Source organism: Geitlerinema calcuttense NRMC-F 0142 (genome assembly GCF_030285425.1).
In genome coordinates this window covers 1-41361 of the sequence record NZ_JASVEJ010000027.1, presented here as the reverse complement: position 1 = coordinate 41361, position 41361 = coordinate 1, and the positions used below count along the sequence as shown (strand labels likewise).

Genomic DNA, 41361 nt, shown 5'->3' with positions numbered 1-41361 from the left:
CCCCATCTCTCTAGAAGAGCAAAGTGTTGAATTCCCACCAGACACTTATCCCCCCACCTCCCATTCAGAGTCGCAACGTTTCCCGTTCTTCCACAGACAGGGGAGAACTTGTGAGGGTGGTGAGGGTGAGTTGAGTGAGGATATATTCAGCGAGTTGGTGAATGGTGCGATCGCCAAACAGTTGTTCGATGGGGACTTGGACTTGGAGATCGACTTCTATTCGGCTTTTCAGCATTAGTGCCATTAAGGAGTCGAGTAAGGTGGCGAAGGTTTGTTGGGGGTTAAATTGATGAATGGGTTTTTGCAGAGAACTGGCAAACCAGCTTAAAAGATAGGTTTCTAATTGGATTTCTCGTTCGCTGGGGGCGGTGGCTAAAAGTTTTTCTAAGGATAAGTTGGGAATTTCCGCAGGCTGGGTGGGTTCTGATGCGGCTAGCTGTACGGTCGTTTGGGCGGCGGCGCTGCTTAAGGGGGGGGCGGGTTCGCAACCCAAGGCGACATTTCCCCAACGCATTAGGGTAGCAACGGCGGTTGCGCCTGCACCGTTGGCGTAGACGAGGATCAGGTCATTTGCTTTTAGTTTTTGCCCTCGCGCTGCCCAGTCGAGGTTGGCTAGGGGGAAAACGGGCCCAATATTGGCGTAGCGGGGATAAAGATTCCAAGTCCGTGCGGGATCGATGCCCAAGGCACGGGCGCAAACGCTGGCATACCAGGCAGTTGGGGTATTGAAAGCAAACCAGTCAATCTCGTCTAGACTGACTCCCGCTTTGTCTAAAACGGCTTGGGTGCAAGTGCGTACAAAGTCAACGGCGGTTTCGGCGATCGCGCTGGCGTTATCTCCGGTACGGATCGAGAGGCGATCGCTAGCGAGTTCGTAAGCATAAGCCCCGGATGCTGCCCCAGCGCTGATGATGTGCGTGGCGAGAACCCCTTGGTGGGCGGGCATTTCGCTGACAATAAATGCGCCCGCCGCGTCTCCCATTGACCAGGATAGGGTATCGGTTTCTTCAACGGCCTTCGATCCCATCTGGGAAACGACAACCAGGATATGGCGATACTCTCCAGTTTGGATCAGGGCGCGGGCGGTTTGCAAGGCGACGAGGGCGCTAGCACAGGTGGACTCAAGGTTCCACGCCGGACAGCGCAAGCCCAGTTTGGCGGCCTGACCGAAGCCGAGGGTGTCGGAAAATAGGGAGGTGGCGATCGCTAAATCGATGTCGTCGGGCTGCAAGTTGGCAGCGGCGATCGCCTCCTGAATGGCCTGAGATTCCAGACTCAGTGCGGTTTCGGCCCCACTCAGCACTCGCCGTTCGACATTTCCCCGAAAGCGATCGCTTAAGTACGGCGCAACTTCTTGCGACCAAATATCAAAGCCGCTGGGGTTGGCAGGTACAGATCGGGCGATCCGAGAACGCCGGGAGGCAACAGGGGCGGCTAAATCTGGGTATTTTTCAGACCAGTAATCGTTTGTCCGAATCTCGCGGGGAAATTGGACAGCAACCGAACGAATACCGATCGAGCAACTCGTCACGGTATAACTCCTTCTCAAGGGCGATGGATAACAGAGGAAGAGTTCAATCAGTGGAGTTGATTGAAAGCTCTGTACTGCTCGACTGGGGCTAATGCTTGAATCTGGGTCGGTCGCCTGCGTCAACAGGAGTTGACAGATAAATCTCTCAAGAATCTCAAGCAGTAGTTGAGAATAATTTGCGACTGACTTAGGTATTCTACTACTTCATCCCGCCCTGACAAGACCTCAAAGCCACTCTTTTTTTTATTCCTCAGAGATTTTTAATAGAAATTAATTATCAATAAGCTCTAAAATCCCCTGCAAGCGAGATAGGGTAAGGGTTTGAGGCTAAACTTGCGATTTGGACAAAAGCGAGTATGCTGAAATCTATCAATAGCAGCCCCTGCTCGCAGCGTTTTCTGCGCGTACCGAAAACAGTTGGGAGATAACAACTGCAAGCGCCCGAATTTGTAGAGAAACGCATCATTTTTCCAGGGATTTGACCCTATGAATCATCTAGAAGTGATGGGTATTCTGCAAACCATCCTGAGCGATCTCGGCATTCCCAAAGAGGACTTACATGAACAGACCTTACTCCATCAAGATTTACAGCTTGACTCTACAGAAATCGTAGAATTATCTTTAGAGTTAAAGCGCCAGTTTGGCGTTCGAGTCAAACTAGAAACGCGTCAAGATATGACGTTAACCCAAGTTTGTCAGCGCGTTGAAACGGCAATTCAATCTGAAATTAGTCTCTCCCAAACTTAAATATCTCTAAAGTCGTCGCTTGGGTTGAGTCTTGTTTAACCCAACCTACGCGACAGATTTTGGTTTAAAAATTGCTACATCTGACCGCCGCTTTTCCTCAACAAAAGCATCAGCTTTAAGTGGAAACTCAGAAGTCAGATTGACTTGCACTGCTGCGATCGCGAATATTTTACGCCCCTCAAAATCGGGTCTTTTTATAAAATCTGACCTCCAATTACTCAACCTTGTCAAGAGTCATGAAAATATCGCGTTTCTACTGCCAAATTCCCCTCAAACGATTAACGGAGGCTTGAACATTTTCTTCCCCGAGCAACAACCCAGTGCTGGACTTAAAGGAATTGGCGTCGATATTGCCCCCATCGCCAAAATGGTGAAATGGATTGAACGATACGATCGCGAAACCCTAAACCTAATTTTCACGCCAAGCGAGATTGAGCGCTGTCAAGCTCATCCCCATCCCCCTCAAGCCTTTGCAGTTTGCTTTGCCACCAAAGAAGCCGTAGGAAAAGCACTCTCAACCGGATTAGTAGGAATTGACTGGCATGAAATAGAAGCCAACCTCTCCTCGCATCAACTCACCATTTGCTTGCATGGAAAAGCGATCGCCATCGCCGAACAAAAACAAATTCAGCAATGGTTAGCCAGTTGGTGTCATTGGGAAGAACGCGTCCTCGTTTGGGTTGTGGCTCAGTGAAAGATTAACCACCCAGGATCAAACCAATGGAAAGGATTTCTCAACAACTACCTCGCCGCTTTAATGTTGCCGCCTACTTTCTAGAACGCCATCTCAGCGACAAAATCGCCCTGTTTTACCAAGAACAAACCTATACTTACACTCAAGTCTATGAATGGGTGCAAAAGGCAGCGCGATCGCTCCTAGAACTCGGCATTGAACGCGAAAACCGCATCGCACTCCTATTACCCGATACCCCAGAACTCATCTTCACCTTTTGGGGAGCCATCTGGATCGGTGCCGTTCCCGTTCCCATCAACACCGCTTGCAGTTTAGAAGAAGTGCAATACATCCTGCAAGACTCGCGGGCCAAACTCCTACTCACCACCCAAGCTTGGCAAACGCAACTGCACCCCATCCAATCTCCCAACTTACAAACAACCCTGCTTCAAGACGGAGAAACCCCCTTTTTGGCGTACCTGTCGCCAATGCCAGCACAACCGCTACCCCCTGCTGACACCCTCCGCGACGAACCCGCCTTTTGGCTGTACACCTCCGGCAGTACAGGCAACCCCAAAGGCGTCATCCACCTGCACCAGAACATGGTGGTCTGTGCAGAAAACTATGGCAAAGCAACCCTAGGCTTGCAACCCGAAGATATTACCTATTCTGTCGCCAATCTGCCTTTTGCCTACGGTTTGGGAAATAGCTTATATATGCCAATGGCTGTGGGTGCGGCAACTGTCCTTTCCGATGCCAATAACGCCTTTGATATCATTGCCGATATTGAGCGCTATCGGCCGACTGTCTTTTTTGGCATTCCCAGCGTATACGCCAACTTACTCGCCGTTCGCGACATTGCACCGCTAGATGTTTCTTCGCTGCGACTGTGCGTTTCAGCCGCCGAACAACTCCCCGAAAGCCTTTGGCAGCAGTGGCGCGAGGTGTATGGCCGGGAAATCTGCGAAGGAATTGGGACGACAGAATTTTTGCATATTTTCCTCGCCAACCGCGCGGGAGAATGCAAACCCGGTACGTCTGGCCGTCCGGTTCCCGGATATGACGTGCGCGTGGTGGATGAGTTTGGCGCAACCTGTCCCCCTGGTGAAATTGGCAATTTGCAAGTCAGCGGCGACAGCTTGATGCTGGGGTATTGGAACCGACTGGAACAAACGCGGCAGGCCCTCTATGGTCATGCAATGCGAACGGGGGATAAGTACCTGTGCGATGCGGATGGGTATTTCAAGTTTATGGGCCGTAAGGATGACCTGTTTAAGGTGAACGGTCAATGGGTTTCGCCGATGGAAATTGAGGATGTGTTGCACCAACATCCGCAGGTTTTAGAGGTGGCGGTGGTTCCAGAGTCTGAGGCGCTAACTCAGGTGGTGGCTTATATTACCCTGAAGTCGGACTATCAGCCATCCCCGGAATTAGAACAGCAGATTTGCCGCTTTGCTAAACAGCGCTTACCTCACTTCAAAGCGCCGAAAAAGGTTTGTTTTGTAGAGGAGTTACCGCGTACTCCCACAGGCAAAATTCACCGCAAGTTACTAACGCGTTCTCAACAACGCACCGATTTTTCTACCACTCGCGCATAAATCAGCACTCAGGACAATTGTTATGGTGACGCAAATTCAAACGATCCCGACGTATCAAGAAGTATTTATTTCGGGCCAACAGGATGCGACGGCGATTTTACACCGCTGTCTGAAGGCAGGAATTTTTAAGTCCTATGTTCTCTATGAAGGGAAGGGGGAAGTTCGGATCGCTGGAAATCAGCTTGCGAGGGTTCTCGTAACGCGCGATACGGTGCAATTGGACAGTGGCGATCGCTCTCGCTGCGAACCGGCTACCGATCCGTTTAAGCAGGTTGGGGAGTTGCTGGGGTCTTTACCGCTTCAGGATTGGACGGCTTACGGTTATGTGTCGTTTGATATGGCGGGATTTTATTCAGCCTATTCTAAGGCGATCGCCCAACCGTTGCTCTATTTTATGGTACCGGAGACGGAGTTGCGCGTCTCTTCTGAAGGGGTATTGGTTCGCACCCTAGCGCGGGAATCGCTAGAACCCATCCAAACCCTTCTGGCCCAAACCAGCGAGATCCCCGCCTATACGCCGCTGGATTTAACGCAAGATTTTGCCGACTGTGCGGACTATTCCCAACGGATCGAACAGTTGATTGGGGCGATTCAAAGCGATCGCTTGCATAAAGCAATTATCTCTCGCTCGAAGAAATTGAGCGGCAATTTGGATGTGTTGGGAACGTATGTTGTCGGTTCTCAGGCGAATAACTCGGCGCGTTCCTATTGCTTGCAACTCGAAGATGTGCGCGCGGTGGGTTTTAGTCCAGAGATTTTGATGGAAGTCCATGCAGATCGAACCGTGATTACGAACCCCTTGGCGGGAACTCGACCCCGCAGCGATCGCGCTGAGGATGATGCGCGCCTGTATGACGAACTGTTTAGGGATGCGAAGGAGGTGAAGGAACACGCGCTTTCAATTTGGTTGGCCCAAAGCGAACTCGATTCGTTCTGTCTGCCGGAAACGGTGCGGGTGTTCAATTTTATGGAGGTGAAGAAGTATCGCTGCGTGCAGCACTTGTCCTCGCGGGTGGGGGGTCAGTTACGCGCGGGTAAGACGCTATGGGATGCGCTGACGGTGCTGTTTCCGGGAATTACGGTGTCGGGGATCGATAAGTCGCAGGCGCTGGAGTGGATCGATCGCTTGGAAGATGAACCGCGCGGGATCTATGCCGGGAGTATTGGTTGGGTGGATAGCCAGGGGTTGGCAGATATGGCGATCGCGATCCGCTCGGTTTACCAATACGGTAGCGAAATTTATCTCAATGCGGGGGCCGGAATTGTGGGCGAGTCGATTCCCCAACGGGAATACGTGGAATCGGTGAACAAAATGAATACGATGCTGACCAATGTGGTGTTAGAAGCCTAGGTTTCAACCCGATCCCAACAGATGCCTTCAGTAAGTGTCTGTTGGGATGATTGGAGTATCAAAAGTAACCTTTATTTAGGAGGACAGCAGGCTTGCAAAAGAATGCCGTTTGCTGTAAAAATTACTGTTTTCAGTGAAAGTTATTATCAGTTAGAGTCAGGCGAAGATCGACCAGGGCTAGGGGCGATCGCTATTCTCATTTTGCCTCATTCACCCAGGGATAAGGGCGCGCAGCCTGGATGAACAGCAGCAATCGCCCCAATTGAATCTAAAAATTAGCAATAATGATTTTCAAAAATCAAATTAATGATAGTATTTTTCAATAATTTTCTAAAGATCGGGTAACTCGATCTATCCATATCAGGTGAGGGAGTGAGAATCAGTTTGAACGGACTATACCGAGTTCCCAGTCTTTTGCTGGCGAGTACAACTCTGGCACTAATCGCAGCACCCGCGATCGCCCAAACGATCGAGATCGCGGGTGTTACCATCCAACCCACAACTCAAGGTCTAGAAGTCATCCTCCAGACCGACTCAACCGCTATTCCCCAAACCTTTACCGGGAGCTTTGGGACAACATGGTTTGTCGATATTGTCAATAGCCAATTGCGGCTACCCACGGGTCAAAGCTTTGAGCAACGGGAACCCGCGCCCGGAATAGCCAGCGTTAACGCCGTCCAACAATCGCCCAATTCAGTCAGAATTACGATTGTGGGGACGACCGAATTACCCACCGTCGCAGTTAGCGATCGCAACGGTCAAGTTATCCTGGCTGCGACTACCGACTCTCCAACCGCAACGCAGCCTTCCCCACAACCCCCGCCTGCTATTGAACCGGGACAAGAAGAAATCGAAGTTCTGATTACCACCCCGCAATCAGGCGAACGCTACCTCGTCCCCAACGCCACCACCGGAACTCGTACCGATACCCCGATTATCGATACCCCGCAAGCGATCCAAGTCGTTCCCCAGCGCGTCATCCAAGATCAGCAAGTGGTACGCCTCGAAGAAGCCTTACGCAACGTTAGCGGCGTTTCCTTTGGCGGGACTTCCGGAAGTCGGGGTTACGATTTTAGCTTGCGCGGCTTTGAAAACGCACCCATCGTCCAAAACGGCTTTCGGTTGTATGGCGAACAACCCCTCGCCGAAGTCGGAACTCTAGAACGCATTGAAGTCTTAAAAGGGCCCGCGTCTATCCTCTACGGCGATATCCAACCGGGGGGAATTATCAACCTCGTCGGGAAACGACCCCTACGGGAACCCTTTTATGAAGCCGAATTGCAAATTGGCAACCGTAACTTTGTCCGACCGCGTTTAGACTTTTCCGGGCCGCTAACCGAAGAAGGGAACGTCCTGTATCGGATTAACGCCATTTACAGCCAAGGGGAAAGCTTCCGAGATTACGACCAAAAGATCCGACGATTTGCGATCGCCCCCATCATTACCTGGAATATCAGCGATCGCACCGACTTCAGCGTGTCTCTAGACTACCTTAACGAAAAGCGTCCCGTCGATCCGGGATTATTCGCCATTGGCAACCGCCCAGTTAACGTCCCGCGCGATCGCATTCCCAACGAACCCGACGATATCACCCAAAACGATTATCTCAGCACGGGTTACGACTTCGAGCATCGCTTCAGCGACAACTGGAAAATTCGCAACGCCTTCCGCTACCAGTATTACCAATACGACTACAACTTCACCTCTGCACCCTTTTTAATTGACGAAGAGACTGGAGATGTCTCCCGAATTTTTGCTCAACAAAGTTCGGAGGATCGTTCCTTTACCCTGCAAACCAACGCCGTTGGCGAATTTAACACAGGCCCCGTCGGACATACCCTCTTATTTGGGGTCGATTTGAACCGCTACGAAGAAGACTATCTGGCGTTTCTCGACTTCTCCAACCCCACTACCATTAACATTTTCAATCCCATCTACGGTCAAAACCGCAGACCGAACCGGGATGACCTAGAACCGTTAGGTAGCAGCTATTCTCGGCGCGTGAATCGGATCGGGGTTTATCTGCAAGATCAATTATCCTTCTTTGACGAGCGATTGATCTTCTTAGCGGGTTTGCGCTATGACAATATCGACCGCGAAACGCGACCTTTAGCAGGCGATCGCGATAATCAAAGCGATGACGCCTTTACCCCCCGCTTGGGTTTAGTCTACAAACCCGTTGAAAACGTCTCCCTCTACGCCAGCTATTCGCGATCCTTTACGCCGAACTTGGGAACCACGGCGACGGGAAGTTCCCTAGAACCGGAAAAAGGCGAAGGGTATGAAGTCGGAGTCAAAACAGAACTCTTCGATCGGCGATTGATTGCCACCCTAGCGTACTTTGACATTACCAAACAAAACGTCGCCGTTGCCGACCCCGACTTCCCCAACCTGGGTTTTGTGATTCCCACCGGAAGACAGCGCAGTCGCGGCGTGGAATTGGATGTCACCGGAGAAATTGTACCGGGTTGGAATGTAATTGGCTTCTACACCTATAACGATGCCAAAGTCACCAGAGACACCAACCCCGACTTTGAAGGTAGCCGACTGGCGAATATCCCCAAACATAGCGCCGGGTTGTGGACAACCTACGAAATTCAGCAAGGCGATCTCCAAGGGTTAGGATTTGGGGTGGGATTTAACTTCGTGGGCGATCGCCAAGGGGGTTTACCCAATAGCTTTAAACTCGATAGCTATTTTCTCACCAATGCCGCCATTTACTATCGGCGCAACAACTGGCAACTCGCTTTAAACTTCAAGAATATCTTTGATGTCAACTACATCGAGTCAGCCAGCACCCTGAGAAACGCTAACATTAATCCCGGCGAACCGTTTACCGTCCTCGGTTCCATCACCGTTCAGTTTTAAGCCAGGAGAAAGGTTTTGAGGAGAAAGTCGCGTTTGAGGTGGATCGTCCCCTTAGCCCTCTTAGTGTTAACCGCCTGTCAAGATCGGACTAGGGACACTCAACCCCCCTCAGCCGCAGCAGAGTGTCAGCAGATCCAACACTCCCTGGGAGAAACGCAAATTTGTCAACCTCCCCAGCGGATTGTTGCCCTTTCCCCCAGTTTATTAGAACTCTTGCTGGTATTGGATTTGCAGCCCGTCGGTTATGCCGATTTGGTGAAGTTTCAATCCGATACGCTAGATAATCCTCGCGAACAGATTCCTTTACTTGGCGATCGCATTACCCAACCGATTCGTTATGTTGGCACTTCTCCCGATCCTTCTTTAGAAGCGATCGTTCAACTCAAGCCAGACTTAATTCTGGCAACCCTGGAGATGAATCAACAGGAGTATGCGCTGCTGTCTCAAATAGCCCCAACCTTGATTTTGCCCTACGGTGTGGGTAACGACTGGCAAGAGAATTTACAGAAAATTGCCCAGATCGCCGATCGCCGCGAACTGGCTCAAAACGCGATCGCCCAACATCAACAACGAATCGCCCAAGTTCGGCAAAATCTAGCCGCCGAAATTCAAGAACGCTCTCGCATCTTAGTCTTAGTCGGTAATCAACTCGATCGCGGCTTGCGCGTCGAAGGGAATACCACATCCTGCGGTTCTCTACTGGAAAATATTGGATTTGAGTTGGTTTTACCCCCCAACTCGCCAACGGGAAGTCCCAATTTATCGCTTGAAAAACTGCCCCAGCTTCCCGCCGATTCTGTTTTATTGTTGGGTTACGACTTTAGCCGCAATGCACCCCAAACTCAGGACTTCGAGCGATCGCAGTTACAACAAATTCAACAAGACTGGGAGAATAACGCGATCGCCCAATCGCTCAAAGCCAGTCAAAACAACCGCGTCTATTTTGCCAGCGCTTATAGTTGTTTAGCCTATCCCGGTCCCTTGGGGGCAGAAGTTTATCTCCAGGAAATTGAGGAGCAAATGCTCTCGCCCTAACTATAGCGAAGTGCTGAGTGCTGAGTGCTGAGTAAGTCTCATCCTTTTAGCAGTTCAGTCTGTCCTAAACCTTACTGAGTACAGCTACATCCTTTTTTCTAAATATTACCGTGCGTGGATTTCTAATCATCTGGAGCGGTCAATTCGTCTCTGCCATTGGCAGCGCCATGACTCAATTTGCCCTCACCCTCTGGGTGTGGGAGTTGACTGGGGCAGCAACGGCGATCGCCTTATTTAGCTTCTTCTTTCAGCTTCCCCAAATTTTTGTCACCCTCTTTGCCGGGTTGCTTGCCGATCGGTTTAACCGCAAGCATTTAATGATTTTCAGCGATACTTGCATCGTCTTGTGTACGCTGATAGTCGGCTTGCTGTATGCCACCGATACCTTGCGCGTCTGGCATCTCTACGGTTTAGCGGCTGTTTATGGGTGTTTTGGGCCCATTCAAAATCTCGCCTATTCCACCGCCATCCCCTTAATTGTCTCCTCCGAGCATTACACCCGCGTCAGCAGCCTCGCTTCCTTAGTCACTTACGCTTCTGCCATTTTTGCCCCCGCCTTAGCCGGGAGTTTGTATCCGCAAATTGGCTTATTGGGGATTATTTTGATTGATGTTGCCACCTTTGCGATCGCAGTGGCTACCCTCATTTGGCGCAGAATTCCCCAACCTCCACCCGCCGACGCCGAAACCAGCCAACCCGAATCAATTGTGCAAAAGGTGGTTTGGGGCTTTCGGTATATTTTCTCCCGACCGAATTTATGGGTGCTAACACTCACCTTTTCCCTATTTTGGTTTTTCCAACAACTCGGCGAAACCCTTTATCAACCCGTCATCCTTGCCCGGAGTGGAGGAGATGCCCAAGTTTTGGGGGCAGTTGTCACCGCCGCTGGCGTTGGGGGCGCAATTGGCGCGATCGCTCTCGGCATTTGGGGCGGATTTCGCAGCCGAGTCCGGGGGATGTTAGTCGGCTTTATGGGGATTGGTTTGAGTAAAATAGCCTTGGGTGTCGGTCGCGTACCGCCCTTGTGGATGGGGGCGCAATTTTTTGCCTCGCTACATCTGCCCCTCGCCTTTAGTTCCACCAATGCTATCTGGTATGCCGCAATTCCCAGCCATGCCCAAGGGCGCGTTTTTGCCGCCGATCAAGCCATTGGCACCATTATTGGCACATTTGCCAGTTTAATCGCTGGCCCGATTGCCGATTTTATCTTTGAACCCGCAATGCAACCGGGGGGGGCGTTAACCCCAATTTTCGGCCGTTTATTCGGTAGCGAAACGGGTAGCGGAATTGCGTTTGTCTATACGCTATCGGCGGTTTGTATCCTCGCCCTGGGGTTAATCGGTTCGCTGCTACCCAGCTTGCATCGGGTGGAAACTCAAGCCCAAAAACCGGATGCCGTCACAGAATCATAAGGCTTATCTTCGACAAATTGTCTTTTGACTTTTAAGCAAAATTTACGTAGCTATTCGGTTAGGAAGCCCAACAGAAACTCCCCTCGATCGTTCAAGTCCCTCTACTGAACTCAGCACTGATTGCCATGAGACAACCTTTTTCTGCTGGTATTGATACCGAACCCGCCTTAGAAACCGGGAAAAATCTGCTGTATCGGGCGGTATGGCGCTGGCATTTCTACGCCGGACTTTTCGTGATTCCCTTTTTGCTCATGCTGGCAACGACTGGCATTATTTATCTGTTTAAGCCTCAACTCGATGCTGCGATCTATCGCCCTTTGTTGTTTGTGCAACCGACGGCTGAAACGGTTTCCTATACTCAACAGGTGGAGGCGGTTCAACAAGCGTATCCAGAAGCGGCTGTAACGCGAGTCTTCCCAGCGGTTGCTGCCAACCGCAGTACAGAAGTGCAAATCTTGACGGGCGATGGAGAGAATTGGATGGTCTTTGTTAACCCGCATACGGGACAAATTTTAGGCGATCGCAATGAAGAGCGCACCCTCAGCGCGATCGCCCTGAAGCTACACGGAGAGTTGATGATCGGGCGCTGGGGAGACTACCTGATTGAATTGGCGGCCTGTTGGGGATTGGTGCTGCTATTGAGCGGGTTATATTTATGGTTGCCGCGCGGTCGTTTTCGTTGGGCGGGAACGTTAATCCCGCGCCTTGGGAATCCCGATGGACGGGTGTTTTGGCGAGATTTACACGCCGTTCCCGGTTTCTATGGTCTGTTGCTGGTGGGATTTTTGATCCTCACAGGCTTGCCGTGGACGGGTTTTTGGGGCGCGACGTTTGCCAATGTGTGGGCGCGTTTTCCGGATCAAAAGTGGCAAAATGTGCCTCAATCAACGGTACTCACCGGAACGCTGAACCAACACGGCGAACACGCCGTTCCTTGGGCGGCAGAAACGCTACCCATGCCCCAATCGGGTCATCACGCTCATTCTGGCGCGATTGCTCAAACCCAGGCAACGGTCGATCTAGACCAAATAATAGGCATTGCTCGCGCGAGTGGCATTTCTCCCGGCTTTAACATTAGCTTGCCTCAAGGCGAAACGGGCGTTTATACGGTGGCTGCCCCTGCTAGCAACCCAACTCAGGAAGTGACGATGCACATCGATCAATACAGCGGTGAAGTGTTGGCACAAGTGGGTTGGCAAGATTACGGCTGGGTACCCAAGGCGGTGTCGATGGGGATTGCAATTCACATGGGTCAATATTTGGGTTTGTCCAATCAATTGTTGATGTTGTTGGCGTGTTTAATTACCATTTTGCTGTGCGTTAGCGGGGCGGTGATGTGGTGGAAACGTCGCCCGTCGGGTCGTTTGGGTGCCCCGGCGCGATCGCCGATCAAGGTGCCGCTGGCAATTGTGGCGGTGTTGGGTTTGGCGTTTCCCTTGTTGGGTTTCTCGCTAGTGTTGGTATTGGCGCTTGATTTTCTGGTAATTGCTCGTATCCCGGCGCTGCGACGCACGCTCAGTTGAGCCAATCTCGCTAAAATAGCGGCAAGTCCGATTGCTGGAGGTTCAGGTGAGGAAAAGGCTTTATCTGGCGAATCCCTATGGCTTTTCTGCCCAGCAGAAGGCTTTGCTGCTTCCCCCCATTCAACAAGCGCTATTAGCAGTGGGTGCGGAGGTTTGGGAACCGTTCGCCCGCAATAACGCGGTAAATGTTGCTCAACCGGGTTGGGCGTATCGCGTGGCGCAGGCAGATTTTAAGGATGTGCAAAACTGCGATGGGATTTTTGCGATCGTTAATGGGACGCCTCCAGATGAGGGGGTGATGGTAGAGTTGGGAATGGCGATCGCGCTGCATAAAACAATTTTCTTATTCCGCGATGACTTGCGACGCTGTACCGATAGCGAACAATATCCTCTGAATCTAATGGTGTTTGCAGGGTTGCCGGAGTGGGGATGGCAAGATTACTACTATACTTCGATTGCTGAAATTGCTTCGCCTGATAAGGCGTTGTATCGCTGGTTGCACGCTTGATCTTATCCTTTCGACAGGCGATCGCGGGTGCGATCGCAAGGCAAGATCGGAAATAAACGTACCATTAAGTATGAAAGCATCTCCTTCGGGTCTTTTCCTATCGCTGGCTACTATCGCCGCGATTCTGGCAACGCTAGGTTTTAATGTTTGGTCAAATTTCTCGCCGCCAGGGGGGTCAAATATTGGCGAAATTGCCAATACGATCCTGGCTGGCGTGCAAATTATCCCGGCGAGTTATGCCTTTTCGATTTGGGGGCTAATTTATGTGGGGTTAATTGCTTATGGGGTTTATCAGTTTCTCCCCAGCCAGCGCCAAAACTCAACCCTGCGTTGGGTCAATATTTTTTTGATTGCGGCTTGTGTGGCTCAAATTTTCTGGGTATATCTGTTTACCGTCCAACAGTTTTGGCTTTCTGTCTTAGTGATGTTAGCGATTCTGTTGCCGTTAATTGGGGCATATCTTCAATTAAAAACCCATCCGGTGCGATCGCGCCAGCGTAAATGGTTCGCCGATATTCCTTTTAGTGTCTATCTTGCTTGGATTTCTGTGGCGACGATTGTAAATGTGGCATCAGCACTGTATATGTCCGGCTGGCGGGGTTGGGGAATTGGGGAAACGGGGTGGACTGCGGTTATGCTGGTTATTGGAGTGGCGATCGCGGGTATCCTGGCGATTCAACAGGCGGATATTGCCTTTACGTTGGTGTTTGTTTGGGCCTATATTGCGATCGCGGTGCGTCAGGCGGCTAACTCAACGATTTTAATAACGGCAATCTTAGGGGCGATCGCTCTAGCTGCGCTACTCTGGATGGGGATAACTCGAAACCGTACCCGAAAGACCCATCCTGTTTAATCGGGAACGCGCTTTAATAACCACAAGGCTGCAACTGTCCCGACATAATGTCCGGTAACGCCGCAAATATTGGCGACGACCACAAACACATCGAGCGCCCGTACAATTTTATTGGGATCGGTAATCGCCACGCCAGGGGGTTGAGAAACCGTTTTTGCCACTAGCACGCCAACCGCAGAACCTGCTCCAAATAGACTGAGTAAGATTCCGGCTAAACTAGCCATTAAGCCAATTTGTAATAAGCGAATGGTATCTGCTTTTTTCGGGCGAATTTTTGCATCCTGACCTAACAGTCGATTCGCAATTTGGGTATAGCGCAACGCCAGAAATAGAGCAAACCCTAATAACACAATGCCACAAACGCCCCAGAAGATGCCAATCCCTAACCCGGTAATTGCACCTTCGGCAAAGTTTTGTCCGGTTGTGGCAAATAGCAAGGCAATACTGGATACAGCGAGTAGCCCCAACTGTATCCAGAAACTTGCCCAACCTGTCACGCGAAATGCATTGGCAATATCTCGAATTCTAGGTGTGGGTGCCGTGATTTCCGAGTTGGTTTGCATAACTCTCAACTTAATCGCCGATAGGATCATTCCCCTCACTTTGAGGATAGAGGCAGGGGCTACCTATTTCGCCTATCTCTAGAGTGAATCTCCAGCATCCGCAGATTGGAAAGCTGAATTTTCTTGTTCTGTGGAAAATCTCCCACTTTCTCGTCTTCATTCTATCATTGAGACTTGCGATCGCGATCGTTAAGAATTAAGCGGTCTAAGCCACCCTCTCCCCAGTCGCCTGCAATGCTTATCAAGAATTGGGGCGTTCCAGCAGAACTCTACTCATCAATATCCTCACTGCTTTAGCGGTTGCGTTCCTTTTTGTTATCTAGTTTTCTGCCCATCTAAGACATTAACCCGCTCAATTCATAGCGGTTAACTGGCAACTCTAAATAGGCGCTCTTGAAATTGAGTCGCTTCTCGACGAGTCAGAGGGCGACTGAATAAATATCCTTGCATATATTGACATTGCATTTGATGTAATAAATTCTTTTGCTCTTCCGTTTCTACGCCTTCTGCGACGAGTTCTAAATTCAATTCTCTGCCCAATGCAATAATCACCTTAATAATAGAAGCATCCTTAGAATCGTTGCTTAAACCTTGGACAAACGAGCGATCGATTTTCAGCGTATGACAAGGAAACTGCTTGAGATAGCGCAGCGAAGAATATCCCGTTCCAAAATCATCAATAGATAGATGCAATCCTCGATTGTATAAGTCTGCGAGTATTTTTTGAGTTAAGTCTACATTCTTCATGCTGAGACTTTCCGTAATTTCCAAATCTAAATATTCAGGACTTAACTCTGTTTCCGATAAGATATTGGCAACCATTTCAATCAGATTGGGTTGCTGAAATTGGCGAGCGGATAAATTTACCCCAACTCTAACGCCAGGTAAACCGGCATCTTGCCAAGCCTTATTTTGCTGACAAGCCGTTTGTAAAACCCATTCGCCAATCGGTATAATTAGCCCGGTTTGTTCTGCTAGGGGAATAAACTTATCGGGCGAAACTAACCCAAATTGGGGATGTTGCCAGCGAATCAGCGCTTCCATACCGATAACTTCACCCGTGACAATGTTAATTTGGGGTTGATAGAGAAGCACAAATTCTTGGCGTTTCAAAGCTTGATGCAGTTCGTTTTCTAAGCTTAAAAATTCAGCCGCCTGAGAATTAATAACTGAAGTATAAAACTGATAGTTATTGCGTCCTTGTTCTTTGGCAATATATAAGGCTGCATCAGCATTTCTCAGAAGCGTTTCAGCATCCATGCCATCTTGGGGATAAATCGCAATCCCGATACTATTACTAATATGCAGTTGGTGTCCTTCTAAATTAAAGGCATATTTCAAGGAATCAAGAATTCTCTGGGAAATTTTAGCAGGGTCTTCCGCACTGTGAATTTCAGGAATGAGAATTGTAAATTCATCTCCGCCCCAACGGGCCATCATATCTGTGGAACGCAGGCAATTTTTAACTCGTTCGCTCATGCTTTGTAACAAGCGATCGCCAGCAGCATGACCTAGAGTATCGTTGATATTCTTAAAGCGGTCTAAATCCAAAAACAGTACAGCCAGCCTCGATCGATCGCGTTCGGCTTTTTCTAGGGCGGCTAGCAACCGTTCGCTAAACTGTTTGCGATTGGGCAAACCCGTTAATTGATCGTAGTTGGCTTGATAGCGGATGGTTTCTTCAATGTGCTTGCGTTCGGTAATATCCATTGATAAACCTACGATCTGAACGGCTTTACCCTGTTCGTTGCAATAGACCTTCGTTTTCGTATTAATCCAGTGTTGAGTACCATCGGGCCAAATCGTTCGGAATTCGATGTTATAGCTCATTCCTGCTTCAACCGCCTGGTGAATTGCAGCGATCGCACCCTCGCGATCCTCTGGATGAACGCAATCGATAAAATCGCGGTAGCTGGCATGATAATTGCCAGGAGGCAGACCAAAAACGACTCTAGCTTGTTCGGAATAAAAACAGCGATCGCTGGTAATATCCCAATCCCACCAACCCATGCGGGCGATTTCCATCCCCAACTTGAGCCTAGCTTCGCTTTCTCGTAAGGCTAATTCCGTGCGCTTAAGATCGCTAACGTCTGTCATTCCCCCTAGCATCCGCACGGGTTTTCCGGTATCGTCGCGCATGAGATAACTGCGATCGTAGATGTGCAGGTAGGTGCCATCGCTGCGGAGAAAACGGTATTCAACGGCCCAAAATTGTTTTCCTGTGTCAATAGCATTTTGCACGCCCTCAATCACTCGTTGTCGATCTTCGGGGTGCAAGCATTGATACCACCATTCAACGTCAAGCTTGGTGGTTGCTGGGGAGTAATGCAGGAGGTGTTCGACGCCTTGATTCCACCAAATCTCGTTTGTGACTAAATTCCAATCCCAAATCACATCCTTAGTGGCTTTAGATAGGATCTGGAAACGTTCTTCCCCTAGCCGCAGGGCTTCTTCTGCCTGACAGCGTTCGGTAATATCGCGAAAACAACACACTCGCCCCATAATTTGCGATCCGAGTCGTTGCGGTCGAGAATAGCGCTCGATGACTCGATTATCTTTGAGATGGAAGATATCGTAACCTTCGGCATCGGGTTGGGAAAATAGGCTTTGGGCGATGGTGACAAAGGCTTCGGGATCTTGAACGCGTTCTAAAAGGTAGGGTAAGGCGCTTTGGAGTTCTCGCGAGGCGATCGCAGATTCGGGTATGCCCCACATTTTCAGGAACTTTTGGTTAACGGTGGCAATGTATTTCCCTTCTCGGCTGGCAATAATGCCCTCTCCAGTCGCTTCTAGGGTAGCACTCAACAGCGAGAGCGATCGCTCTATTTCCTTTTGCATCTGGTTGCGTTCGGTGACATCGACAATAAAGGATAAGACTGAGACTAAATTGCCCGCCTCATCTAAAACAATCGAGTTATACCAATCGCAGTCAATAATCGTCCCATCTTTGCGATAATTGCGGCTGTGGATAATGGGGGCATCCGGGTTGCTTTGGGATAACTGCCCCATTCCTGGGTAAATTTTCTCTAAGTCTTCCGCCAGGATAAATGGCCAGCAATCTGGACGCAGCCCAAATACTTCTTCTGCTTTCCAACCAAAGATTTTCTCAGCTTGCTGCGACCAACGCGAGACTTGAAAATGGCTATCCCACTCGATGACGGCGGCGGGTGTGTTTTCAAAGTGCAGATCGAGTCTTTTGAGGGCGTTTTGCAAGGCTGTTTCGGTGCGTTTGCGCTCGATGCATTGCGCTAGGGAGTCGGCAATGGTTGTTAGCTTGTTTAAGACGTTTTGGCTGAGAACATCGCGAGCAAAGACCGCCAGGACGCCGATAACTTTGGCTTCTACGATGAGGGGATAGCCTGCAAACAGGACGATTTCTTCTCGTTGCACCCATTCTCGATCGAAACTGCGATCGCTGAGGAGGTCATGGGTGAGGTAGGGTTGTGCGGTTTGGGCGATGCAGTCTATTTTTAATCGATTGACGGGACTGTCGTCAGTGAGGGTGGCTAATTCTAAGGCTTCATTGCTGCTGTTGAAGGTCCAAATTTGGACGAGGGGAAGGTCTAAATGTTGAGTTAAAACGCTGCGGCATTGCTGTAAGATTTCTGGTAATTCGTGGTTTTGTTGCAATGCCAAACCGATCTTGCTAATCAGGGCAGATAGGTGCGATCGCTCATTGGAGAGTTCTTCAGCTTGGCTTTTCTCAATGGCAATGGCGGCTAAATGGACGGCAACTTTCAGGGTTTGCCACTCGTGCGAATTGGGAGAGCGCGGTTTGCGATAATACATCGCGAAGGTTCCCAATACATTACCGTTATTGGCAATAATGGGTGCAGACCAGCAGGATCTTAAACCGTGCGACAATCCTAGCTGTTTAAAGTCTGTTCCTAGGGGATCGGTGGCAATGTCCGAAACGATCGCGGGTTCGCTGAGGTAAGCGGCGGTACCGCAGGGGGTTATGCCAGGTGCGATCGCTACCCCATCCATCTGGCTATTATAACTGTCGGGAAGGCTAGGCGCTGCGCCATATCTCAGTTTGCTACCGTTTCGATCGATTAGCAGAATTGAACAGAGCAAACCGCTAGATTGCTGTTCGATGGTTTTGGCTAAACAGTTGAGCGTTTCAGTGAGCGATGCACCCGTGGCAATCTTTTCTAGCACTTGGGTTTGGGCTTTGAGTAAGCTTTCGGCTCGCTTGCGTTCGACAATTTCACCGAGGAGTTGCTGATTGGTATCTCTTAATTGATGGAGGCGTTCGTCAACGTTTATTTCTAGAGGTTCGGGGAGGGTTGGGAAATCGCGATCGCTTTGCAGTTGTTTTTGAACGCTTTTGATGTCTTCTAACGCTTGGTTTAACTTGAAAAAGACTTGTTGCAGAATAATTTCGGGCGACAATGACAACTGCTTGACTTGTTGGCGTAACCCAGCTAGACGATCGTGTGCCACTTCTATACGGTAAGCAAACTCATCGATTTTCAAGGATACCTTCCCCTAAACTTATTTATTCTTCAATAAAGTTAATATTGAGCTATATAACTTATTTCTTTGGATGCTGATTCCCGACAGAAACAGGTTTGAGACCTGCCTCAAAGAGAAGGCTCGGCACGTTCTCCCTAGAAAAATCGCCCAAAAATTAGCCCAAATGTATCATCTTAATGTATTTTATATTTCTATCCCAAGACATAATTTTAATCGCGATCGCCAACTTCAATCAGCGATTAACCCCCAAAGAGAGGGGGTAAATTCTGTTGCGTTCTTTTGATGTCGCTCTGCCAAGATCGTCTAGTGAAGCCAAAAATTAGCAAGCGCAATCATCAATCTCTTTCCCAACCGTTATTTTCCAATCGTTTCTTTTTTAAATCCAAGCTTCAATTCCGGTAAACTAGAACGATTAAAACGCCGACAAATTTCCGCTTTAACTTCTTCAAAAGTTGGATAACTTGGGCTAAACCCGATAGGAATCCAAGCACTATAGTTCAGAGATTCCAATCTAATATTTACCCTAGCCGGAACAATAAACTTACGAGGCGAGATATAAAGCTTTTCGACAAAACCCTCTCTATTACTTAAAGGAAGTGCAGGTTTAGCAAAGTCCTGTAGATATTCCTCAACTAAAAGCCATGCTTTAGTATCAACGCTTGACAAAAGATAGACCTTCTCAAAATTAGAGCTTGCTCCTCTCACCCATCGATCTTCAAGTCTACCATAAACCAAACCATACATTAACTGATTTTGGCTAAAATTGAACCCAAAAGGTCGAATGTAGAGCTTAATTCTTTCTCCATGACTCCAACCATGACTAATACCGCTTTGAGCGTATTTATTAATGTCAATTTCTTGTTTTATCAAGAGTTCTTCAATGCTTTTAACTTCGGAATCGCTTGAAATTGGCTGACTTTGACTAGATCGACTCCCACACCCCCGTCTTCCTGCTTTATAATCAGCACTAATTTGTTGTAGATTGGCTTTATAAAGTTCGCAATCTACTGGCTCATTAAAATGCAACTGGATTAAATCTGACTCATAAGGGACTAATCTTTTGAGATCGAACCTTAAGGATGTTTCTGAATCTAGCGAATTTTGCACATTAAGCAAGGAGGCTGGAGTTAATGCTCGTATCGGAGATGTCGCTAAAGTCGTTAAAGTATATTCTCGTAAGTCATCTAACTTTGTTTGACGATATAACCGCTCCCAGAAATTGACAGTGACAACGTATCCATTAACACAGAGACGATTCTCTAGGAAGTGGATAGTATCCCATTTATTAGCGTATGTCTTTCGAGACACAAAGGGTGCTTTACACAGAGCAGCCTGTTCTTCTACAGAAGTAGGTTGGAAGATCTCTTGAAAAGTAGTCGTATCAATACAAATATGAATTCCTATTAAGCCTACTATATTCTTTTTCGGAGGGAGGGTACAGCTCGTAAGTGGCTCATGATTGGGTGAGGGAAGTTCTACACCTACAATAAAAGCAAAATCTGCGATCGCACTGAGCGTTTCCCTAAGCAGAGTTTCGGTAGGGCGTACCTTTTTAGTCTTGACAGGGCTAGAGTTTAAGTGGGGATGGTATTGAGCGATGCGGTCTTTCTCAAGGACATCTAACTGAGAAATAGGGACAAGTTCGTAGTAAATCGTATAAGCCCTTTTCTTCTGAACTTCTAATTGATAAAATCGATGATGGGCTTTTCCTTGCCAACGCTTGTAGAGATTTTTTGCTTGTCCAATGTACCAAACCATGTTAGAGGAATCTAGGACATAGTAAAGTCCTGAAGATTCGGGCAATAGATCCTTACTGCTTAAAGAAACCTTCGGAAGTTTTAAAATCAAGTCATCAGCAATCAATGGCTTAACCTCAAATTGAGTGGATATAGGCTTAGTATTCCCGCGTTTCTCTAAACCTTCTCAACACAAAGAAGTGCGATCGCCCTCACCCCCACCTGTTGCCAGAACTCAGATCTTGCACCATCCTGAGTAAGACTTGAGAAACCGGGTTTCTCAACGAAAAATTAAGGGTTTCAGATTGAGTAATTGGCAAGAAACCCGGTTTCTGGCAACGGTGCAAGATGCGATCGGAAGCTACGATTGATACTGGAAACCTGTAATTTTATCTGATTGTGACATCACCACGTATTCTGATCTGGTATCGTAACGATCTGCGAGTTCGCGATCATCAACCTCTACATCACGCCATCCAAGCCAACCCAGAAACCCTGATTCCCGCATACTGTTTCGATCCCAGACAATGGGGAGAAACTGCCTATGGCTTTCCTAAAACAGGGGCATTTCGCGGACAATTCTTACTCGAAAGTTTGGCAGATTTGCGGGCTTCTTTACAACACCTTGGATCGAACTTAGTTATTCGCACAGGCAAGCCTGAAACAATTTTGCTGCAAATTGCCCAAGAATGCAGCATTTCCCATATTTATTATTACCAAGAAGTCACCTCTGAAGAACGCGCCGTTGAAACGGCCTTACAAGCTGCATTGCAACCGTTGGGAATTACCCTCAAACCCTTTTGGGGACATACCCTCTATCACCCCAAAGACTTGCCCTTTGAGGTGTCTCAACTTCCCGAACTGTTTACCCACTTTCGCAAAGCCGTAGAAAAGTCAGCTACCCTTCGCCCAACCTATCCCACCCCCCAATCCTTACCCCCCTTACCGCCTCTAGATGCGGGTCTATTGCCCCAGTTAGCTGATTTTGGTCTAAACGCTCCCGAACTCGATCCGCGTGCTGCAATCCGCTTTCAGGGTGGGGAAACGGAAGGACAAAACCGCCTCCAGCATTACTTCTGGAAACAGGATTTTCTCAAAGCATACAAAGAAACGCGCAATGGGATGCTGGGTGCAGACTATTCTTCTAAATTCTCTCCCTGGCTGGCGTTGGGTTGTCTGTCGCCGCGCTACATTTACGAACAGGTGAAGGCATACGAAGCGCAACGACTGGCGAATGACTCAACCTATTGGCTCATTTTTGAACTATTGTGGCGAGACTATTTTCGCCTAATTTGCGCTAAACATGGCGATCGCATTTTTCGTTCCTCCGGTTTACAGGGGATTGAAATTCCCTGGAAGGAAGACTGGAAGCGCTTCAACCTCTGGCGAGAAGGAAAAACTGGCTTTCCCCTGGTTGATGCCAATATGCGCGAGTTAGCCGCGACTGGTTTCATGTCTAACCGGGGTAGGCAAAATGTCGCCAGTTTTTTAACTAAAAACTTGGGTATCAACTGGCAAATGGGTGCAGAGTGGTTTGAATCGCTATTAATTGATTACGATGTTTGCAGCAATTATGGTAACTGGAACTATACGGCAGGCGTGGGGAATGATGCGCGGGGTTTCCGGTTTTTTAATATCCTCAAACAATCGAAAGATTACGATCCGCAAGGGGATTATGTCAAACACTGGCTACCCGAACTCGCCAATCTACCCGCCAGTAAGGTTCACGAACCCTGGAAACTTTTACCCGTAGAACAGCAGCGTTTTAATCTCCGTTTGGGGGTAGATTATCCCCATCCGGTGGTTGATTTATTTAAATCTGCCGCAGATAACGAACGGTTATACAATGCGGCAATCTCCGATCGACCATCCAGCAATCGAAAAAAGTAATCTAAACCGTTTTTGCTAGAATTAGACTAACTCACTCACTGATTGAACTGATATGGAAGTAACTCATTTATCTAGCGCAGGACACGTTATCCTCCCCAAGAACTCGCGGGTTGCTCGCCAATGGAAAGCAGGACAAGAATTAATAGCGATTGATGTGGGGGATGGAATTTTGTTAAAGCCTAAAAATCCTTTCCCAGCAACGACATTAGAACAGGTTGCAGGGTGCTTGAAATATCAAGGAACGCCAAAAAACTGGAAGAGATGGAAGTTAAAATGAGTTATGATATCAGGGAGCAATCAAGTTGAGTCTATCTTTAAGAATCAAATTGCCTCAACAAGAAATTGCTGATTTTTGTCAGCAATGGAAGGTTCAAGAGATGTCTTTTTTCGGTTCTGTTTTACGCGACGATTTTCGACCAGATAGCGATATCGATGTGATGGTTGATTTTGAGGATGATGCGACTTGGGGAATTTTAGAGCTAGTGCGGATGAAACGCCAACTGAAAACTCTCTTGGGACGTGAAGTTGATTTACTGACCAAGAAATCTATCGAGCAAAGTCATAATAGGATTCGTCAGCAAGAAATCTTAGGAACGGCTCAGGTTATCTATGTCGCGGGATGATGCTGCACTGCTTGATATTATTCGAGCCGGCCAGTTAATTTTAGAGTTTGCTCAGGGACTCAGCCGCGAGCAATTAAACTCAGATGTGCGTACCCAGTCTGCAATTCTTTACCAAGTTGCAGTGATGGGAGAGGCAACGAAACGATTATCTCGTGAATTTCGCGAACAGCATCCAGAAGCCCCGTGGGATGATATGGCAGGGATGCGAGATATTGTTGCCCATCAATACGATCGGATCGATCTTGATATTGTTTGGCAGGTGATTCAACGGAATATTCCTGAACTACTCAGCGTGTTGGTGACTCTGCGGCCCCATCCAGAGCCGTAATTCCTAGGTGTTTTACGATCTTTACATTTCTAGACATTTGTGCTAGAAATATATCAAGTGTTCGATATAAAAAGTTTGATTCCAGCCCCTCCAGCTAGGGGTTTTGCGAGTAGGATGTTTTATATCGGACGTTCAATATAATTTATGCCTAAGATTGTAGACCGCGCTCAATACCGTCAAGAGTTGCTGAGTAAGTGCTTTAACTTGTTTGCCCAACAAGGTTACGGCTCCGTTACAATGCGACAAATTGCCCAAGAAATTGGGGTATCGACGGGAACCCTGTATCACTACTTCCCCAGTAAAGAAAGCCTATTCGAGCAATTGGTGGAATACATCAGTTGCCAGGATACTGACGAGCAAAATCTGGCTGAAATTCGGCAGATGCCCACATTGCAAGCCCGGATCGAGACAATGTTTGCCGTGATTACCCGCCAGGAAGAATACCTGATGCATCAAACGCTGATGCTGGTTGATTTTTGTCGGCACCAAGGGCGCGAGGAGATTAACCGCCATCAATACTTTAGCCCGGTGGCCGAGCGTTACGAACAGGCCATTTTAGACTGTTTGGGCATTCAGGATGAAGTTTTAGCACGGGCGATCGCAACTTTCATTGAAGGGGTCATCATCCGGCGACTCTATTTAGGCGATCGCATCGACATCACCGAACAAGCCCAAATGCTCGGACAAATGGTTGTTGCCTACTTAAAAAAATAACCCTTGGAGAGTTCTTGACATCCTCACCGCACTTTTAGGGCGGTGATTCCCAAGCCTCACGATTTGGATTTCTGCTTCATAGCAACTGCCTCTACCCGCAAGGAGTTTTACGGTCTTATGTTCGCTCCACAGACTTTCGGCTTAAGCCCTCCCGCAAGCCCTGCGGTACTCGATTTTTTGAGTTTAGCACAAAGCCGTCTTAATAAGACGGGGTTTCAGACCTAGGAGTTTTTGATGAGCATTCAAGGATCGCTCAAATCGTTAAATCGTCGGGTGCTAGGAATTGCAATTGCCGCTGTTGCCTTCACGGGGGCGAGTGTATATTACGCCATCTCTCAATTTGGCCCCAAACCGCAAACCCCTGCGATTGCCCAAACCACCCCCACCATCCAGTACGTCACCGCCTTGGGCCGCCTGCTGCCAGAAACCGAAGTGATCCGCGTTTCCGCCCCCCTCTCCCTGGATAAAGACCGTTTAGCAGAACTGAACGTGCAAAGAGGCGATCGCGTCGAAGCCAATCAAATTATCGCCATTCTCGATAGTCGCGATCGCTTAGAAAACGCCCTCAACCAAGCCCAAGAACGCCTGCGCGTCGCCGAAGCCAAACTCGCCCAAGTCAAAGCCGGGGCAAAATCTGGAGAAATCAACGCCCAACAGGCCACCATTCGCCGCCTAGAGGCCCAATGGCAAACCGACACCGCCGCCCAACAAGCCGTCATTAGCCGCCTAGAGGCGCAACTCCAAGGGGAGATCGCCGCCCAACAAGCGACAGTAGAACGCCTCGAAGCCGCCCAACAAAACGCCGAAGCCGAATATCGCCGCCACGAACAACTCTATAAAGATGGGGCAATTTCTACCTCCCTGTTTGATAGCAAGCGCCTCACCTGGGAGACGCAACGCCAACAACTCAACGAAGCCAGAGTCATCCTAGAACGGATTCAAAATACCGGCCGCCAGCAACTCAACGAGGCCAGAGTCACTTTAGATCGCCTGGAACGAACCGGAAGCCAACAGGTTAACGAAGCCCAAGCCACCCTAGAACAGATCGCCGAAGTCCGTCCTGTGGATGTGCAAGCCGCCCAAGCTGAGGTAGACGCCGCCTTAGCCGATGTGAAAAAAGCCGAAAGCGACTTAAATCAAGTGTTTATTCGCGCCCCCATAGGCGGCCGCATCCTCGAAGTTCATACGCGACCCGGCGAAACCCTCAGCGATAACGGCGTGGTGGACTTGGGACAAACCGATCGCATGGAAGCGATCGCCGAAGTCTATCAAACCGATGTCGGCAAAATTCGCAGCGGCCAAACCGCCATTATTACCAGCGACTCCTTTGACGGGGAACTGCGGGGAACTGTCCGTTTAGTCGGCTTGCAAGTCGGTCAGCAAAGCGTGTTTAGCAACCAACCGGGCGAAAACCTCGATCGCAAAGTTGTGGAAGTGCGAATTCGCCTCAACCCGGAAGATAGCCAACGGGTTGCAGACTTAACCCACCTTCAAGTTCAAGTAGCGATTCAACTCTAAGGATGTACAGGTGATGTTTCAAAAACTCTGGCGGAAAACCCCCCTCGCCTGGTTGCAAGTTAAACGAGAAAAGAATCGTTTGGCAGTGGCGCTAGCAGGCATTGCTTTTGCCGATATTTTGATGTTTGTGCAATTGGGGTTTAAAGATGCCCTGTACGATGCCTCGGTGAAGCCACACTATGCCTTAGAGGGAGATTTGTTCATGATCAACCCTCAGTTTGAAACTCTGTTTCAGGTCAAAAGCTTTCAGCGCGATCGCCTTTTTCAAGCTAGGGCAATTCCGGGGGTTGAATCGGTAAGTTCGCTCTTAATTGGTACCGGACAATGGCGCAACCCAGAAACGCGCATGACTCGCCCGATTTTAGTCTTTGGCCTCGATCCAGCTAGACCAGCTTTTCAGTTACCAGAAATTCATCAAAGCGCAGATGCTCTTAAGATGTTGAATCGCGTGGTTTACGACCAGGCGGGAAGACCGGAATATGGCAATATTGCTGAGTTATTTCAACAAACCAATCCTTTACCCATTCAACTCAACGATCTTGATGTGCGGGTGGCGGGAATCTTTACCCTAGGCGCTTCTTTTGCAGCAGATGGGAATGTCATTGCTAGCGATTCTACGTTTTTAAGGTTATTTCCCACGCGCCAAGCCAATCAAATTGATGTGGGGTTAATTCATTTAAGTCCGGGTACCGATATTGCTGAGGTGCAAGCCACTTTACGAGCCAGTTTACCTAATGATGTCAGTATTTTAACGATTGATGAATTCGCCGAACGTGAAAAAATCTATTGGGGAAATAGTACCCCCATTGGTTTTATTTTCGGCTTTGGGACAATTATTGGATTTATTGTTGGGATTGTGATTGTTTATCAAATTCTCTATTCTGATGTTTCCGATCACTTGGCAGAATACGCTACCCTGAAGGCGATGGGGTATAGCGATCGCTATTTGGTGAGCGTGTTAATTCAAGAAGCCCTGATTTTAGCCGTACTTGGGTTTATTCCGGGTAGCATTCTCTCTTTAGGCTTGTATCATTTAGCCCAAACTGCCACTTTATTACCCATTGTCATGACGGTGAATCGTTCAATTACCGTGTTTTCTTTAACGGTGACAATGTGCGTGTTTTCGGGTGCGATCGCCATGCGAAAACTGCAAGCCGCAGATCCGGCAGATGTATTTAGTTAATACTTTACCCCAAAAATGACATGGTTTTAGAAGCTTATAAGTCCAATTTAGACCACCTCCCAGAGAAAAATCAACCCGCTATTGCCGTTCATCAACTGAATCATTACTTTGGTCATGGCGAACTCAGAAAGCAAGCTTTATTTGAGATTAGCTTAGAAATTAGTCCAGGCGAAATCGTAATTATGACAGGTCCTTCGGGTTCTGGAAAAACCACGCTTTTAACCCTGATGGGAGGGCTGCGATCTGCCCAAGACGGAAGCTTGAAAATCCTCGGCCAAGAAATGCGCGGCGCGAGTAAAAAGCAACTAATGAAAATTCGGCGTAATATTGGTTATATCTTCCAAGCCCATAATTTACTCACCTTTTTAACCGCCAAGCAAAATGTCAGAATGGCCTTAGAATTGCATGAGGAATATCTCAACAAGGATATGGATGCGATCGCCACTGAGATTTTAACCGCCGTTGGTTTAGGCGATCGCACCGACTACTACGCCGAAAACCTCTCAGGCGGACAAAAACAACGAGTTGCGATCGCCCGCGCCCTCGTCAGTAACCCTAAAATAGTCTTAGCCGACGAACCCACCGCCGCCTTAGATAAAAAATCCGGTCGAGATGTCGTCGAAATGATGCAAAAACTCGCCAAAGAACGCGGCTGTACCATCCTACTCGTCACCCACGATAACCGCATTCTCGATATCGCCGATCGCATCGTCTACATGGAAGATGGACGCCTCGCCGAAGATCCTAATCCCGCGAATCCCTAGCTCCGTTAGAACAAATTATTTACCGAAGGAGTCGGCACCGTTAAAGAAGCAATGCCTAAAAAAATTCGCGAACTAAAAGCGATGCTACAAAAGGCTGGATTTGAATGCAGACGCATTCGAGGTAGCCATGAACGCTGGATTCATCCAGATTTGCCTGAATTACCCATCACACTTGCTGGAAAAGATAGTCAAGATGCCAAACCCTATCTTGAAAAATTAGTCAATACTGCCCTAGAAAAACTAGACAACCCGGAATTGGAAGAATGAATCAACTGAAATATCGAGTTAATATTATTTGGTCTGATGAAGACAACAGTTATTTAGTAGAATTGCCAGAGTTTGCCAATGACATCCAACGTTATTTTACGCACGGCGAGACTTACCAAGAAGCCTTAAGCAATGCTCAAGAGGTATTAGAATTACTCGTTGAAAGTTATCAAGTTGAAGGAAAGCTGCTGCCCCAACCCCACACTTTACAGGCGGTGTAAGCTATCGATAGATCCAAACGCCATGAGTTAAAGCGTCTTCTGTAGGTTGGGTCAAGCCCTGCGCGACCCAACACAATACTGTATTCCGCGATGTCATTGCTACAATAACTCTAGCGCTGTGTCCAAAAAATTGAAGCCAGCTTGTCGTTCAAAGCAATTAACCCTTCAATTTCTATGCCTCAGACGCTTCAAGCCAAAGATATCGACCTGCGTTACTTAATTGACAATTTTGGTCTTCAACTCGTTCAGGATGACCCATTCTTTCCAGAGTGGCAAGAAAATTTACCAGAAATCACCGACTTAGACAAACAACTTCTAGATAAAGTCAAAGCAGGTTATCTAAATTTGCTGAATTATCCACCTTTATTAGAAGATGCGATGAGAATGGCAATTCTCGATCCGCTTCTGTTTATTGGAGACTTTTATTTAGCTCCTTTTTATGTAAAATCGGAAGAACCTATAGAAATCAACCTAGAAGATGAGGAAACTCTCATTAAGGGAAAAATTAACACTTTAGTATTAAAAGACCAATTTTGGGTAATGGTAATTGAATCCAAGAGAGCCTCTTTTTCTATAGAAGCTGGACTCCCACAAATTCTAACTTATATGTTGGTCAATCCTCATTCAGGACAACCTAACTTCGGCATGATTACTACAGGAGGAAGTTTCATATTTATTAAACTAGTAAAAAATGCCACTCCTCAATATGCCACTTCTAATATATTCGATCTTCGCAATCGCGGTAATGAGCTATACAGCGTCCTCAGCATATTGAAGAAACTCAGTCAATCTGTCATGTTTGATTGTTAGGTTGAGGATCGAAGTTTGAGAGAAAAACTAGACAACTTGGATAAACCAGCAACTTGAAACTTTGCAAATAAAACTGCTATGACGATTACTGCAATAAATCTACCAATGGATCGAATTCATGAGTTTTGTCACAAGTGGCAAGTTACCGAATTTGCCCTGTTCGGATCTGTTTTACGCGATGATTTTCACTCTGAAAGCGATATTGATGTGTTAATCGCCTTTTCTCCCACTGCGAAACGAGGGTTAACCGAAACGCTGCAAATGCGCGACGAACTGCAAGCTATTTTTAACCGACCTGTAGATTTAATTATAAAAGCTGCGATCGAACGCAGTGAAAACTGGCTCAGACGTAAAAATATTTTGGAATCTGCACAAGTTATTTATGTCGCGTGACCCAGAATTTGTAATCGATATCGCTAATGCCATTAGGCGCAGCTTACGCTATGCAAATGGGGTTAGCAAATCAGAGTTAGAAAGCAATATGGTGTGGCTCTCGGCGGTATACTGTTTCTAGTATTTCCTGTACAATATTTAGAACATCAGCAGTTCCTCTTCCAAGTTAAAAAGCTAGACTTGGTTCAATCAGTCTTCAAGTATTAAAAATTTTTAGCTGTTCTTCCAGATATTTTTGCAATTCATCTCTATTATATTTAAAATCGCTCACTTTTTGGGTAGAAAGTAACATTAATCTTGTCTTTTCAAGGATATCTTTATGAACAAAATAATTTCCCTCTAAATCTTCTAAATCTAAGTCTTCCATAAATAAAATATCTGATATTTTTTTTGCGTACTGAAGAAACTTCTTTTTGTCTTCGTTGCTGAATTGCTTTTGTTGTAAAAACATTTCTATAGCATTAACTCTCAAGTATTTACATAAAAAATGAAGGTCGATATAACTAGCATCCTCAATTTCTCGGCTGAAAGGGTTTGGTCTGGGATTCAACGCAGACATAACTTGAACCCAGTCTAGCTCTGACATATTCATCCAAAGTGAGGGAGTTGATAGAATAAAGCTAAGTCCATAGTTAACAGAGAACTTAGCTTGGTAAGCTAATATTTCTGCGAAATCATATTTTTTTAAATCATTCAAAAACTGGCTAAAATAATCTATTCCGTAACAATCACCCTCATTATCATAAATATAGTTTAGGAGATCGGTCATATCTTTTTGTATATTATCTATCATGGCAAGTATGTATTCACTTTAGTTACTTACGATAACTGCATCGTCTGCATGGAAAATGGATGCCTCGCTGAAGATGCATAAGAGCGAATCTCAGAGCGAAAGCATCCAACTCTAATTAAGACACCCAAGTCGATCTGGGCATCAAGCAATGAACGCTATAGGCACCTGCTTCTGGGGTTTGAATGCGAGCATCTAGCGCCAAACTTGCCAGAGAATAAGCATCTAGCGCTGATAGTCCCTTTTCTTCCTGTACCCGTCTAATTAATGCCAAGGCTGATTGATTCATCGCCTCCATTGCATCGCCTTGTACTGCGTAGGTGACATAATAGTTCCGACTATCTGCTTGAGGCAAACGGGGTACTGGTGGACTATCATTTTTGGGCATCATACAGTAAACGCCCTTGAGTTGATTCACCACTTCAGCAACCCGAATATCCCCATAGGTTGCCATATATCGACGCGCATCTTGAGCGTTCAATCCTTTCCATTCAGATAAGAACTTGAGCGTTTCCTCCTCCATAATCCGCAGAGCGACATTCATATCGCGATCGTAGCCTAGCGTCATCCAATGGGTAGGAGATTCAATTCTTGGCCAAGCGAGCGTTCTTCCTTTGAGAACTTCAACCGTGAGATTGAGTTCATTAAACGCAGTTTCTACTGCGGTTAAGTTAATTTCACCATTGCCCTGTACGGCATGGGAATCACCCGACCATAGTAAAGCACCTTCCACAAAAACGGGTAGATAAACCGTCGTTCCTTCTACCATTTCCCGACAGTCTAAATTACCGCCAAACGGTCCTGGAGGTACTGTACTATATTGACCGCTTTCGGCGCGGGCTACCCCTAAAATCCCAGGAAAGGGGCGCACGGGTAACTCAATTCCGGGTAAAAATTCCGTTACCCCGCGTCTGGTATCGAGGTAGAAATGTTTGGCTTGGGCTTCAGGGAAAAGGTTAGGAAATTGTCCTAGGTTTAAATCGCCCGGTAAGTTCCAATTGGTGCCATAACTGCGGGGGACAATGCGATTAATTTTAATTTTGAGAACATCTCCAGGTTGCGCCCCTTCAATAAAAATAGGGCCTGTAATGGTGTGCGGTCCCCGCCCTGGATGATCGACGCGCAACTTAGTAATTTTTTCAATAGAAACCCCTGGCAAAACTTGATTTTGAGAAGCCATCATGGTTTCTAGAAGAATGGTATCGCCCGAACGAATACGGGCGCGGGGCGTTTCAGCGTTATTAAACCAACCCCATTGCACGGTTTCATCTGTAGCGGGAAGAAGATAAACTCCCCCTTGGTATTGCCCCACAAAACCTTCTTGCAAGGCTTTAATTTCTGCTCGTTTAGTTTGGGCTTTTCCTTGCTTTCCATGCAAAAGAGAGGTAACTGCGGCAGTAGCAGCGCTACCCAGTAAAAAGTCGCGGCGGTTTGTCATAATAACAGGGTTGAAGTGTGTTCCTGAAGTCTCAATTATTTACAAATTTTTAATTTTAAGATGTCAAGTTTTATACAGCACAGTGATTGAGAAAATGCCTGGGAACGCTCTACTCCTGCTCTTAATCCAATCTACAAAAAAGATTTGTCAGTCAACCCGAAGTTGAGGAAACTCTCACTCAGGGAAACGTAGATTGACTCGTTTCGGCTGATTTTCGTAAAACCCTCAGTGGACGGCTGAAACTGGATTTGTTAGGATATGACTGACCAGTCACATGACTGCTCGGTCACACTGAGAGCCGCTTGTTCTCCCATGCCCAATCCAACGTTTTTCAATCTGCCGAGTGCCAAACAGCAAGCGATCGTGGATATTGCGATCGCAGAATTTGCCCGCTGCGAGTACGACAGCGCCTCAATTTCCAACATCGTCAAACAGGCCAAAATTGCCAAAGGCAGCTTTTATCAGTATTTCGAGGACAAAAAGGATCTCTACCTCTACCTCATCGACTTAGCCACCCAGCAAAAAATCGCCTTTCTCAAAGCCTCTCGCCCACCCCAGCCCCAGATGGGCTTTTTTACTTACCTGCACTGGTTATTGAGTGTCGGCACCCAGTTTGACTTGTCTTACCCGGCTTTGAGCCAAATCACGAATCGGGCATTTTATGGGGAGATTCCTTTTCGAGATGAAGTCTCAAAGAGAACCCAACTCGCCTCCTTGAACTACGCGCGCGAACTCGTAGATCGAGCAAGAGTTCAAGGAGATATTGATGCCAGCATTGATGCGGACTTAGCCGTATTCATCATCAACACCCTATCTCATGGGTTGAGAGACTTTATTCCCCAGAAACTAGGGCTGACACCGGAACAGTTAACCGGAGAACAATTTCCCCAGACGGTTAGAGCGGAGATTGAGCAGATTTTTGGGGATTTGGTGCGGGTCTTAGAACAGGGAATGGGACGAGCTTCTGATGTTGCTCAACAGCATTGCGAAAGTCAATCTTTGAACTTGACGGAGGATCTGGCAAGCTGCCAGCCTCCAATTTTGGGAGGTTAGAGCAGGTTACTTTCGTCTTAGTCTCAGTCTTTTTCGCTCCCCCCTGCATTGGGGGGAACCGGAATTAAAGTCTCTCTTTATAAGGGATCTCAGCTAGATTTGCGGTTCGCACCTCAGATGTGTATGCACAGTAGCCCTCGCCTTTTTCACTGCCAATATTTTTATTAATTTGCCGTTATGTCTTCCCTAGATCGTCCTTCCAATGAACCGCCTCTCTTGAATGAGCCAGCGTACAATCCAGAACCCCCATCAAGTATTGAAAACCTGGAGAAGCCGCAGAAAAAGCCAAGGCTGAACCGTTTTTGGTGGTTGATTCCCCTTGTGGGAGTCGTGTTTGCCATCGGCGGTATCTCCTTTATCCGCTTGCGGGACAAATACAGCCAAGAGATAACCGTGGCAGAACCCGCCCCCCTAACGGTGCGAACGGTGACAGCAGAACGAGACTCAATTCAGGCTTGGATTTCCAGCGAAGGAACCGTACAAGCCGTGCGGTTTAAGCATTTGGCGTTTGATGTCGATGGCGATGTCACCTATCTTGCCGACCGGGATGGACGGACTCTGCGGGCGGGCGATGCGGTGCGTCAGGGAGAACTGCTGGCACAAATTGACGATCGCACCTTGCAGGCTGACATTAATCAAGCAGAAGCGGCGGTGAATGAGGCGCAACGGCAGCGGGGCGTAGCCGCAGCCAACATTGCTCAAATGGAATCGCAGGTTGCGGCAGCTAGGGCGCAGGTTGCCCAGGCAGAGGCCCAGGTTGCCCAGGCACAAGCGGCTCAAAATTTAGCCCAGACTGAGTTGCAGCGGTATCAGCAGCTTTTCGAGCAAGGCGTTATTTCTGCTAGCGATCTGGATAATCGGCGCAGTACGGTTCAAGATGCAGCGACTCAGGTGGCGGTAGCCCAGGCTCAGGTAGCGGCAGCCCAGGCGCAGGTGAGTACGGCGCAGGCTCAGGTGAGTTCGGCACGGGAGCAACTTCAGGCCACAGAATCGCAGATTGCGACCGCCCGCGCCCGGTTGAACCAGGCCGAGGTGGCTCTAGAGGGGACTCGTCTGTATGCCCCTTTTGACGGCATTGTCGCCTATCTCAATATTCGGGAGAACGAGTATTACAGTCTCCAGGCGGTTTCGTCTCAGTTGGGCAACTACCAGGAATTGCTGAATCGAGTCCCGATTGTTATTGTTGACCCCAGTCAGTTTGAGGTGGTGGCTGACCTGTCGGCAGGGATGAGCGATTCGCGAAGCGATCCCCTACGGGAATCGCGTTCGTCCCGGTAGTACGGTCCTCGTCACGGAAGCGCCTCAAGCGGGGCAGTCGGGCGTTAGCCTCACCGAACTAGCCGAGATTCAGGGCAGCATCTACGCGGTGAATCCGGCGGTGAGTCCCGGCAACCGAGCGATTCAGGCAACGGCTCGAATCGCTAGCGGGTCGGCCAATCTCCAACATGGGGCCAGCGTTACCCTATGGATTGCGGTAGCCGAGCAGGCCGATACTGTGGTCGTCCCGCTGAATGCGATCGCCTTTCGCGACCGGGTGCCTTATGTCTTTGCGGTGAATCCAGAGACGAATACCGTCGAGCAACGCCAGGTTGAGCTAGGCATTGAAGGCTTCGATCGGCGCGAAATTCTCAGCGGCGTCCAGGCTGGAGAACAGTTGGTGACAGAAGGACAAAGCGGTCTAGTCAATGGGGCTAGGGTGCAAGTCATTCCGAGCGTTTCACCTCACACCGGAGAACAATCTTAGATGGGTCAAAGTAATTTATCGTTGAATGGCGACCGCCCTGAGCAGGTTCGTTCCGTCTCGCCCCTAACCCGCTTTTTCTTTCTGCGAACCGTCTTTGGGATCTTGCTCACCCTGCTGATGGGGGTTGGGGGACTGTTGGGCTATGCCTCCATGATTAAGGAGTCTAACCCCGATATTGCCTTAGCGATCGCCACTGTCACCACCACCTGGAGCGGAGCCGACCCGGAAACGATTGAGCAACAAGTTACGAACGAACTCGAAAAAGAGATTCAATCCGTAGAAGGGCTAAAAACCTTAGACAGCGCCTCCTTTAGCGGCTTTTCACTCATTAACGCTGAATTCCAAGCCGATGCGGATGTCGATCGCTCCATGCAACGGTTGCGAGATGCCGTTTCTCGCGCCGAACCCAACCTCCCCAGAGAGGCAGACCAACCCGCCGTACAGTCGATTTCAGTAACGGATGCGCCGATTCTCACCGTGGCACTTTTTGGCGACTTAGACCCAGTGGTTCTGAGTCAAGCAGCCCACCAAATTCAGGATCGCCTAGAGAAAGTGGCGGGGGTGACAGAGGTGACGCTTGGCGGGGCCCGCGATGAGGTGGTTCAGGTGTTGATGAACCCCAATCAGCTTACAGCCCTAGGCATTTCGCCGATGACGGTGGCGAACCGGATTCGCACTGCCAATAGCGATATGCCGCTTGATGAGATTGAAAGCGATACCATTGGCACCCAAGTCCGCTTTTACGGTCGATTTCGGCAACTGGAAGAGTTACGGAATCTACCCATAACCCGGCTGAACGGGCGGATCGTCCGCCTCTCAGAATTAGCAGAAATTCGCCGGGAACTGGAACCCGAAAATACCCTAGCGGAGATTAGCATTGCTGGGGTCGAGTATGAATCGGTGGTCAGCGTCTCGGTGAAGAAGGTGCCGGGACAGGATACGATTCGAGTCGTGGATGCGGTTTTGGCGGATCTGGAAGCAGCCAAGGGCGATCCCAATCTGTGGCCGCTGGGGATGGACTATCTGGTTACGGCGGACGACTCGGAAATTATTTGGGAGCAACTGGGCAACCTGTTTAGTAATGCCATCCAGGCGATGCTGGCGGTGTTTGCCGTGCTGTTTGTGGCCCTCACTTGGCGGGAGGCGCTGATTGCCGGACTCTCGATTCCCCTGACCTTTTTAGGCACGCTGGCGGTGTTGTGGTTGATGGGTTCAACCCTCAACAACATGGTGCTGATCGGCATGGTGTTGGCTTTGGGGCTGCTGGTGGATGTCTTCATTTTGATGATGGAGGGGATGCATGAAGCGATCTTTGCTTCTGGGTTGAGCTTCGATCGGGCGGCGCTGAAAACTGTTAAAACCTATGCTGCGCCTGCCTTTGCGGGTCAGTTAACAACAATTTTGGCAATGACGCCGCTGCTTGCCATTGGCGGCACGATGGGTAAGTTTATTCGGTTGCTACCGCTGACGGCGGTGATTTGTTTGCTCTTGAGTTTTGCGATCGCCCTTTTGATTGATATTCCCCTCTCCCGCTTTTTACTCGGCGATATCAAGAACCGCAAAAAGTCTCGCGTCGATCGCCTCAGCGAAGCCGCTTCAGAACGTTTTGTCCGCTGGAGCTTAACCTATACGGTGCGTAACAAAACCACGGCGAGAGCTTGGATGCTGTTTGCCCTGATGCTATTTGTCACCGCTGTATTAGCCTTTACCCAAATTCCGACCGTCTTCTTTCCTGAAGAAGATAGTCTGAAAATGAGTATCAACGTTGAGCTACCGCCGAACACAACCCTAGCCTCCTCTAAAATCGTGGCAGACGACTTAGGGGAAATTCTGCGTCAAAAAGATTACCTAGACAACGCGATTAAATATGTCGGGCAAAGCAGCACCCTGGTGAGTCCGGGTACGCTTCAGCCTACTGAGGGGAGTTACTTGCTAGGGTTTTCCGCGATTTTGGTTCCCGAAGGCGATCGCGATCGCGTCTCCCAAGAGATCGCCAATGACTTGCGAGTCGAACTCAACTCAGTGCTGCAAAAGTATCCCGGCGCGCAGCTATTCGTCAGCACTGAAAGCACCACGGGGACGGGAGATCCGATTCAAATCGAAATTACGGGCAGCGATATGACCGAGTTGCGCCAAATCTCCAACCAGGTGCAAAACCTGGTGCGACAAATTCCCGGTACGGCCGACGTGCGCGACAATTTAGGCAATCTTCAATCTGACTTGCAGCTTATTCCCCGACGGGAGGATCTCGACTTCTACGGCCTCAGCGAGGAAGACATTGCCACCCAAGCCCGCTATTATATGAGCGCGACCGATGTCGGTAACTTTGTTATCGGTGGCAACCAGGAAGATATTGAGATTCGCCTGAGTACGGCCTGGCCTTCTCGGAATGGTGCAGTTGGCGGACCGACTCGCCGGGATGAGTTATCGCTGGTACGCTTCTTTGGTTCCAACCCGGATCGGCCGGTAGTACCTGCGATCGCGGTGGTGAATGCCGTCCAAGGTCAAGCGCCGCTGTCCATTACTCACCGAGGCGGCCAACGGACGGTGACGGTACTCTCTAAAACGGCAAACCGCACGGTAGGGGAAATTCTCGCCGATGCCAGACCCCTGTTAGATGAAGTTCAGACCGCTTGGCCGAGGGGTTACAGCTATGCTTTTGCAGGGGAAGCCGCCGATCAAGCCGAAACCTTTGGATCGGCAGGACTTGCCTTGATGCTTGCCATCTTTTTAGTCTTTGCGGTTCTGGTCTTGCAGCTTAACTCGTTTAGCCAGCCCATCATTATTTTGATTACGATTCCATTGGCGCTAATTGGCACCTTTGGCGGCTTTTTCCTGGCTTGGATTCCGTTTTCGTTCTCGGCGTTTATTGGCATTATCGCCCTGGTGGGTATTGTGGTGAATAATGCGATCGTCATGGTAGACACGATGAACGGCTATCGACAAGCGGGGATGACGGTCCGTAAGGCGGCGGCGCATGGAGTCGCTGACCGTTTGCGCCCCATTCTGACCACTAGCGTCACCACCATTATTGGTCTAGTTCCGCTAGCCCTCAGTTCGCCTCGGTGGATGCCGCTTTGCAGTACCATTATTTTTGGCTTGATAGCTTCCACGATGATTGCCCTGATCGTCATTCCCTGTTTATATTTGCAGTTCACGCCGAAAACTAGGGAGGCCTAGGGATTAAGGCGTCGTTGCAGGGGGTGGGGATGCTGATGGCAAATTTTGGGCTTCAATGGTTAGTTGATAGTCAATGGGATCTAAAGCCTGATTGATCGCCACAAATTCGTAGAAGCCTTGCTTGGTTGGGGAAACCGTCAGTGAGGTTTCTACAGAATCTTCGAGTAAGGCCGGATCGCTGCCGGAGGGGGGATAAACCGATAGCAGCGTGGCTTGGTTGGGGGCTTGTAAGTTCACTCGCAGGACTTGATCGTTCGCTAACTGAGCAACATAGGCTTTACCTTCGCCCGGTTGCAAGCTGCCCCTCACCGTGGTTCCGGTTTCTCCCTGGTTAAAGGTAATTCGTTCTAGGGCGGTTCCTTGAGCAATGGCTTGCACGTAGTCCGATGCGATCGCCTGCCAAATTTGCCCGTAGGGACTTCTCAAAAAAGCCGCCGCATTGGCAAATTCATCTAAGGGGAGGAACCCAAACCAAGCCTTAAACCTGGCGTCTGTGAGGTCATTGAGAGAACGGCTTCCCAAGTGGCGCTGGTTGATTTCGGCTCGCCAGCGGTCAATATCACTGCTGCTAAAACTCCCCAAACGCTGACGCGCCTGAGAACTCAAAGGTTCTAAACGATCGAGAAGTTCTGAAGCAATTCGATCCCATTGCGCCCGCAGTTCGGCATCTTCCGGGTTAGACGTGAGTTGGCGATCGCCCAATTGGGGATTCTCATTATAAAACTCGCGATTCACCAAACCAACATAAAAATTGCGGTCAATTCCCAACCGTTCCCGCCGCTGGCGCAAGGCTTCTTTACGCTGAATTTCAGTTTCCGAAAGCGGATCTTCTGGTGGCGGGGGTGAAGGTTCCTCTACGATCGGGGTTTCCGGATCGTCCGGTCTATTCTGAAGGTCTAACCACGCATTTGCACCCCACCAACCCATACCACCCGCCCCAACCAAAAGCAGAAGGATAACCAGAACTTGACCGATCCCGCCTTTCTTCGCGGGGGGTAGCGGTGCGGAAGCAGGAGAGACGGGGGGATACATCGCCTGAGTGGCCTCAGTGGCTGCGGTCGGCGGGGGTTGGGTGTAGGGCGGCGCGGAAGGTGCAGGCGCAGGCGCGGGGGAAATATATTCTCCGCGCAAGGCTTGTAAGACGGCTTGGGCGCTGCTAAAACGGTCGGCGGGGCGCTGCGCCAGCATTCGATCCAAAATCTCCCTAAGTTTGGGGCTAATCTGCGCTTGGCTATGCCAATTCCAACGCAGCGTATAGGGGTCAATGAGTTGTTGGGGTTCTTTGCCTGTCAGCAGTACGATCGCGGTGACGGCTAGGGCATAGAGGTCGCTATGGGGATACACTAGCCCCATGTGCATTTGTTCGTCTGGGGCATATCCGACTTTACCCAGTCGGGTTGCAGTGGGCGAAGCATGGACAGCCGCTTCGGTAAATTGCGATTCAACGGTCGCCGCCACCTGTTTAACGCCCCCAAAATCGATTAATACGGGCAATAAATCGGCATGGCGCAACATCAAGTTATCCGGCGAGATATCCCGGTGGATGACATTTAGGGCGTGAATGTAGGATAAAACGGGCAACAGTTGCACTAAAAGTTGTTGCACCTCATTTTCGTTAAAAACCATGCCCTGCTGCTTGCGGGCGTCGAGAAGGGCGCGGTAGGTTTTGCCCTCTACAAAGTCTTGGACGAGAAACAGATAGCTTTCATTTCCCAGCTTGGCGCGGAACAACTCCCGGAAGCGGGGAATTTGCGCGTGTTGCAGCTTGTAGAGAACCCCAGCCTCGCGTTCAAAGAGTTCTTGCCCTTTTTGCAAAGCATAGGTTCCTTGGACTTTGGGGGCAAATTCTTTAAGGACGCAAGGTTCGTTAAAACGGTTGGTATCTTCGGCGAGGTAAGTGCGACCAAAACCGCCATGTCCTAATTCGCGTACAATCCGATAGCGATCGCCCAGAAGAATCCCGTGTTGAATGGGGTTATTCATAACCAAACTCGAAAGCTCTAATCAGTCTTAGCATTAATTGACGGGGATTTTCGGGTTTTGGGGCCAGCAATTTAACCTGTACAAGGGATTTCATTTTCAAGTAAGGCGATCGCTTTGACAAAAGGTGCTTCGTCTGTACGAGTTTGCAGAATAGCACAGGCGAGTTGGATAAACTGGCAGTCTGCCCGATTTTCGGTTTCAATCAGTTTGCTAGCGGGATACTTAGCCGCTTCAATTTGGTTTTCGTGGGTGAAGCCTGTCTCCAAACCGGGTTTATTCTTTTCCCAGGTAATGGACTGACCGCGCAGGGTAAACTGAAACCACAGGATGTCCTCCCCATGAAGATCGAAGAAGATATCAAAGTAGGGTTCGCCTCCTTGGTACCAAACTCGGAAGATTTGGCTGGCTGAGTCTTTTTTGAGTAACTTTTGACTAATGCGCCGTAAAGACGCGCCTAGAGTTTGAATTTCATCAGTATTCATGGTGCCGGAACAATCCTTAAGACCCAACCTAGCAGGCTTAGACGATCGATTAAATATTCGGTTCAGTATCGACAAACTTGCAGTCCCTCAATCATCGTAGCGTCTTGCCAACAGAAGCGATCGCCATTCCCAATTGATTACGGACATTCAATTGATACACCTGATTCTAGAGGTCTTCGGGATCTTGCTCAGAAAAGTTTACGTGTGTTGCAGGCCCGCTTCAATGCCAAACTAGAGATCGAGCAAATCTAGAGGTTCAACAGCCCCCAATCGATATGAATTTGTCTTTTAATCCCTTTTTTGGGTTGCGTTCCCTGCGAATTCTGGTTTTACTAGTTGCGATCGCCCTCATCAGTTGGCTAAAACTCTTAGGGACTCCACCAGCCCTCGCCGGACTCAATGACGATCGCTTTGATGGTAATATTTTCGCCCTATATGGGGGAAATGGGGGTTTAGTTCCCGCCCGCTTAACATTACCCGAAGCCTTCAAACGAGAGCAACCGATCCTGCTGGTGTACTATCTTGATGACAGCCGCGACTGCAAGCAATTCGCCATCGTCGTTTCTCAATTACAAGCCTTTTACGGACGGGCTGCCATTTTTATCCCGGTGAATGTCGATACCCTATCTCTCACCAAAACCAACGATCCGTCAAATCCAGATTACTACTATGACGGTGTTGTACCCCAAACTTTGGTGTTAAATTCTCAAAGAGAGGTCGTCTTCAATCACAAAGGTCAAGTCGCCTTTGAAAAAGTTGATGATGTCATGCGAGAAGTCTTTAACCTTCTCCCCCGTAATGAGTCTGTCGAGTTAAAACCTCGCCCCCTCAATGAGATTAATACTGAATTAGCACCCAACTAGAGTGCTGAGTATAGAAGAGGGTGGGGGGATGGGGGAAGTTAGTGCTGAGTGGAAAGTGCTGAGTGCTGAGTATAGAAGAGGTTGGGGGGATTTCAAGAGTGCTGAGTGCTGTTGCGTTAGTTTGGTGCGTACCAGTAGGCTAAGTGGGAAAGTTAGTGCTAGCTAAGTCGAAAGTGCTGTAGCTGGCTTCCGCGTGGCGGTGTGCTGAGTCAGTATCTAGAACAACTCCCAACTCCCTTC

The 41361-nt window shown here is 48.8% G+C and carries 35 protein-coding genes; 27 read left to right on the top strand and 8 right to left on the bottom strand.

Going from position 1 to position 41361, the window contains the following annotated elements:
• Positions 1–64: 64 nt before the first annotated feature.
• Positions 65–1531, bottom strand: a complete 1467-nt coding sequence (locus tag QQ055_RS07365) for a 3-oxoacyl-[acyl-carrier-protein] synthase III C-terminal domain-containing protein (protein ID WP_284475997.1) — start codon at positions 1529–1531, stop codon at positions 65–67.
• A 486-nt stretch (positions 1532–2017) separates the two neighbouring features.
• Between QQ055_RS07365 and QQ055_RS07360 the strand changes: the two genes are divergently transcribed.
• The 10 genes from QQ055_RS07360 (at position 2018) to QQ055_RS07315 (ending at position 14099) form a co-directional block, all read left to right on the top strand.
• Positions 2018–2278: an acyl carrier protein gene (locus QQ055_RS07360; RefSeq protein ID WP_284475996.1), complete on the top strand. Its 261-nt coding sequence runs from the start codon at positions 2018–2020 to the stop codon at positions 2276–2278.
• Between the two features lie 289 nt (positions 2279–2567).
• Positions 2568–2972 carry a holo-ACP synthase gene (locus tag QQ055_RS07355; protein WP_284475995.1) on the top strand — a complete coding sequence of 135 codons (405 nt, stop codon included), beginning with the start codon at positions 2568–2570 and terminating at the stop codon, positions 2970–2972.
• Between the two features lie 26 nt (positions 2973–2998).
• Positions 2999–4549 (top strand): benzoate-CoA ligase family protein, encoded by a 1551-nt coding sequence (locus QQ055_RS07350; protein WP_284475994.1) that lies wholly within the window; start codon positions 2999–3001, stop codon positions 4547–4549.
• Between the two features lie 22 nt (positions 4550–4571).
• Positions 4572–5900 (top strand): salicylate synthase, encoded by a 1329-nt coding sequence (locus QQ055_RS07345; protein ID WP_284475993.1) that lies wholly within the window; start codon positions 4572–4574, stop codon positions 5898–5900.
• 384 nt (positions 5901–6284) lie between these two features.
• On the top strand, positions 6285–8768 hold the full coding sequence (locus QQ055_RS07340) for a TonB-dependent siderophore receptor (protein ID WP_284475992.1): 2484 nt from the start codon (positions 6285–6287) through the stop codon (positions 8766–8768).
• A gap of 33 nt (positions 8769–8801) precedes the next feature.
• A complete protein-coding gene (locus QQ055_RS07335; RefSeq protein WP_284475991.1) occupies positions 8802–9803 on the top strand; it encodes an ABC transporter substrate-binding protein in 1002 nt (333 codons plus the stop codon).
• 110 nt (positions 9804–9913) lie between these two features.
• Complete coding sequence (locus tag QQ055_RS07330; protein WP_286004470.1) at positions 9914–11215, top strand: MFS transporter; 1302 nt, start codon at positions 9914–9916, stop codon at positions 11213–11215.
• 125 nt (positions 11216–11340) lie between these two features.
• Positions 11341–12738 (top strand): PepSY-associated TM helix domain-containing protein, encoded by a 1398-nt coding sequence (locus QQ055_RS07325; RefSeq protein WP_284475989.1) that lies wholly within the window; start codon positions 11341–11343, stop codon positions 12736–12738.
• Between the two features lie 46 nt (positions 12739–12784).
• Positions 12785–13246 carry a nucleoside 2-deoxyribosyltransferase gene (locus QQ055_RS07320; protein WP_283359560.1) on the top strand — a complete coding sequence of 154 codons (462 nt, stop codon included), beginning with the start codon at positions 12785–12787 and terminating at the stop codon, positions 13244–13246.
• A 70-nt stretch (positions 13247–13316) separates the two neighbouring features.
• Positions 13317–14099 (top strand): TspO-related membrane protein, encoded by a 783-nt coding sequence (locus QQ055_RS07315; protein WP_284475988.1) that lies wholly within the window; start codon positions 13317–13319, stop codon positions 14097–14099.
• Here the strand turns inward: QQ055_RS07315 and QQ055_RS07310 are convergent.
• The 3 genes from QQ055_RS07310 to QQ055_RS07300 all read right to left on the bottom strand — a co-directional run bounded on the left by QQ055_RS07310 (position 14096) and on the right by QQ055_RS07300 (position 21004).
• Positions 14096–14662 carry a DUF3611 family protein gene (locus QQ055_RS07310; RefSeq protein WP_069967226.1) on the bottom strand — a complete coding sequence of 189 codons (567 nt, stop codon included), beginning with the start codon at positions 14660–14662 and terminating at the stop codon, positions 14096–14098. The two genes, QQ055_RS07315 and QQ055_RS07310, sit on opposite strands and share 4 nt — an antisense overlap.
• A gap of 366 nt (positions 14663–15028) precedes the next feature.
• Complete coding sequence (locus QQ055_RS07305; RefSeq protein WP_284475987.1) at positions 15029–19141, bottom strand: bifunctional diguanylate cyclase/phosphodiesterase; 4113 nt, start codon at positions 19139–19141, stop codon at positions 15029–15031.
• Positions 19142–19495: 354 nt separating this feature from the next.
• Positions 19496–21004 carry a GIY-YIG nuclease family protein gene (locus QQ055_RS07300; protein WP_284475986.1) on the bottom strand — a complete coding sequence of 503 codons (1509 nt, stop codon included), beginning with the start codon at positions 21002–21004 and terminating at the stop codon, positions 19496–19498.
• A 272-nt stretch (positions 21005–21276) separates the two neighbouring features.
• Between QQ055_RS07300 and QQ055_RS07295 the strand changes: the two genes are divergently transcribed.
• The 12 genes from QQ055_RS07295 to QQ055_RS07240 all read left to right on the top strand — a co-directional run bounded on the left by QQ055_RS07295 (position 21277) and on the right by QQ055_RS07240 (position 29588).
• A complete protein-coding gene (locus tag QQ055_RS07295; protein ID WP_283359556.1) occupies positions 21277–22767 on the top strand; it encodes a DASH family cryptochrome in 1491 nt (496 codons plus the stop codon).
• A gap of 52 nt (positions 22768–22819) precedes the next feature.
• Positions 22820–23044: an AbrB/MazE/SpoVT family DNA-binding domain-containing protein gene (locus QQ055_RS07290; protein WP_286004469.1), complete on the top strand. Its 225-nt coding sequence runs from the start codon at positions 22820–22822 to the stop codon at positions 23042–23044.
• 25 nt (positions 23045–23069) lie between these two features.
• The gene (locus tag QQ055_RS07285) at positions 23070–23390 is read left to right on the top strand and encodes a nucleotidyltransferase family protein (RefSeq protein ID WP_286004468.1); all 321 of its coding nucleotides are present in this window, start codon (positions 23070–23072) and stop codon (positions 23388–23390) included.
• The gene (locus QQ055_RS07280; protein WP_284475984.1) at positions 23377–23718 is read left to right on the top strand and encodes a HepT-like ribonuclease domain-containing protein; all 342 of its coding nucleotides are present in this window, start codon (positions 23377–23379) and stop codon (positions 23716–23718) included. The genes QQ055_RS07285 and QQ055_RS07280 overlap by 14 nt, the downstream gene beginning before the upstream one ends.
• A gap of 144 nt (positions 23719–23862) precedes the next feature.
• Complete coding sequence (locus tag QQ055_RS07275) at positions 23863–24432, top strand: TetR/AcrR family transcriptional regulator (protein ID WP_284475983.1); 570 nt, start codon at positions 23863–23865, stop codon at positions 24430–24432.
• A 234-nt stretch (positions 24433–24666) separates the two neighbouring features.
• A complete protein-coding gene (locus QQ055_RS07270; RefSeq protein WP_286004467.1) occupies positions 24667–25950 on the top strand; it encodes an ABC exporter membrane fusion protein in 1284 nt (427 codons plus the stop codon).
• Between the two features lie 10 nt (positions 25951–25960).
• Complete coding sequence (devC, locus tag QQ055_RS07265) at positions 25961–27133, top strand: ABC transporter permease DevC (RefSeq protein WP_432806007.1); 1173 nt, start codon at positions 25961–25963, stop codon at positions 27131–27133.
• 20 nt (positions 27134–27153) lie between these two features.
• Positions 27154–27897, top strand: a complete 744-nt coding sequence (locus QQ055_RS07260) for a DevA family ABC transporter ATP-binding protein (protein ID WP_286004465.1) — start codon at positions 27154–27156, stop codon at positions 27895–27897.
• 51 nt (positions 27898–27948) lie between these two features.
• Positions 27949–28164 carry a type II toxin-antitoxin system HicA family toxin gene (locus QQ055_RS07255; RefSeq protein WP_286004464.1) on the top strand — a complete coding sequence of 72 codons (216 nt, stop codon included), beginning with the start codon at positions 27949–27951 and terminating at the stop codon, positions 28162–28164.
• Positions 28161–28385, top strand: a complete 225-nt coding sequence (locus QQ055_RS07250) for a type II toxin-antitoxin system HicB family antitoxin (protein ID WP_069967212.1) — start codon at positions 28161–28163, stop codon at positions 28383–28385. Before QQ055_RS07255 ends, QQ055_RS07250 begins: the two co-directional genes overlap by 4 nt.
• A gap of 174 nt (positions 28386–28559) precedes the next feature.
• A complete protein-coding gene (locus tag QQ055_RS07245; protein ID WP_286004463.1) occupies positions 28560–29195 on the top strand; it encodes a restriction endonuclease subunit R in 636 nt (211 codons plus the stop codon).
• Positions 29196–29300: 105 nt separating this feature from the next.
• The gene (locus QQ055_RS07240) at positions 29301–29588 is read left to right on the top strand and encodes a nucleotidyltransferase family protein (protein ID WP_349775328.1); all 288 of its coding nucleotides are present in this window, start codon (positions 29301–29303) and stop codon (positions 29586–29588) included.
• Positions 29589–29784: 196 nt separating this feature from the next.
• Here QQ055_RS07240 and QQ055_RS07235 read toward each other — a convergent pair whose 3' ends face one another.
• Positions 29785–30381 carry a hypothetical protein gene (locus QQ055_RS07235; protein ID WP_286004461.1) on the bottom strand — a complete coding sequence of 199 codons (597 nt, stop codon included), beginning with the start codon at positions 30379–30381 and terminating at the stop codon, positions 29785–29787.
• Between the two features lie 115 nt (positions 30382–30496).
• Positions 30497–31816 (bottom strand): acetamidase/formamidase family protein, encoded by a 1320-nt coding sequence (locus QQ055_RS07230; RefSeq protein ID WP_286004460.1) that lies wholly within the window; start codon positions 31814–31816, stop codon positions 30497–30499.
• 312 nt (positions 31817–32128) lie between these two features.
• Between QQ055_RS07230 and QQ055_RS07225 the strand changes: the two genes are divergently transcribed.
• The 4 genes from QQ055_RS07225 (at position 32129) to QQ055_RS07210 (ending at position 37793) form a co-directional block, all read left to right on the top strand.
• The gene (locus QQ055_RS07225; RefSeq protein ID WP_069967207.1) at positions 32129–32869 is read left to right on the top strand and encodes a TetR/AcrR family transcriptional regulator; all 741 of its coding nucleotides are present in this window, start codon (positions 32129–32131) and stop codon (positions 32867–32869) included.
• Between the two features lie 177 nt (positions 32870–33046).
• Positions 33047–34147 carry an HlyD family secretion protein gene (locus QQ055_RS07220; RefSeq protein ID WP_286004459.1) on the top strand — a complete coding sequence of 367 codons (1101 nt, stop codon included), beginning with the start codon at positions 33047–33049 and terminating at the stop codon, positions 34145–34147.
• Between the two features lie 100 nt (positions 34148–34247).
• Positions 34248–34613 carry an efflux RND transporter periplasmic adaptor subunit gene (locus tag QQ055_RS07215; protein WP_286004458.1) on the top strand — a complete coding sequence of 122 codons (366 nt, stop codon included), beginning with the start codon at positions 34248–34250 and terminating at the stop codon, positions 34611–34613.
• Entirely contained in the window at positions 34614–37793 is a 3180-nt protein-coding gene (locus tag QQ055_RS07210) for an efflux RND transporter permease subunit (RefSeq protein ID WP_286004457.1), read from the top strand.
• Positions 37794–37796: 3 nt separating this feature from the next.
• Here the strand turns inward: QQ055_RS07210 and QQ055_RS07205 are convergent, their stop codons facing one another.
• Both QQ055_RS07205 and QQ055_RS07200 read right to left on the bottom strand, forming a co-directional pair.
• Positions 37797–39776, bottom strand: coding sequence for a serine/threonine-protein kinase (locus QQ055_RS07205; protein WP_286004456.1), 1980 nt, complete (start codon positions 39774–39776; stop codon positions 37797–37799).
• 71 nt (positions 39777–39847) lie between these two features.
• Positions 39848–40258: a hypothetical protein gene (locus QQ055_RS07200; RefSeq protein WP_069967203.1), complete on the bottom strand. Its 411-nt coding sequence runs from the start codon at positions 40256–40258 to the stop codon at positions 39848–39850.
• Between the two features lie 275 nt (positions 40259–40533).
• Between QQ055_RS07200 and QQ055_RS07195 the strand changes: the two genes are divergently transcribed.
• Positions 40534–41121, top strand: a complete 588-nt coding sequence (locus QQ055_RS07195) for a thylakoid membrane photosystem I accumulation factor (RefSeq protein ID WP_283359543.1) — start codon at positions 40534–40536, stop codon at positions 41119–41121.
• Positions 41122–41361: the final 240 nt, after the last annotated feature.

What these genes read in the sequence shown, in the direction of transcription:
- QQ055_RS07360 (WP_284475996.1), top strand. Translation starts at nt 2,018, where the DNA reads ATGAATCATCTAGAAGTGATGGGTATTCTGCAAACCATCCTGAGCGAT.
- QQ055_RS07270 (WP_286004467.1), top strand. Translation starts at nt 24,667, where the DNA reads ATGAGCATTCAAGGATCGCTCAAATCGTTAAATCGTCGGGTGCTAGGA.
- QQ055_RS07310 (WP_069967226.1), bottom strand. Translation starts at nt 14,662, where the DNA reads ATGCAAACCAACTCGGAAATCACGGCACCCACACCTAGAATTCGAGAT.
- QQ055_RS07315 (WP_284475988.1), top strand. Translation starts at nt 13,317, where the DNA reads ATGAAAGCATCTCCTTCGGGTCTTTTCCTATCGCTGGCTACTATCGCC.
- QQ055_RS07260 (WP_286004465.1), top strand. Translation starts at nt 27,154, where the DNA reads ATGGTTTTAGAAGCTTATAAGTCCAATTTAGACCACCTCCCAGAGAAA.
- QQ055_RS07225 (WP_069967207.1), top strand. Translation starts at nt 32,129, where the DNA reads ATGCCCAATCCAACGTTTTTCAATCTGCCGAGTGCCAAACAGCAAGCG.
- QQ055_RS07230 (WP_286004460.1), bottom strand. Translation starts at nt 31,816, where the DNA reads ATGACAAACCGCCGCGACTTTTTACTGGGTAGCGCTGCTACTGCCGCA.
- QQ055_RS07235 (WP_286004461.1), bottom strand. Translation starts at nt 30,381, where the DNA reads ATGATAGATAATATACAAAAAGATATGACCGATCTCCTAAACTATATT.
- QQ055_RS07205 (WP_286004456.1), bottom strand. Translation starts at nt 39,776, where the DNA reads ATGAATAACCCCATTCAACACGGGATTCTTCTGGGCGATCGCTATCGG.
- QQ055_RS07350 (WP_284475994.1), top strand. Translation starts at nt 2,999, where the DNA reads ATGGAAAGGATTTCTCAACAACTACCTCGCCGCTTTAATGTTGCCGCC.
- QQ055_RS07290 (WP_286004469.1), top strand. Translation starts at nt 22,820, where the DNA reads ATGGAAGTAACTCATTTATCTAGCGCAGGACACGTTATCCTCCCCAAG.
- QQ055_RS07345 (WP_284475993.1), top strand. Translation starts at nt 4,572, where the DNA reads ATGGTGACGCAAATTCAAACGATCCCGACGTATCAAGAAGTATTTATT.
- QQ055_RS07210 (WP_286004457.1), top strand. Translation starts at nt 34,614, where the DNA reads ATGGGTCAAAGTAATTTATCGTTGAATGGCGACCGCCCTGAGCAGGTT.
- QQ055_RS07200 (WP_069967203.1), bottom strand. Translation starts at nt 40,258, where the DNA reads ATGAATACTGATGAAATTCAAACTCTAGGCGCGTCTTTACGGCGCATT.
- QQ055_RS07325 (WP_284475989.1), top strand. Translation starts at nt 11,341, where the DNA reads ATGAGACAACCTTTTTCTGCTGGTATTGATACCGAACCCGCCTTAGAA.
- QQ055_RS07195 (WP_283359543.1), top strand. Translation starts at nt 40,534, where the DNA reads ATGAATTTGTCTTTTAATCCCTTTTTTGGGTTGCGTTCCCTGCGAATT.
- QQ055_RS07280 (WP_284475984.1), top strand. Translation starts at nt 23,377, where the DNA reads ATGTCGCGGGATGATGCTGCACTGCTTGATATTATTCGAGCCGGCCAG.
- QQ055_RS07275 (WP_284475983.1), top strand. Translation starts at nt 23,863, where the DNA reads ATGCCTAAGATTGTAGACCGCGCTCAATACCGTCAAGAGTTGCTGAGT.
- QQ055_RS07240 (WP_349775328.1), top strand. Translation starts at nt 29,301, where the DNA reads ATGGATCGAATTCATGAGTTTTGTCACAAGTGGCAAGTTACCGAATTT.
- QQ055_RS07220 (WP_286004459.1), top strand. Translation starts at nt 33,047, where the DNA reads ATGTCTTCCCTAGATCGTCCTTCCAATGAACCGCCTCTCTTGAATGAG.
- QQ055_RS07255 (WP_286004464.1), top strand. Translation starts at nt 27,949, where the DNA reads ATGCCTAAAAAAATTCGCGAACTAAAAGCGATGCTACAAAAGGCTGGA.
- QQ055_RS07250 (WP_069967212.1), top strand. Translation starts at nt 28,161, where the DNA reads ATGAATCAACTGAAATATCGAGTTAATATTATTTGGTCTGATGAAGAC.
- QQ055_RS07245 (WP_286004463.1), top strand. Translation starts at nt 28,560, where the DNA reads ATGCCTCAGACGCTTCAAGCCAAAGATATCGACCTGCGTTACTTAATT.